This window comes from Mammaliicoccus lentus, from assembly GCF_002902755.1.
In the GTDB taxonomy this organism is placed as follows: Bacteria; Bacillota; Bacilli; order Staphylococcales; family Staphylococcaceae; genus Mammaliicoccus; species Mammaliicoccus lentus.
On record NZ_PPRS01000010.1, the window covers coordinates 1 to 57,671 of the forward strand.

Annotated in this window: 64 protein-coding genes, 2 tRNA genes, 1 pseudogene and 1 riboswitch; of the genes and pseudogenes, 6 read left to right on the forward strand and 61 right to left on the reverse strand. The window is 32.9% G+C overall.

Annotated elements, in window-relative coordinates; translation table 11 throughout:
* Window positions 1–108: 108 nt before the first annotated feature.
* From CD135_RS04910 to CD135_RS05000, 19 genes and pseudogenes are all read right to left on the reverse strand, one after another.
* Window positions 109–182, reverse strand: a tRNA-Gly gene (locus CD135_RS04910).
* A gap of 22 nt (window positions 183–204) precedes the next feature.
* Window positions 205–290 (reverse strand) — tRNA-Leu (locus tag CD135_RS04915).
* A gap of 259 nt (window positions 291–549) precedes the next feature.
* Window positions 550–1,005 carry a SprT family protein gene (locus CD135_RS04920; RefSeq protein WP_103268918.1) on the reverse strand — a complete coding sequence of 152 codons (456 nt, stop codon included), beginning with the start codon at window positions 1,003–1,005 and terminating at the stop codon, window positions 550–552.
* Entirely contained in the window at window positions 995–3,148 is a 2,154-nt protein-coding gene (locus CD135_RS04925) for a Tex family protein (protein WP_103268919.1), read from the reverse strand. The genes CD135_RS04920 and CD135_RS04925 overlap by 11 nt, the downstream gene beginning before the upstream one ends.
* Before the next feature lie 133 nt (window positions 3,149–3,281).
* Complete coding sequence (gene sigB, locus CD135_RS04930) at window positions 3,282–4,052, reverse strand: RNA polymerase sigma factor SigB (RefSeq protein ID WP_103268920.1); 771 nt, start codon at window positions 4,050–4,052, stop codon at window positions 3,282–3,284.
* Window positions 4,027–4,503, reverse strand: a complete 477-nt coding sequence (gene rsbW, locus CD135_RS04935) for an anti-sigma B factor RsbW (protein WP_016999689.1) — start codon at window positions 4,501–4,503, stop codon at window positions 4,027–4,029. The genes sigB and rsbW overlap by 26 nt, the downstream gene beginning before the upstream one ends.
* Window position 4,504: 1 nt before the next feature.
* A complete protein-coding gene (locus tag CD135_RS04940; RefSeq protein WP_016999690.1) occupies window positions 4,505–4,831 on the reverse strand; it encodes an anti-sigma factor antagonist in 327 nt (108 codons plus the stop codon).
* A gap of 72 nt (window positions 4,832–4,903) precedes the next feature.
* A pseudogene (locus CD135_RS04945) lies at window positions 4,904–5,909 on the reverse strand (SpoIIE family protein phosphatase).
* A 103-nt stretch (window positions 5,910–6,012) separates the two neighbouring features.
* A complete protein-coding gene (locus CD135_RS04950) occupies window positions 6,013–6,384 on the reverse strand; it encodes a type II toxin-antitoxin system PemK/MazF family toxin (protein WP_016999692.1) in 372 nt (123 codons plus the stop codon).
* Window positions 6,385–6,552, reverse strand: a complete 168-nt coding sequence (gene mazE, locus CD135_RS04955) for a type II toxin-antitoxin system antitoxin MazE (protein WP_016999693.1) — start codon at window positions 6,550–6,552, stop codon at window positions 6,385–6,387. It abuts the gene before it with no gap.
* An 86-nt stretch (window positions 6,553–6,638) separates the two neighbouring features.
* On the reverse strand, window positions 6,639–7,787 hold the full coding sequence (gene alr, locus CD135_RS04960) for an alanine racemase (protein WP_103268921.1): 1,149 nt from the start codon (window positions 7,785–7,787) through the stop codon (window positions 6,639–6,641).
* 47 nt (window positions 7,788–7,834) lie between these two features.
* On the reverse strand, window positions 7,835–8,203 hold the full coding sequence (gene acpS / locus CD135_RS04965) for a holo-ACP synthase (protein WP_064204140.1): 369 nt from the start codon (window positions 8,201–8,203) through the stop codon (window positions 7,835–7,837).
* Entirely contained in the window at window positions 8,200–8,700 is a 501-nt protein-coding gene (locus tag CD135_RS04970) for a PH domain-containing protein (RefSeq protein WP_064204141.1), read from the reverse strand. The genes acpS and CD135_RS04970 overlap by 4 nt, the downstream gene beginning before the upstream one ends.
* The gene (locus tag CD135_RS04975) at window positions 8,690–10,222 is read right to left on the reverse strand and encodes a PH domain-containing protein (RefSeq protein WP_103268922.1); all 1,533 of its coding nucleotides are present in this window, start codon (window positions 10,220–10,222) and stop codon (window positions 8,690–8,692) included. The genes CD135_RS04970 and CD135_RS04975 overlap by 11 nt, the downstream gene beginning before the upstream one ends.
* Window positions 10,212–10,691 carry a PH domain-containing protein gene (locus CD135_RS04980; protein WP_016999698.1) on the reverse strand — a complete coding sequence of 160 codons (480 nt, stop codon included), beginning with the start codon at window positions 10,689–10,691 and terminating at the stop codon, window positions 10,212–10,214. The genes CD135_RS04975 and CD135_RS04980 overlap by 11 nt, the downstream gene beginning before the upstream one ends.
* Window positions 10,692–10,777: 86 nt before the next feature.
* Window positions 10,778–12,307, reverse strand: coding sequence for a degradosome RNA helicase CshA (cshA, locus tag CD135_RS04985; protein ID WP_064210827.1), 1,530 nt, complete (start codon window positions 12,305–12,307; stop codon window positions 10,778–10,780).
* Window positions 12,308–12,471: 164 nt separating this feature from the next.
* Complete coding sequence (locus tag CD135_RS04990; RefSeq protein WP_064204144.1) at window positions 12,472–13,161, reverse strand: alpha/beta hydrolase; 690 nt, start codon at window positions 13,159–13,161, stop codon at window positions 12,472–12,474.
* Entirely contained in the window at window positions 13,158–14,507 is a 1,350-nt protein-coding gene (locus CD135_RS04995) for a UDP-N-acetylmuramoyl-tripeptide--D-alanyl-D-alanine ligase (protein WP_103268923.1), read from the reverse strand. The genes CD135_RS04990 and CD135_RS04995 overlap by 4 nt, the downstream gene beginning before the upstream one ends.
* A gap of 11 nt (window positions 14,508–14,518) precedes the next feature.
* Window positions 14,519–15,592 (reverse strand): D-alanine--D-alanine ligase, encoded by a 1,074-nt coding sequence (locus tag CD135_RS05000; RefSeq protein WP_064204146.1) that lies wholly within the window; start codon window positions 15,590–15,592, stop codon window positions 14,519–14,521.
* 180 nt (window positions 15,593–15,772) lie between these two features.
* Between CD135_RS05000 and CD135_RS05005 the strand changes: the two genes are divergently transcribed.
* Window positions 15,773–16,966, forward strand: coding sequence for an FtsW/RodA/SpoVE family cell cycle protein (locus tag CD135_RS05005; RefSeq protein ID WP_103268924.1), 1,194 nt, complete (start codon window positions 15,773–15,775; stop codon window positions 16,964–16,966).
* Between the two features lie 105 nt (window positions 16,967–17,071).
* Here CD135_RS05005 and CD135_RS13170 read toward each other — a convergent pair whose 3' ends face one another.
* The gene (locus tag CD135_RS13170; RefSeq protein ID WP_016999704.1) at window positions 17,072–17,206 is read right to left on the reverse strand and encodes an Lmo0850 family protein; all 135 of its coding nucleotides are present in this window, start codon (window positions 17,204–17,206) and stop codon (window positions 17,072–17,074) included.
* Between the two features lie 140 nt (window positions 17,207–17,346).
* Entirely contained in the window at window positions 17,347–17,550 is a 204-nt protein-coding gene (locus tag CD135_RS05010) for a copper ion binding protein (RefSeq protein ID WP_016999705.1), read from the reverse strand.
* A 164-nt stretch (window positions 17,551–17,714) separates the two neighbouring features.
* Here CD135_RS05010 and cls point away from each other — a divergent pair, with 164 nt between their 5' ends.
* Window positions 17,715–19,196 carry a cardiolipin synthase gene (gene cls, locus CD135_RS05015; protein ID WP_103268925.1) on the forward strand — a complete coding sequence of 494 codons (1,482 nt, stop codon included), beginning with the start codon at window positions 17,715–17,717 and terminating at the stop codon, window positions 19,194–19,196.
* A 132-nt stretch (window positions 19,197–19,328) separates the two neighbouring features.
* Window positions 19,329–19,985 (forward strand): HD domain-containing protein, encoded by a 657-nt coding sequence (locus tag CD135_RS05020; RefSeq protein ID WP_103268926.1) that lies wholly within the window; start codon window positions 19,329–19,331, stop codon window positions 19,983–19,985.
* 117 nt (window positions 19,986–20,102) lie between these two features.
* On the opposite strand, the gene yidC is transcribed toward CD135_RS05020, so the two are convergent.
* From yidC to CD135_RS05055, 7 genes are all read right to left on the reverse strand, one after another.
* Entirely contained in the window at window positions 20,103–20,972 is an 870-nt protein-coding gene (gene yidC, locus CD135_RS05025) for a membrane protein insertase YidC (protein WP_016999708.1), read from the reverse strand.
* Window positions 20,973–21,050: 78 nt separating this feature from the next.
* Window positions 21,051–21,695: a thiamine phosphate synthase gene (thiE, locus tag CD135_RS05030; RefSeq protein WP_103268927.1), complete on the reverse strand. Its 645-nt coding sequence runs from the start codon at window positions 21,693–21,695 to the stop codon at window positions 21,051–21,053.
* Window positions 21,695–22,486 carry a hydroxyethylthiazole kinase gene (thiM, locus tag CD135_RS05035; protein WP_103268928.1) on the reverse strand — a complete coding sequence of 264 codons (792 nt, stop codon included), beginning with the start codon at window positions 22,484–22,486 and terminating at the stop codon, window positions 21,695–21,697. Before thiM ends, thiE begins: the two co-directional genes overlap by 1 nt.
* Complete coding sequence (gene thiD / locus CD135_RS05040; RefSeq protein ID WP_103268929.1) at window positions 22,479–23,291, reverse strand: bifunctional hydroxymethylpyrimidine kinase/phosphomethylpyrimidine kinase; 813 nt, start codon at window positions 23,289–23,291, stop codon at window positions 22,479–22,481. The genes thiM and thiD overlap by 8 nt, the downstream gene beginning before the upstream one ends.
* Before the next feature lie 2 nt (window positions 23,292–23,293).
* Entirely contained in the window at window positions 23,294–23,974 is a 681-nt protein-coding gene (gene tenA, locus CD135_RS05045) for a thiaminase II (protein ID WP_103268930.1), read from the reverse strand.
* 76 nt (window positions 23,975–24,050) lie between these two features.
* A riboswitch (TPP riboswitch) is annotated at window positions 24,051–24,148 on the reverse strand.
* Between the two features lie 145 nt (window positions 24,149–24,293).
* Window positions 24,294–25,160, reverse strand: coding sequence for a LysM peptidoglycan-binding domain-containing protein (locus tag CD135_RS05050; protein WP_103268931.1), 867 nt, complete (start codon window positions 25,158–25,160; stop codon window positions 24,294–24,296).
* Window positions 25,161–25,630: 470 nt separating this feature from the next.
* A complete protein-coding gene (locus CD135_RS05055; RefSeq protein WP_016999714.1) occupies window positions 25,631–26,212 on the reverse strand; it encodes a single-stranded DNA-binding protein in 582 nt (193 codons plus the stop codon).
* A 183-nt stretch (window positions 26,213–26,395) separates the two neighbouring features.
* On the opposite strand from CD135_RS05055, the gene CD135_RS05060 reads away from it, so the two are divergent.
* Window positions 26,396–26,833: a YwpF family protein gene (locus CD135_RS05060; RefSeq protein ID WP_016999715.1), complete on the forward strand. Its 438-nt coding sequence runs from the start codon at window positions 26,396–26,398 to the stop codon at window positions 26,831–26,833.
* A gap of 94 nt (window positions 26,834–26,927) precedes the next feature.
* Here the strand turns inward: CD135_RS05060 and fabZ are convergent, their stop codons facing one another.
* The 30 genes from fabZ to CD135_RS05210 form a co-directional block, all read right to left on the reverse strand.
* Window positions 26,928–27,371, reverse strand: a complete 444-nt coding sequence (gene fabZ / locus CD135_RS05065) for a 3-hydroxyacyl-ACP dehydratase FabZ (protein WP_016998917.1) — start codon at window positions 27,369–27,371, stop codon at window positions 26,928–26,930.
* A complete protein-coding gene (locus tag CD135_RS05070; protein WP_103268932.1) occupies window positions 27,371–27,655 on the reverse strand; it encodes a DNA-directed RNA polymerase subunit beta in 285 nt (94 codons plus the stop codon). The genes fabZ and CD135_RS05070 overlap by 1 nt, the downstream gene beginning before the upstream one ends.
* Window position 27,656: 1 nt before the next feature.
* Window positions 27,657–28,952 (reverse strand): UDP-N-acetylglucosamine 1-carboxyvinyltransferase, encoded by a 1,296-nt coding sequence (gene murA / locus CD135_RS05075; RefSeq protein WP_103268933.1) that lies wholly within the window; start codon window positions 28,950–28,952, stop codon window positions 27,657–27,659.
* Between the two features lie 152 nt (window positions 28,953–29,104).
* Window positions 29,105–29,335, reverse strand: a complete 231-nt coding sequence (locus CD135_RS05080) for a DUF1146 family protein (RefSeq protein ID WP_016998911.1) — start codon at window positions 29,333–29,335, stop codon at window positions 29,105–29,107.
* Window positions 29,336–29,528: 193 nt separating this feature from the next.
* Entirely contained in the window at window positions 29,529–29,933 is a 405-nt protein-coding gene (locus tag CD135_RS05085) for a F0F1 ATP synthase subunit epsilon (RefSeq protein WP_016998910.1), read from the reverse strand.
* A 22-nt stretch (window positions 29,934–29,955) separates the two neighbouring features.
* On the reverse strand, window positions 29,956–31,371 hold the full coding sequence (atpD, locus tag CD135_RS05090; RefSeq protein ID WP_064204155.1) for a F0F1 ATP synthase subunit beta: 1,416 nt from the start codon (window positions 31,369–31,371) through the stop codon (window positions 29,956–29,958).
* A gap of 17 nt (window positions 31,372–31,388) precedes the next feature.
* Entirely contained in the window at window positions 31,389–32,258 is an 870-nt protein-coding gene (atpG, locus tag CD135_RS05095) for an ATP synthase F1 subunit gamma (protein ID WP_016998909.1), read from the reverse strand.
* 31 nt (window positions 32,259–32,289) lie between these two features.
* Window positions 32,290–33,804: a F0F1 ATP synthase subunit alpha gene (gene atpA, locus CD135_RS05100; protein WP_016998908.1), complete on the reverse strand. Its 1,515-nt coding sequence runs from the start codon at window positions 33,802–33,804 to the stop codon at window positions 32,290–32,292.
* 19 nt (window positions 33,805–33,823) lie between these two features.
* Window positions 33,824–34,363, reverse strand: a complete 540-nt coding sequence (locus CD135_RS05105; protein WP_103268934.1) for a F0F1 ATP synthase subunit delta — start codon at window positions 34,361–34,363, stop codon at window positions 33,824–33,826.
* Window positions 34,363–34,887 (reverse strand): F0F1 ATP synthase subunit B, encoded by a 525-nt coding sequence (locus tag CD135_RS05110; protein ID WP_016998906.1) that lies wholly within the window; start codon window positions 34,885–34,887, stop codon window positions 34,363–34,365. The genes CD135_RS05105 and CD135_RS05110 overlap by 1 nt, the downstream gene beginning before the upstream one ends.
* Before the next feature lie 98 nt (window positions 34,888–34,985).
* Window positions 34,986–35,204, reverse strand: a complete 219-nt coding sequence (gene atpE / locus CD135_RS05115; RefSeq protein ID WP_016998905.1) for a F0F1 ATP synthase subunit C — start codon at window positions 35,202–35,204, stop codon at window positions 34,986–34,988.
* A 51-nt stretch (window positions 35,205–35,255) separates the two neighbouring features.
* Window positions 35,256–35,978 (reverse strand): F0F1 ATP synthase subunit A, encoded by a 723-nt coding sequence (gene atpB / locus CD135_RS05120; protein ID WP_016998904.1) that lies wholly within the window; start codon window positions 35,976–35,978, stop codon window positions 35,256–35,258.
* Between the two features lie 30 nt (window positions 35,979–36,008).
* On the reverse strand, window positions 36,009–36,359 hold the full coding sequence (locus CD135_RS05125; RefSeq protein WP_016998903.1) for an ATP synthase subunit I: 351 nt from the start codon (window positions 36,357–36,359) through the stop codon (window positions 36,009–36,011).
* A gap of 161 nt (window positions 36,360–36,520) precedes the next feature.
* A complete protein-coding gene (gene wecB, locus CD135_RS05130) occupies window positions 36,521–37,657 on the reverse strand; it encodes a non-hydrolyzing UDP-N-acetylglucosamine 2-epimerase (protein ID WP_064210830.1) in 1,137 nt (378 codons plus the stop codon).
* A 21-nt stretch (window positions 37,658–37,678) separates the two neighbouring features.
* Window positions 37,679–38,308: a uracil phosphoribosyltransferase gene (upp, locus tag CD135_RS05135; protein ID WP_016998902.1), complete on the reverse strand. Its 630-nt coding sequence runs from the start codon at window positions 38,306–38,308 to the stop codon at window positions 37,679–37,681.
* Between the two features lie 21 nt (window positions 38,309–38,329).
* Entirely contained in the window at window positions 38,330–39,571 is a 1,242-nt protein-coding gene (locus tag CD135_RS05140; protein ID WP_016998901.1) for a serine hydroxymethyltransferase, read from the reverse strand.
* Window positions 39,572–39,595: 24 nt separating this feature from the next.
* Window positions 39,596–40,120, reverse strand: a complete 525-nt coding sequence (locus CD135_RS05145) for a TIGR01440 family protein (protein WP_103268935.1) — start codon at window positions 40,118–40,120, stop codon at window positions 39,596–39,598.
* Entirely contained in the window at window positions 40,117–40,554 is a 438-nt protein-coding gene (gene rpiB / locus CD135_RS05150; RefSeq protein ID WP_016998899.1) for a ribose 5-phosphate isomerase B, read from the reverse strand. The genes CD135_RS05145 and rpiB overlap by 4 nt, the downstream gene beginning before the upstream one ends.
* Window positions 40,555–40,640: 86 nt before the next feature.
* Window positions 40,641–41,057, reverse strand: a complete 417-nt coding sequence (locus tag CD135_RS05155) for a low molecular weight protein arginine phosphatase (protein WP_016998898.1) — start codon at window positions 41,055–41,057, stop codon at window positions 40,641–40,643.
* Window positions 41,054–42,100 carry an L-threonylcarbamoyladenylate synthase gene (locus tag CD135_RS05160; RefSeq protein WP_103268936.1) on the reverse strand — a complete coding sequence of 349 codons (1,047 nt, stop codon included), beginning with the start codon at window positions 42,098–42,100 and terminating at the stop codon, window positions 41,054–41,056. The genes CD135_RS05155 and CD135_RS05160 overlap by 4 nt, the downstream gene beginning before the upstream one ends.
* Before the next feature lie 91 nt (window positions 42,101–42,191).
* Window positions 42,192–43,046 carry a peptide chain release factor N(5)-glutamine methyltransferase gene (prmC, locus tag CD135_RS05165; RefSeq protein WP_103268937.1) on the reverse strand — a complete coding sequence of 285 codons (855 nt, stop codon included), beginning with the start codon at window positions 43,044–43,046 and terminating at the stop codon, window positions 42,192–42,194.
* Window positions 43,033–44,109, reverse strand: a complete 1,077-nt coding sequence (gene prfA / locus CD135_RS05170; RefSeq protein WP_016998895.1) for a peptide chain release factor 1 — start codon at window positions 44,107–44,109, stop codon at window positions 43,033–43,035. The genes prmC and prfA overlap by 14 nt, the downstream gene beginning before the upstream one ends.
* Window positions 44,102–44,701, reverse strand: a complete 600-nt coding sequence (locus CD135_RS05175; RefSeq protein WP_016998894.1) for a thymidine kinase — start codon at window positions 44,699–44,701, stop codon at window positions 44,102–44,104. Before CD135_RS05175 ends, prfA begins: the two co-directional genes overlap by 8 nt.
* A gap of 115 nt (window positions 44,702–44,816) precedes the next feature.
* Window positions 44,817–45,071: a type B 50S ribosomal protein L31 gene (locus CD135_RS05180; protein WP_016998893.1), complete on the reverse strand. Its 255-nt coding sequence runs from the start codon at window positions 45,069–45,071 to the stop codon at window positions 44,817–44,819.
* 110 nt (window positions 45,072–45,181) lie between these two features.
* Window positions 45,182–46,498: a transcription termination factor Rho gene (gene rho / locus CD135_RS05185; protein WP_103268938.1), complete on the reverse strand. Its 1,317-nt coding sequence runs from the start codon at window positions 46,496–46,498 to the stop codon at window positions 45,182–45,184.
* A gap of 423 nt (window positions 46,499–46,921) precedes the next feature.
* Complete coding sequence (locus CD135_RS05190; protein WP_103268939.1) at window positions 46,922–48,349, reverse strand: aldehyde dehydrogenase family protein; 1,428 nt, start codon at window positions 48,347–48,349, stop codon at window positions 46,922–46,924.
* A gap of 197 nt (window positions 48,350–48,546) precedes the next feature.
* Window positions 48,547–48,876, reverse strand: a complete 330-nt coding sequence (locus tag CD135_RS05195; RefSeq protein WP_016998891.1) for a winged helix-turn-helix transcriptional regulator — start codon at window positions 48,874–48,876, stop codon at window positions 48,547–48,549.
* Between the two features lie 68 nt (window positions 48,877–48,944).
* Complete coding sequence (locus CD135_RS05200; protein ID WP_016998890.1) at window positions 48,945–50,201, reverse strand: UDP-N-acetylglucosamine 1-carboxyvinyltransferase; 1,257 nt, start codon at window positions 50,199–50,201, stop codon at window positions 48,945–48,947.
* Window positions 50,202–50,377: 176 nt separating this feature from the next.
* Window positions 50,378–51,235: a class IIb fructose-bisphosphate aldolase FdaB gene (gene fdaB, locus CD135_RS05205; protein ID WP_016998889.1), complete on the reverse strand. Its 858-nt coding sequence runs from the start codon at window positions 51,233–51,235 to the stop codon at window positions 50,378–50,380.
* 85 nt (window positions 51,236–51,320) lie between these two features.
* Window positions 51,321–51,674, reverse strand: a complete 354-nt coding sequence (locus CD135_RS05210; protein ID WP_016998888.1) for a response regulator — start codon at window positions 51,672–51,674, stop codon at window positions 51,321–51,323.
* 60 nt (window positions 51,675–51,734) lie between these two features.
* On the opposite strand from CD135_RS05210, the gene CD135_RS05215 reads away from it, so the two are divergent.
* A complete protein-coding gene (locus CD135_RS05215; protein WP_103268940.1) occupies window positions 51,735–52,262 on the forward strand; it encodes a DUF2529 family protein in 528 nt (175 codons plus the stop codon).
* A 254-nt stretch (window positions 52,263–52,516) separates the two neighbouring features.
* Here CD135_RS05215 and CD135_RS05220 read toward each other — a convergent pair whose 3' ends face one another.
* The 3 genes from CD135_RS05220 to CD135_RS05230 all read right to left on the reverse strand — a co-directional run bounded on the left by CD135_RS05220 (window position 52,517) and on the right by CD135_RS05230 (window position 55,757).
* Window positions 52,517–54,121, reverse strand: a complete 1,605-nt coding sequence (locus CD135_RS05220; RefSeq protein ID WP_016998886.1) for a CTP synthase — start codon at window positions 54,119–54,121, stop codon at window positions 52,517–52,519.
* A 143-nt stretch (window positions 54,122–54,264) separates the two neighbouring features.
* Window positions 54,265–54,792: a DNA-directed RNA polymerase subunit delta gene (gene rpoE, locus CD135_RS05225; RefSeq protein WP_016998885.1), complete on the reverse strand. Its 528-nt coding sequence runs from the start codon at window positions 54,790–54,792 to the stop codon at window positions 54,265–54,267.
* Between the two features lie 104 nt (window positions 54,793–54,896).
* The gene (locus CD135_RS05230) at window positions 54,897–55,757 is read right to left on the reverse strand and encodes a GNAT family N-acetyltransferase (protein ID WP_103268941.1); all 861 of its coding nucleotides are present in this window, start codon (window positions 55,755–55,757) and stop codon (window positions 54,897–54,899) included.
* Between the two features lie 151 nt (window positions 55,758–55,908).
* Here CD135_RS05230 and CD135_RS05235 point away from each other — a divergent pair, with 151 nt between their 5' ends.
* Window positions 55,909–57,513 (forward strand): BCCT family transporter, encoded by a 1,605-nt coding sequence (locus CD135_RS05235; RefSeq protein ID WP_103268942.1) that lies wholly within the window; start codon window positions 55,909–55,911, stop codon window positions 57,511–57,513.
* The last annotated feature ends 158 nt before the right edge of the window (window positions 57,514–57,671 follow it).

Here is a 57,671-nt window from a genome sequence, read left to right on the forward strand (position 1 = left end):
TTGATTGGTTAAGCCAATCACTCTTTGAAGTACTTTCAGTACTCAAATTATTGGAATTAACGTTGACATATTGTCATTCAGTTTTCAATGTTCATTTTAAAAATTTTATGGAGCGGGTGATCGGAATCGAACCGACATCATCAGCTTGGAAGGCTGAGGTTTTACCACTAAACTACACCCGCTTATTCGATTTAAATTGATGAATGGTGCGGCCGAGAGGAGTTGAACCTCCACGGGATTTCTCCCACTAGGCCCTCAACCTAGCGCGTCTGCCATTCCGCCACGACCGCGCATGGTTTGCAGCTCTTTCAATCAATTTCTTATTTAAGTGACTGTCATTAATTATATTACTTAATGTTTACAAAGTCAACAATTTAGTTTAACTTTTTAATGTAATTTTACTTTCTTGAAATTGCCTTAACGTTTTGGTTCGTTTTGTTTAAGCAACGTTTATTATCATACGACGGATTTCTAATTTCGTCAACAACTTTTGTACGTTTTTTTATAAAAAAAGTACTACACTTCAAATTTCTAGTGTAGTACTTTCCTTTAGTTTATTTTTGATACTATTTTTAACTTTCCACCACATTGTCCACATCTATATTTCTGTGTATTTACCTTTTTGATTCTTTTAAATTTCAATTTACATTTAGTACATGTATATACATAATTAGCTCGTTCATCATAACTTTTAATAGGTTTACAAAATCTCGGTGCATCTACTAATTGTATTAACTGCTTAAAATCTTTATCTCTATGTTGATATCCTTTACCTTCTATATGTAGATGATAGTGGCAAAGTTCATGTTTAATAATATCAATTAGTGCTTTTTCACCGAAATGATTAAGTTGTTCTGGATTAATTTCTATATTATGTGAATTAAGTAGATATCGCCCACCCGTTGTTCTTAAACGTTTATTAAATATTGCTTGATGTTTAAAGGGCTTTTGAAAATACTCCAACGAAATTTGTGAAACAAGTTCTTGTAGTTCATTATTTTCCATTAGGATCTATCATTGTTAGTGATACTTTTTGTTTTTCTAGATTAACATCTAACACCCATACATCTACAATATCTCCAACACTAACAATATTCATTGGATGTTTTACAAAACCTTTAGATAATTTAGATATATGAACTAAACCATCTTGTTTAACTCCTACATCTACGAATGCACCGAAATCTACTACATTTCTTACAGTACCACTTAATGCCATATTTGGTTTTAAATCTTCCATGGATAAAACATCTGATTTCAGAATTGGTGTTTCAAACTGATTACGTGGGTCCCTAAGAGGTGCAATTAGTGAAGAAATGATATCTTCTAATGTAGGCACACCTATATTTAGTTTCTCACTCGTTTCATTTAATTCTATTTTATTTAATTTTTCTTTTAAGTTATCTGTTCCTATATCTTCTTTAGATAACCCTACATATTTAATTAATTCATAAGCTGCTTCATAACTTTCTGGATGTATAGCAGTTTTGTCTAAAGGTTCTGTACCTTCTAAAATTCTTAAGAAACCGATACTTTGTTCAAATGTCTTATTACCTAATCTAGGTACTTTTGCAATTTCAGAATGATGTTTTATAGCGCCTTGCTCTTCTCTAAACTTGATAATATTATGCGCTACAGTATTGCTCAAACCAGATACATAACTTAATAATGATGGTGAAGCCGTGTTTACATCAACACCAACTTGGTTTACAGCAGTTTCTACAACGAATTTTAAAGTTTCTGATAAACTCTTTTGATTAACGTCATGCTGATATTGTCCTACACCTATTGATTTAGGATCAATCTTCACTAATTCACTCAATGGATCTTGTACACGTCTACCTATTGACACTGCACTTCTTTCCTCAACTTTAAAGTCTGGGAATTCTTCACGTGCAACTTCCGAAGCTGAATATACTGATGCTCCCGCTTCGTTAACAATTATAAACTGACAAGATAAGTTATGTTTTTTAATCATTTCTGCCACAAATTGTTCCGACTCTCTACTTGCAGTACCATTACCTATAGCAACCAGTTCAATCTGATGCTTATTAACCATATCTAAAAATACTTTTTCCGATTGTTCTATTTTAGATACTGGTGGATGAGGATAAATTACATTCTTATCTACAAATGAACCGTACTCATTTATTACTGCTAATTTACAACCAGTTCTATAGGCTGGATCTAGTCCTAATATCTTTTTACCTTTCAATGGAGGTTGTAATAATAAGTTTTTCAAATTCTCAGAGAAAATTTCAATAGCATGATTTTCAGCTTTTTGAGTTAATTCAGTTCTTATTTCTCTTTCTATAGATGGTAATATTAAACGTTTTAAACCATCTTGTATTGCTTCTTTTATAACTTCAAAATGTTTATGCTTTTCACCAATATATTGTTTTATCAAATATGACTCTAACTTTTCTTGGTCTATATCAAAACTTACTTTTAGTACACCTTCTGTTTCGCCACGATTAATTGCCAACACTCTATGAGGTACGATTTTTTTTATAGGCTCTTCATATTCGTAATACATTTCAAATATATTTTTTTCATCTTCTGCTTTTTTCTTTTTCTCAGTTACCAGTTTACCTTGAGTTTCAATTTGATTTAATATGTATTTTCGGTATTTTGGTTCATCAGAGACAATTTCGGCGATTATATCTTGTGCACCTTTAATAGCATCTTTTTCTGATTTAACTTCTTCAGTAATATATTGAGCCGCTTCATCTTCAAGTGTATGTGTATCTTCGCCTTTAATAATCCATGTTGCTAAAGGCTCAAGCCCTTTTCTTTTTGCTTCTGTTGCTCTCGTTTTTTTCTTTTTCTTAAATGGACGATACAAGTCTTCTATTCTTTGAAGTTTTGTTTGTTTTAAAATATCATTTTTTAAATCTTCAGTAAGCAACCCTTGTTCATCGATAAGTCGTATAACTTCTTCTTTTCGTTTCTGTAAATTAACAGCATAATTATATTCAGTTTCTATAAGTTTGATTTCAACTTCATCTAATCCACCTGTTAGTTCTTTTCTGTATCTCGCAATAAAAGGAACTGTATTCTTATCTTCTAGCAATTCTAGAACTGTTTTAATTTGTTTTTCTGAAAACGGATGGTTATTTTTTATAATGTTAATCAATTCTTGATTCATAGTTGCCTCCTAAAAATGTTTATAATTTATTTTAACATAAATCACGAAGTTGAAATTATTGCTAACTTATTATTAATATAAAAAAGTCCGAGACATAAATAAATGTCCCAGACTCTCTATCGTTATAGTTTATTTACTTCATGGCTGCTTCTTGCAACTTTTTAATTGCCGTTCTTTGTAATCTAGAAACATGCATCTGGCTAAGTCCAATTTTTTCTCCAGTTTCTTTCTGACTCAAGCCTGTTATAAACGTGTATTGAATGATTTCCCGTTCACGCTCTGTTAATATTGGTAGAATTTTTTCAAGTATCATTCTTTTTTCAGTTAAATCGTAACCTTCTTCTGAATCTCCCATTATATCTAACAGCGTAACAGTCGATCCATCTTTATCTGCTTCAATAGTGTGGTCGACACTCAATGCATTATAACTTTGTCCCATTTCCATAGCTTCTAATACATCTTCTTCTGTTACTTCTAACCTATTTGCAATTTCAATAATTTTAGGCGAACGACCTAATTCATTCGTTAACTCTTCATTAGCTCTTTTAATCTTTGGGCCAATTTCTTTAATTCTTCTAGGAACGTGTACACTCCATGTTTTGTCTCTAAGATATCTTTTAATTTCACCAATTACTGTCGGCACTAAAAAAGCTTCGAATTTACGCTCGAACGATGTATCAAATCTTTTAATTGCGCCTAACAACCCGACCATACCTACTTGAACGAGATCTTCATGGTGTGCTTGACCTTTAGAATATCTATAAGCTAATGATTCGATTAACTTTTGATAATGTAATACAAGTTTTTCTTGAGCATCATTATTATTATTTTCCTGATAGTCTGCAATCCATGCATTTATTTCATTTGGTGAAACTTCTTTATAAGCTTTGGACTCTTCCGTCATGTGTTTGCACCTGCTCTTTAGATAAATACTTTATCATACTTATTGTAACACCAGCGTCTTTTTGAACACTCACTTCATCCATTAATGATTCAATAAGAAACAAACCTAATCCGCCTTGTCTCATGAAATTAACATTATCACTTTCTTGATATGGACCTAACACTTTTTTGGCTTCTTCATAGTTAAAGCTTTTACCTGAATCAGAAACGATAATTTCAATTTTATCTGTATATACAAGATAACCGATAAGTATTTCTCCATCAACTTTATCACTATAAGCATGTTTCACTGCGTTTGTGACCGCTTCTGATACTGCAATTTTTGAGTCTTCTATATCTTCATATGAAGCACCAGCACGATTGAAGACACCAGATAATGTTAATCTTACTAGTCCTACGTATTCCGCTGCTGCAGGAAATCTCATCTCTATATAATCATAGTTAGATGTCATTTTATTTTACCTCCGTTCCCTTGTTGACATGCATGAGTTCTTTAAGACCCGTAATTTCAAATAATCTTTCAATTCTTTCTGATACGCCGAGTACATATAAAGATTTCCCATGCTCGTTTAATGATTTTAATGTGCCAACAAATAAACCTAAACCGGTAGAATCTAAATAACTCACATCTTGCAAGTTTACATGTATATCATGAGTTCCTTTTTGTCTAATTGGTTGTAAAACTTCTTGTAGTTCTGGCGCAGTGTATACATCTAATTCACCGCCAACCTTTATTTCGTAATAATTTTCATGTTCTGTTGTTTCAATGTTAAGATTCATTCTTCCTTACACCCCTACTTATATTAGACTTTCATCATTAATATCTACCCTATATATTTAATATTAATCTTATTATTTTACACGTTTTACAATTAATATCGTTAAGTCATCTCGTTTGTTAGGATTTTGAAGCTTCACAAGCTCTTCATATAGTATTTGTACGATATCTTGTGGATGTAACTGTTTATGTTCTTTTATCATATTAAGTAAATCTTTAGTTTTGATGAATTCATTTTGCTGATCTCTTAATTCAGTAACGCCATCTGTAAATACTATAATCATATCTTGCAATTCAATTTTAATTTCGCTTTGTTTATACCTTGTATGTTTATTTACACCAAGTACAATTCCTCTTTCGGTCATTTCCTCAAACTCTCCAGTTTGATCTCTGTATATATAACCAGGTTCATGACCAGCAGAGCTATAATAAAGCATATTATTAATTTCCTCATAAAGTCCATAAAACATCGTGACAAACATATTTTGGTTAACGTTTTTTTTCGACTACTCGGTTTAAACGTTTTAAACCATCACTTGGTAATTGAGAATGGCCGTATGAGTCCATTCCAAATTTAATCATACTCATCGCAAGTGCTGCAGGAATACCTTTCCCTATAACATCTGCCACTGCAAAGCTCATTGTGCCATCATTATGGTCAATCAAATTGAAGTAATCTCCACTTACTCTTTGTGCTGGCACAGAAATTGCCCCAATTTGAATGCTATCAAACTGAGGGATTTGGGGTTTCAGCATCGTTTGTTGTAGACTTGACGCCACATCCATTTCCTTATCATGAATTTTAATCTTGTTTAACAATTTCTTATAGTCTCTATATGTGAAACCATAGCCAATGATTACTTCTATTAATACGTCAAAAGAACTTACAATCTGTTGTTTTGTTAAATCATTTTGATTGCGAATGATTTCTAAATGCAATTGCACGATTTCTTCTGGCGAAACATTATCTTCAATTGCTTCATTAGAATAAGTTTGGCAATTTGATAGAATATCATCATTTGAAGTATTTACGTATTCTAACAATAATTGTTGATAATATTGCTTCTTCTGCTCTGACACAAAGTCACCTCGTTTCTAAAAGACTAAAAAAGCTTTAGGCTAATCCTAAAGCGATTGTTGCTTTAAAAGATGTATAATTCTTCTAAAACATATATTCAATATCCTATGTATTACCTAATGTATCAAATTTATATTGCAAAGTGAGATTGAGGCTAATTGCAATTGCAGAATCAACCTCTTTCATCTTTGCATCAGATAAATATGTTAATTTTTCTTTCAACCGTTTCTTATCGATTGTTCTAATTTGTTCTAGCAAAATAACTGAATCTCTATCTAGTTTATATTTCGCTGCTTCAATTTCTACATGTGTAGGTATTTTAGCTTTATTAATCTTCCCAGTAATCGCTGCTACAATAACAGTCGGACTATATCTATTACCTGTGTCATTTTGTATAATAACGACTGGTCTTGTTCCCCCTTGTTCAGAACCAGTTACTGGAGAAAGATCTGCGAGATATACATCTCCTCTTCTCATTTATTCACCTTGTTGAGAAGTTAAGTGTGACTCATTAGAATCACAAGCTTCACATTCACTATAATATGCTTCAGACGCAAGGGAGAGATTTAAATCAGCCATATAACGGTATCCTTCTTTCAGTGTTTGTTCTAAACTTTGATTGCGATTTTGTGTTAACGATGTCATAACAAATACCTCCAGATTAATTAAGCGTTAAAATTATGAAAATTAAGTTATTAATATCATAACAAATGTATTTAGTTTTGACTATATCATTTTAGTAATTCATTTGTAATTTCACTATTTTCACCTGCGTAATATATACGTGGTAATCGTTTTTTCAGATTACAAAGCACCTCATAATTTATTGTATCTAAAGCGTTTGCAATTTTTTCAGCTGACTGTTCCGAATCAATATCGTTATCCATGAGAATAACCTTATCTCCAACTTCTACATCATCAGGTACTTTAATCATTGTTTGATCCATGCAAACTCTACCTATTACAGGGCACTGAGAACCATTGACATTAACATACGTATTTTGCATTTTTCTTAAATAACCGTCTGCATAACCAATAGGCAAAGTTGCTACTTTCGTTTTTTCTGAGGTCGTGTACGTTGCTCCATAACTAACAGTATCGCCTGCTTCGAGATATTTAGTTTGAACAACTTCTGTTACAAGTTGTGCTGCTGGCTTTAATTTCAAGTTTGAAATTTCTTGTATATATTGTGATGGATAATATCCATATAGTGAAATACCAAACCTTACAGCAGTACAAATAGAAGCGTCATATCTTAAAGCACCAGCAGAATTTTGAGCATGAACATACTCTGGAGTATGTGAAGATTCTACAAATTTCTCGAATAAATTATATTGTTGTTCAGAAAAGTCATTTGGTTCATCAGCAGATGCAAAATGGGTATAAACACCTTCAAAAATTAAACGTTCATTCGTTTCAATCGTATTAATGACATGTTGGTATGATTCGATACTTCTCAGTCCGATTCTACCCATTCCTGTATCTATTTTAACATGCATCCAAAGTGGCTTATCTGTTTCATCATTTAAATATTCAATTGCACTTGATAACCATTCTTCTGATGGCACCGTTACTGCTACTCTATGTTGAACTGCTTTATTAATATCTTGAGTGCTGATTACACCTAATACTAGAATCTTAGCTTTAATACCATGCATTCTCAGTTCTATTGCTTCGTCTAAAGTAGCAACAGCAAAAAAGTCTACCCCTTCATTCATAAGATATGTTGCTATTGGCACACTTCCTAATCCATATCCATTAGCTTTAACTACCGCCATAATCTTTTTATTTGGGTGTAAACGGCCTACTGCTTGATAATTTTCTAGAATCGCTGGTAGATCAACGTTGATATAAGTTGGCCTATAATATTTTTCGGACAACAGCAAAGCACCTCCTTGTATAATATTTGTATTTTATCATATCGCTGTTATTCTTGCTTACTATTATCCACTTCTACTACAACAAATGCTTCCGCGTACGATTGAGTATGTGCAATGGAAACATGCGTTATAAATCCCTCACATTTAATATTCGGTTTCCCTTTTGAATCAGGTAAACAATTAACAGAATGAAATCCATAATCTTTTCCTATACCTGTTCCCATTGCTTTAGTAAAAGCTTCCTTTACAGCAAATCTACCTGCCAAAAATTCTACTTTCCTATCTTCTAAAGAAATGTTATTAAAAATTTCTATTTCATCATCTGTGAGTATTTTTTGTGCCATTGATGGTCGTTTATTATACCAATCACGAATGCGGTCAATCTCAATTAAATCAATCCCTACTCCGTGAATCATACGTTTTCACCTTCATTTTCATATTCATCTTTATTATCATCAATTCTATTTTGTATAGAACGTTTAATTTCGTTTGCTATATCAACTTTTAAATATTTTAATCCGCTATTTCCACCTGCAGTAGATAATGAAATACTAGCTAAGTTAAATTTTCTCATGAAAAAACCTTCATACAAGTCAACATTCTGAATTCTACCCATCGGTATTGTCGATTCTTCAATCATAAAAATACCTGATTTAATATTTACTTCATCATTTGTTATGTCATAACGGAAATTGCGGTACATATAATATGGTTGAATGATTAAGCCATATATACCAATAATCAAACCTATTCCAATAGGAATTAATATAAACCATTTCGAAATATCTGTTAACCACAATTTAAGTACGACAAACATAGCGATTGTTATGATTAAAATTATTGCTAAAGTAATCAGAGTACCTATTCGTTCAACTGTTTTTCCTTTTGGATTCATTTTATGTTTAGGAAGCATCTTCACTTACCTCCTTTTCCTTATACCAATTATAAATATCGATAGCGTCTTTTTTATTAATAAATCTCAAGCCTTTAGACAACATTCCATTACCATATGCAAGATGAATATTAAAATGTGCTATATCTTTTCTTTTAATAATAGGATTTTCGCTTAACTCATACGTTAAAATTTTATCTCTATTTGCCCAAATTGTTTCATATTCAAATGGCGATGCATTTAAAATACTAATCGAATCATCAAATACTTTAAATCCGGATTTTGTAGTTTGAACAGTCGCATATAATAACATGATTAAAATAATTGCCGCTCCTATAATCCAAGTGTATGACCATAAGTATATTTGTATAGGTAATACAATAGCGATAATAAATAAGCTTGGAATAAAAATTCTTCTTCTAATTCCTTGTAATGGTAATCCTTGTTTTACTGGTTTAAATTGAAATTGTGGAATAATTTCTTCAAGTAACTTGTATGCTTTCTGTTTCTTTAAAAATGGTAATATCGTTACATGTGTAACATCTAACTCTTCAGCATTTTCAAAATTACCGTCTGTCGTTATAATTGCAGAAATTTTAGTATAACCAATCATTCTTCTAAAAAGTGTTTCTTCTTCTTTCAATGCTTGAATTCTTGTAATTGGTACTGTTCTTTTCTTAACTGTTAACAATCCGTATTTTACAGTTAAAAGTTCTCCGTCAAACGTTAGCTGATACCTAAAGTTCTTAACAAAGACAATTAATGAACCAATAATATAACTCAATATAACAAATATTACGCCTAAACTTACCATAATAACTGTTAAATTAACAAATTGGTTAATAAGCGGATCTATTAATGCTTCGACATCCATAACTTGTGCTAAAAAGCCATACAGTGACCCTAAAGCTGCGAACACTATTAAAATACCACCACTTGTAAAACTCATTTTCAATAATTCTTTTACTGATAATCTGTAGAAAACGACATCTTCTTTCTCATTTATCGTTTCTTGTTCATTTTCATTTCGTTCTTCTTTATGTTCATCATTTAAATCAGCATCATTATCACTAACTTTACTATTTGCATTTTTAATTTTATTTTTTCTTTCTTTTATGTAATTAGATAAATCATCGCTTTGTTTTTTAGTGACCGTATCTAGTTCTATACCATCACTTGCAGTTTTTACACTTAGATTAACACCACCTAATATTTGATGGACTATATTTTGAGATGTATCCATAGATTGTATACGTGCAATGTTTAGTTCTTTTCTATTTTTAGAAAAAACGCCCCATGTCATAATAAGTTGGTCATTTTCAATCCAATATCTTGTTTTGTATATTTTAATACTTTTAGTAATTGTGCCCAATACTGAAAAAATTAAGATAGCCCCTGGAAATATTAACTCGAAAATATTATCGAATCCACTTCTAATTACTAAAAAGATACCTATAATTAAAGGGAATAAATTGGATTTTATAGATTGTAATAGTCCACTGACATATGAGATTGGATGTAATTTTTGAGGATTAAACATCATCTGTCACCTCTTTTACTTTAGTAATGATTTTCTTCCTTGTTTCTTCGGCTAATTTTCGATTAACCATTGGTAGTCTGATTCTACTGCCCGCTGTTACGACTACAACGAAATATATATTAAATCTTCTAGAAATTGGTCCATGTTCAATTTCAATAAATTGAATTCTATTAATAGGCTGTACTGAACGCTTTTGATAGTATAACCCTTTTTGAATTTCAATTGAGTGTTCACTTATTTCAAATGAAGTTCGCTTCAATCGTATAATCGGATTTATAAAACCTAAAACAATTATGATTACCAATAAGGCTGTAACAGGATAAATTAGAAAATGCCACCAATCAAACCTTTGCCATAACCAAATAAAAACACTGTATAACAAAATTAAAAAAACAATTGAAATACAATGATCGATATAATCATATTTTATAGATTGCTTTGGCATTTTGTTATCTAAAACTTTTTTATACATACTATCTCCTTCTCCATTACAATTTAGGTGTATTATATCATAAAAAAAGACGCATAACCTTTGAGATTATGCGTCTTTTTTAATTATTATTTTGAATGCTCAGCGAATGTTCTACCTGAGAATTGTTTTTTTGAACGTGGTTTACTAGGTTTATTATTTTTACCTTTATTACGATCAAAATTATTGTTTTTATCATTGCTACGACGTTTGTTTTTGCCATCAAATCTAGTTCTAGATTTACCACGACTACCGCCACCACTGCGGTTGCCTTGTTTACCTTTGTAACCTGATTTTTTAGATAATGGTTTCTCAAATGTTAATTGTACGTCAGCCTCATCATTAGATTTAATTAATTCTTGTAATAAAGCTGCTACTAATTTTTGATTACCGTATTCACTGATTAATTCTTCAGCAATTTTTTCGATACGGCCTTCAATTGGGTTTTCTACCCATTTTTTAACTTTATCTTTAACATCTGATTCTTTTGCTTTCATTACTTCACCTGGTGTTGGTGGACGTAAAGCAGTCATTTGACGTTTGTTTGCTTTTTCAATTTGACGGATATAATCCATTTCAATTGGGTTAACAAATGTTACTGCAGCGCCTTTTTTACCTGCTCTACCTGTACGACCAATACGGTGAGTATAGCTTTCAGTATCTTGAGGAATATCAAAGTTATAAACATGACTTACGCCAGAAATATCTAATCCACGTGCCGCTACATCAGTAGCAACTAGAATATCAATTTGGTCATTTTTGAATTTTTTCAATACTTCTAAACGTTTAGCTTGTGTAATATCTCCGTGTAAACCTTCAGCACGATAACCTTTAGTGATTAAAGCACTTGTTAATTCATCTACACGTCTCTTTGTACGGCCAAATACAATTGCTAATTCTGGATTTTGTACGTCTAGTAAGTTTGTGAAAGTTTCGAACTTCTCAAGTTCTTTAACAATAGTATAATATTCATCAATTTGAGGATCAGAAAGTTCGTTTGACATCGTCTTAACGATTTTAGGGCTCTTCATGAATTTTTGTACTAATTCTTGAATTGCTTTAGGCATAGTAGCAGAGAATAGTAATGTTTGACGATTTTCACTTGGAAGTTTAGACATTATAAATCTCATATCATCTATAAAGCCCATGTTCATCATTTCATCTGCTTCATCTAATATTAAAGTGGTAATAGAATCTGTTTTTAACGTTTTTCTATTTAAGTGGTCAATAACACGTCCAGGAGTACCTACTACAATTTGAGGTCCTTTTTTCAATGATTTAATTTGTCTATCGATTGGCATACCACCAAATACAGTGATAACATTTACGTTTTGACCTTTACTAAAGGTACGTAATTGTTCTGCTACTTGCATTGCTAATTCACGCGTCGGTGCAAGTATTAATGCTTGTACGCCTTGTTTGTCGGCTACTTTATCTATTAATGGAATACCAAAAGCACCTGTTTTACCTGTACCAGTTTGTGCTTGACCTAACACATCTGTACCATTTAATGTATGTGGAATACTCTCCACTTGAATAGGTGTTGGTTCAGTAAATCCCATTCCGTCCAAAGCGTTTAAGGTAGCTTCGGAAATACCTAATTCTTTAAATTTTTGCAAAATAATTCTCCTTTTATATAGTTAATTCTCTCGTCTTTTTTATTCAACTTCTATATACTACCACCCTTTTTACAATAGCGCAATCTGATAAAACTGTAGTTTACATTTAATTTTCACTAATTAAAATGCAAAAAAACTGCGCTAAAAAAGGGTTTAGCCCAGTTTTAAAATATTTTTTTATTTTTAAATATAAATTTTTCAACTTCATAAAAAACAGTTTTATTAACTTTTGATATACAAATTTCATGTGGTCCTCTATCAACTTCTACCAATTTAGCATTTTTCATTCTTTTAACTAATTGACGAGATTTTTCAATTGGTACTAGTCCATCTATTGTACCATGTATAATTAAAGTTGGTGAAACTATTTGTTCTGGTATATATAAAGCTCTTTGTTGTAATTTCTTAAACGATAGAAAGGATTCAAAATTAATTCTAATTGTTCTTAGGAGAATCATTTCTAAAATTTTAACATCAGCGTATCTCATGTTATTAATAAATCTATATGGATTTTTAGCTAAATATTTAATATTAACATTCTCATAAGCTGGCGCTATCAAAACTAATTTGTCTGGAGGATGTATTTTAGCAAGTAACCCTGCAATGATTCCTCCCATAGAAAAGCCTACTATAACAATTTTATCTACTTTTTTACTTAGCAGCTCGTATGATTGTTTCGCTTTTTCGAACCACATATCTTCGTCTGTTCCTTTTAATAATAGAAGTGAACCATGTCCTGGATATTCTGGTGCTTCTAGCATAAAATCATAGCGTTCACTTAAATACTCAATCAATGGTAATAATTCGTATCTGCCACCTGTGTACCCATGTAAAAAAAGTATGCCTAATTTCATTTTAGTTCATCAATAATCGTTTCAAGTGACATTCCTCTCGAACCTTTAAATAAAGTGACAGAATCAGAATTTAAATGTTTGCTTAAATATGTTTTTATATCTTCTTTGTTTTCAAAATGACGAGCATCAGTTACAAAGCCTTGTGCCTTATTATAAATATGCGCCGCTTCTTGTCCATAAGTTAAAAGTCTTTGAATATCTTTACCTTCAAAATATAATCCCACTTGTTCATGCATATCTTTACTGATAGAACCTAATTCTAATACATCCGCTAAAACAATTGTTTTATCTTTTTGTTCTATATTATGAAGTGTATCAATTGCTGCTTTCATGCTCGTAGGACTAGCATTATAAGCATCGTTTATAAATAAACCATATTGAGATGTATCAATTTGTTGCATTCTCATGTCTGTAATCGTTAAATCTGCAAGTGCATTTTGTATAACATCATCAGTTACACCTAATTGCTTAGCGACTTGAATAGCATATGTTGCATTTTTCACGTTATGTGCACCTAATATATTTAAATGATAGACAATATGTTCATTATTCAAATTAAAGTTAATACCACTACTTGAAGTTTGGTTCGTATATATTTTAACTTTATTTTGATCATTGAGACCAACAGAAATTGATGACTTATCTAATTCTGCAACTAATGGTTGAAGTAACGGTTCATCACCATCGTAAATCAAGATGCCATTGTCATTTAAACCTTCAGCGATTTCGAATTTAGCTTTTGCTATTCCTTCTCTAGATCCTAAATCTTGCATATGTGATTCGCCAATATTTGTGATTATTGCAATATCTGGTTGTGCAATTTTCGTTAATTCTCTTATTTCTCCAAAGCCGCTCATACCCATTTCTAATATAGAAACTTCAGTGTCTTCATCTAAATCCAATATCGTAAGCGGGCAACCAATTTCATTATTATAATTACCTTGTGTTTTTTTTACTTTGAAGTTTTGACGAAGTACACTTTCTACCATATCTTTAGTTGTTGTCTTACCATTTGAACCAGTTATAGCAACAACTTTTGGATTCACATATTTTAAATACGCTTTAGCTAAATCTTGAAGAGCTTTTAAAGTATCTTCTACTTGAATAATCGGACCTTCAGGTGGATTTGGTATGTCTTTTTGCCAAAAGGCAGCACCTGCTCCATCAGCTAAAGCTTGTTTAACAAAACGATGTCCATCAACGTTTTCTCCTTTAAATGGAATGAACAATTGTCCTTTTGTTAAGCTTCTAGAGTCAATACAAGTACCGTCGACATATGTGTCTAAAAATTCATCTTGAATTTCGCAATCTATCCAATCTTTTATTTTACTTAATTTAAATTTCATACGCATAACCCTCAGTCAATTTTGTATTTAATTTCTTTTTTACTATTATATCTCTCAATAGCAAGTTCAATTAACTTTGTAATTAATTCAGTATAGCTAAGATTCATGTTTTCCCATAATAATGGATACATACTATACTGTGTGAAGCCTGGCATTGCATTTGTTTCATTTATATATATAGTGTTATCTTCTGTTAAGAAGAAGTCTGCTCTTGCTAAACCAGAACAATCAGTTGCTTTGAAAGCTTCTATTGCCATATTACGTAGAGTAGTTGCAGTTTCATCATCTATATCAGCAGGAATTTGAAGTTTTGCCTTCCCATCCTGATATTTAGATTTATAATCGTAGAATTGAACTTCTTTTACAACTTCACCAGGTAAAGTTGTTTCAGGATAATCATTTCCCAATACTGCAACTTCTATTTCTCTCGCGTCAACACCTTGCTCAATAACAAGTTTACGATCGAATTGAAAAGCTTCTTTAATGCCTTCAAGTAATTCTTCTTTATTTGTACACTTACTTATACCAACACTTGAACCTAAGTTAGCTGGTTTAACGAACACTGGGTATTCTAATTTGTTTTGTATAAGTTCAATAATATTATGTTCATACTTTTCATATTCACTTTTTAAAAAGCTGACATATGGTAACTGAGGTAATCCTCTATGTGCAAATAAATGTTTCATCACTAATTTATCCATACTACTAGACGCAGCTAGTACCCCGTTTCCAACATAAGGTATATCTAAGACTTCGAATAAACCTTGTATTGTACCGTCTTCACCATTAGGTCCATGTAATAATGGGAATACCGCATTATACGGTTCACCGTGATTACTTTGTTCTAATAGTCTTGAGATAGGTGTTAATTCTTCAGATTGAAGACGTAGCTTTTCAATATCTTCAATTTTATAATCGATGGACTCTGCTCCTTTTATCCAATCACCATCATTCGTTATGTAAATAATATCTACGTTATATTTATTTAAATCTACTGCATTTATCACATTTTGTGCTGTGAGAATAGATACATCATGTTCTGCGCTTTTCCCACCATAAATGATACATATATTTTCTTTAGACATTAAGACGCCCCCATGTAAATTAGTAGACTACATTTTATCATGTTTTTAATGATTGTTGCACCTTTCTACATCTTTAATTTAAAAATTAACTTCTTGAAAATGGCAAAATTGTACCATCTTATGTACAATCGAGTTATAATGGAAAATATGTAATTTAGCGTTAATTAAAGGAGTATATTAATGGAAACTTCTACTCGTACATTAAATAAGTCATTTATTCAAAGAATCGATTGGCGATTAATATTTATCGTCCTTCTTCTATTTGCAACAAGCTGTTTAATTATCAATTCAGCAATGTCTAGTGGACAATATGAAACAAACTTTTTGTTAAAACAAGTTTTGTATTATGCCATGGGCTTTATTTTGGCCATAATTTTAATATTTATATCGCCAAAAACAATACGTAAATATGTATGGATTGTTTACATCTTAGGTAACCTGTCTTTAGTTGGTTTAATAGTGTCACCTGAATCAAGTTTTACACCGATTATTAATGGCGCTAAAAGTTGGTACAGACTTGGACCAATAAGTGTTCAACCATCCGAGTTTATGAAAATTATATTAATATTGGTGTTAGCAAATGTTGTTTACCAACATAATAGGTTTACATATAATAAATCAATAACAAGAGATTTTAATTTATTATTCAAAATCTTCTTAACTTCTCTCGTTCCAATGGGATTAATCTTGTTCCAAAACGATTTAGGGACGACTTTAGTTTTAATAGCGATTATTTTAGGTGTTATTATCGTATCAGGCGTTACGTGGCGAATTTTGGCTCCAGTGTTTATAGCATTATTTGCTTTTGGATCTAGTGTTATTTTGCTAATGATTTATAAGCCAAGTATCATTGAAAAAGTTTCAGGCATTCAAACTTATCAATTTGGACGTATTAATTCTTGGTTAGATCCATACACATATAGTTCTGGAGACGGGTATCATTTAACAGAATCTTTAAAAGCAATCGGTTCCGGCCAAATATTCGGTAAAGGACTGAATAACGGCGAAGTATATATACCAGAAAACCATACCGATTTTATTTTCTCTATAATTGGTGAAGAGTTTGGTTTTATTGGAACAATAGCGGTGCTTATAATATTTTTAATGTTATTCTTCCATCTCATAAAACTGGCAACGACTACTTCGCACCCGTTCAATGCTATTTTCATCATTGGTTATTTAACATTTGTACTATTCCATGTTGTACAAAATATTGGTATGACGATACAGTTGTTACCTATTACAGGTATACCTTTACCGTTTATTAGTTACGGTGGATCTTCACTATGGTCGCTTATGGCCGGCATAGGTATTATCCTATCAATTTATTATCATGAAAAAGATAAATTTGCAGTTGTCAAAGAAGATAAATAAAAAAAGGATTTATTCATTAGATAAAAACCTAATGAATAAATCCTTTCTTATTTGAGATTGGAGATATTTATTCCAAACTCAATTTATACACAATCTACTGAACAATTATTTCAATTTATTTGTAGCTACGTTTGGTAAACTGCGCATAATCTCAATGCGAGACTTTGTTTCTGTTATGTTTACGCCTAATGATGATAAAAGTTTGACCACATTCTTTACCTTTGACTTAGGTTGTTTCATGGGTACCACCTCTTATTCAAATTAAATATCTTATTATCATTTTACATTATTATATAGTATTTGACTATACTTCAAATGGACTATTTTGTTATTTTTCTATATATTTTGTTAATTTATACTAAAATTTTAACATTTATATCTTAAATAACTTCATATCCTGCATCAAAAATTGCATTTTCAATATTATCTATGCTTGCTGGATCTTCAAATACAACACGCACTTGATTATCTTCAGGGCTTGCTACAACTTCTTTAACACCAATTAATTGCCCTACTGATTCTTCTACAGCTTGTTTACAATGAGCACAACTCATTCCTTCAACATCTATGATACGCTCTTTCATTATGAACATCTCCTAATCATATTTTTATTTATTTACATTGATTTATATATATACCTATTTTGTTTAATTATATGTATATATATGAAAATGGTCAAATACAACCTTTCCATTTTTATTTTAAATGTATTATACTAGTTTAAAGATACAGAAATGGAGGCATTGATATGAATTTTGCACCAAATTTTTCATTTGATTTTTCTCTTATTATATCAGTGCTATTGGTATTGGCATTTATATTAAACGTTGTATTTGGATTTGTTATCATATTCCTAGAACGTAGAGAAGCGAGCGCAATTTGGGCATGGTTGTTAGTATTATTATTCGTACCATTACTCGGTTTCTTTTTATACTTATTATTTGGTAGACAAATTCAGAATAAAAGCATCTTTAATTTAGATGAACAAGATAAAATAGGTTTAGAACATATTGTTAATGAACAACTTAAAGCAATTGATGAAAATAATTTCGAAGTAGATAAACCAGAAATAGCGAATTATAAACATTTAATTCATATGCTTTTATACAATAATTCAGCCTTTTTAACAACTGATAATAAAGTGGAAATTTTTACTGATGGCAATGATAAATTCGATGCATTAATCGAAGATATTAGAAATGCTAAACATTACATACATATTCAGTATTATATTTTTAGAAAAGACAATCTAGGTAAAAAAATATTAAACGAACTCGAGAAGAAATTACACGAAGGCTTAGAAGTCAAAATGTTATATGATGATATGGGCTCACGTAAACTTAACCTTTCATCATTCAAAAAGTTTAGAGAAATTGGCGGAGAAGTGGCAAGTTTCTTCCCTTCTAAATTACCTCTCATTAACTTTAGAATGAACAACCGTAATCATAGAAAAATCGTAGTGATTGATGGCGAAGTTGGTTATGTTGGTGGATTTAATGTTGGCGATGAATATTTAGGACTAGATAAAAAGTTCGGTTATTGGAGAGATACGCATTTACGATTAGAAGGCGACTCTGTTAATGCCTTACAACTTAGATTTATGATGGATTGGAACTCTCAATCAACACGTGACAAAATGCGTTATGAATCAAGATACTTCCCAGATGTTGAATCTGGAGGTAAAGTTGGTGTACAAATTGCTTCCAGTGGTCCCGACGAAGACTGGGAACAAATCAAATATGGTTATCTTAAAATGATTTCAGAAGCTAAAAAAAATATCTATATTCAAACACCATATTTTATACCTGATTCATCATTCTTGGACGCTGTGAAAATAGCTGCATTATCTGGTGTAGATGTGAACGTCATGGTACCTAATAAACCAGATCATCCTTTTGTTTATTGGGCTACTTACGCTAATGTTGGTGAATTAATAAAAGCCGGCGTTAATGTTCATATATATGAGAAAGGTTTCATTCATTCAAAAATGGTCGTTATAGACGACGAAATTGTAAGTATCGGTACGGCTAATATGGATAACAGAAGCTTCGTATTAAACTTTGAAGTCAATGCATTCATTTATGATGAGGAAATAGCTGAATCATCAAGATTAGCATATCAAAACGATATAAAACATTCTTCAACATTAACTATTGAAAAATATGATAGTAGAAGTACATGGATAAAACTTAAAGAAGGTTTAGCTCGATTGCTAACACCACTTCTTTAAACAATATGAGAGTGAGACAAAAATCTTATTTTGTGAAAAAGGTTTCGTAGTCCCACTTAGTCACCTTTACCAATATAATATACAGTCCGGGACAATTATTTATGTCCCGGATTTTTTTAAGGAGAAAATAATATGGATAAACAATGGATTATAAAAGATGCTGAACGTCATGTCCGTTCATTACACAAAGAGGATACAACAGGTCATGATTTTGAACACATTATGAGAGTGAGGCATATTGCATTAGATATAGCTCAACATGAACAAGTAAATACTTTCATAGTAGAACTAGCAAGTTTGCTCCATGATTCTGTAGATAGCAAATTATTTAAAGACGCCAATAAAGCTTGGGATAATTTATACGTATGGATGAACAAAGTACAACTTTCAACTGAAATACAAAAAGAAATCATTCATATTTTAAAATACATCAGCTATAAAGGCGGCAAAAATAAAGGTAAGCTTAATAGTTTAGCTGGTAAAGTTGTACAAGATGCGGACAGAATAGACGCTTTAGGTGCTATAGGTATTGCTCGAACATTTCAATTTGCAGGTCATTTTAATGAACCTATGCATATTACAGATTCAAAACCTAGAGATTTAAATACGATAACAGCAGATCAATATCATAATGAGCCTAATACTGCGATTAATCACTTTTATGAAAAGTTATTATTACTTAAAGACCAAATGAATACAGTTAGAGGAAAAGAAATCGCAGAAGATAGACATAAATTTATGCTAATGTTTTTAGAACAATTTTTCGAAGAATGGAATGTCGGAATATAGTGTCGTCGAATGTTGCACGTGGACCTTGTCTTGCAACTTAGACAACAAAAAAAGCGGAAATTCTTATTTAAAAGAATTTCCGCTTTTTCTATTTTACAGGATTGTTGTTACCCTGACTTATTTCTTTTTCTTTTTATTTGAAACGAGCTTAGCTGGTTTCTTATCATTGTTAGCTTCTTGTTGGTTTTTTTCGTGCGCTTCAATGATTGGTTTCATTTCTTCTTCAACTTTACTGTTATAGAAGACATTACCTAACCAAGTTTGAACAACTAGGAAAGCACCACCGACAGCCCAGTATAAACCTAATGCTGAAGCTGAAATGTATGACATCCAAATAATCATGATTGGAGAAATGAACATCATCATTCTCATCATATTCTTTTGTTCATCAGGTACATTAGCGTATTTCATAGAAACAAATGCTTGTAATGCATAGATGATACCTGCAATTATAGTAATGAAGATATCTGGTTGCGTTAAGTTGAACCATAGGAATTGTGGATATTCTGTAATTCCACCTTCAGTTGGGAACTTCAATACATAGAACAAGCCCATTACGATAGGCATTTGAATAACAATTGGTAAACAACCCATGTTCATTGGGTTAATACCGTGCTTTTTGTATAGTGCCATCATATCTTGATTGGCTTCCATTTTTTCTTCTTGAGTTCTAGCACGTTTAACTCTTTCCTGAATTTTTTCCATTTCAGGTTTAGCTAATTTCATTTTTTCACGCATTAATTTTTGATTTTTATACGTTTTCATCATGAATGGGAATAAGACTAAACGCACGATTAACGTAATAATTATAATTGCTAGTCCATAGTTGTGATCTAAGTTAGCGCCGAGCCAATGAATTAAATTGTCCATTGGTTTAACAAATGTATTATAAAAGAATCCATCTCTATTCTCAGGTTTAGAATAATCACACCCAGCTAGCACAACCATTACACCGAATAATAATGGCCATAAAGCTTTTTTCTTCATTTTTCCACCTCTATTGATATACTCACATAAAGGTTATTCTACCATAGTTTCTATTCAACATAAATCAATATTTTAAATTTATAGTACTTTTTTATATTGATTATGAAAGCCCTTCACAGTTTGTTCAATATTTGTACTTTTTGCTATAGCTGAAATAATACTAACCCCATCCGCACCAGCGTTTATCAAAGGTATGACGTCAGCTTCTGTTATACCTCCAATAGCAACAATTGGTATATTTTCATCATATTTTCTTAAGTTAGAAATGAGGTCATAACCACCTTCTTCACCTGCATCACTTTTTGAAAGCGTTGAATGTATAGGACCTGTACCTATATAATCAACAAGTGAAACATCTGATAAATCATATTCTTCTTTATTAGCAACGCTTAATCCAATGATTTTATTTTCAAAATTATCTTTAAATAACGATACATTTTTATCGTCTTGTCCAACATGGATACCATCAGCATTTATTTTTAAGGCTAAATCGACATCGTCATTTACTATGAACGGTACATTATATTTTTTACATAGTTCAAATAATTGTTTCGCTAATGTTTCTTTGTCTTTGCCTGTTTTACTATTAGGTCCTTTTTCTCGATATTGAAACATTGTAATACCTGATTTTAATGCTTCCTCAAGAACAGTATATAAATTTTTGTTAGGGACGTCTTGGCTGCCTGCTATAAAATAAACTTTTAGCAATTCTTGTTTAAACATTATTTCACTTCTTTCACATTCTGTTTTTGCTTAACAATTTCATCCGTTATTGCATTCAATTGATCAATAAATGCAACTTTGAATGTACCTGGTAAATGTGCGCCGGATTGTTCACTCGCAATTTCGCTAGCGATATTATACGTTGATAATGCTTCTCCTAATAAATCTACTGTAATTTGTTTTTTATTTGCAAGAAAAGCACCCACTACAGCACCTAGTAAACATCCTCCACCAGTAATTTTTGTCAGCATTTCACTACCATTATTTAATTCTAAATATTGATTATTACATGCAATAACATCTGTTTTTCCTGTTAATATAATCGGTAAATTCAATTGTTTATGCGCTTTTTTAGCAATTTTTACTACGTCTAACGAATCATCACTATCTGTGCCTTTCATAGTTGTTTCTTCGTCAACTAAAGCTAATATTTCTGATGCGTTACCTCTTATTACATCAACTACTTGATCGTTAAGAAGTGTTTGGCAGAATGTCTTTCTAATTGTGGATGCTCCAACTGCAACTGGGTCTAGTACAACGGGCACTCCGTTATCATGCATTATTTTCGCATATTCTTTCATATCATATGCTTTATCGGTTGTAATTGTACCTATATTTACTAAAAAGGCGCTTGCTACTTTCGAAAATTCTTCCGCTTCTTCTGGTTCTTCACTCATAGCTGGACTTGCTCCTAGCGATATTAAACCGTTCGCTGTAAAGTTTTTTACAACATCATTTGTATAACATACTACGAGTGGTCCTGTTTCTCGAATATTTTGTAGTTTACTCATAATCCAATCCCTCTACTTTTTGATATGCGAAATGATTTACTGGTCCTCTACCTTTTCCTATTTCTGGCGTGTACTTAATTGCTAAAGTAATAAATCTCTTAGCTGTATTAACCGCTTCTTCTATCGTATGTCCTTTAGCTAATTCTGCTGTAATCACTGCGCTAAATGTACAACCAGTCCCGTGGGTGTGTTGCGTATCAAATCTTTCACTCTTCCAACTTCTTATACCCTCTTGTGTAAATAAATAATCAATAGCATCACCTTCTAAATGACCGCCTTTAATGACAACACCTTTAGAACCAACTTCATTTAAGAAAAATTCTCCAGCTTTTTTGATTTGTTCTTCTGTTTGAATTTTATACCCTGTTATATCTTCAGCTTCTGGTATATTTGGCGTTACCACAGTAGCTAATGGTAATAATATAGATTTTAATTTATTTTTACCTTTATCATCCATCAGTGAATCTCCACTTTTAGCGACCATTACAGGATCAATGACATAAGGTTTATTAGCTTGTTCAATATAAGGTTTGATTGTTTCCATCATTTCTTCTGATGCAATCATGCCCGTTTTTATTGCATCTGGCGTTTCATCATCGAATACACTTTTCAATTGAGATTCAAGTACTTCTATAGGTAAATGGTAGACATCTTGTACACCTAAAGTATTTTGAGAAACGATACTAGTTGGAACTGCCATTCCATATACTCCTGACGCTTGAAATGATTTTAAATCCGCCATGATACCTGCTCCGCCCGTTGGGTCGGTACCAGCAATCGATAACGCAATGTTTGGTTTTTTCATATTTATCTCTCCTCAAATTTCCATTTTTCTTGAATATACGACATGTTGAAGAAATTGCGTTCATGAACAGTGCTTTCTAAAAAATTTCTTTCGACTAGTTCTATTTCTGCTTTAGATGCATTTTCACTAAAAGTATCGAGCCAGTTGTCTAGTACGTCCATTAGTTCATCCATACCTTTATAGTAAAATTTAAACCATTCTTGTAACTTATGATTAGACGAAAAATTATTTCTCTCAATAGCTAGTTGAGCTATCCTTCTATATACATATGGACATGGTGCCATAGCTGCTACAGTATAAGCAACATTTTCATGTGCGTACGCATTATAATACATATGCTTAATATAGTGATCTGCAGTAGGATACCATGCCCCATCTTTTATTACTTCATGATAACCTTCACCGATATAATCCGCTAATATTTGATGAGCTCCTACTTCCCCTGAAGAAGCGAATTCTATTTGTTCTAATAAAAATTTCAACTCTTCTTTAGAGTCTATTTTAGGAATTAATAGCGCATAGATTTTAGCAAATTCATTTAAATATCTGGCATCCGCTTTTAAATAATGCTTTACAGCTTCTGCTGAAATGTCATCATTTACAAACCCTTGAATGAATCCATCATTATATATTTCTTCAATAATTGGTTCTACTTTTTGTTGTAACTGCTCAGAAAAACGCATGTTATCTCTCCTAATAATTTTTTAAATAAAAAAATGACTTCTTTCGTATAAAAAGAAGTCAATTAAAAGTAGAGTATACGTTAATTGACCACTTTCCTACGTTGGCATTATCCAAATCAGGTATAAGGGACTGAACGAATTCATCTCAGCCTATAGGCGCCCCTAGTAGTCATTCCTTTATTCAATTACTTTAAGATTATCAAATACATTTATAATGGTCAAATTAAACAACATTAGTAAAATATAAAAAATCGCCTAGGATATTTCCTAGACGATTGAATTAATATTATTTATATAACTTGAAAATTAAGCTTTTAGCTTACCACCAATTGTTTTGAGCACGGAAAGCTATTGCTGCGTCAACAGAACCATAACGTTGTTTCGCGTAGTTTAACATACCTTTAGTTTGTGTAGCTACAGAACCAGTTCCCCATGATTCTTTAGTTTGACCTAAACCTTGGTAACCGTTAGGGCTTACCGCATTTGGATTACCACTTGATTCTGGTAATACAATTGTATTCCACATTGCTTCAGTTCCACCTGCAGCTAAGAATTGAGCTTTAGTAGATCCACCAGTGCTAGCCGATTGAGCTTTAGTAGATCCACCAGTGCTAGCCGATTGAGCTGGCGCTTTATATGAAGTTTGTGAAGTTTGAACTTTATTATATGTTGGTTGAGCTGGTGCTTTGTATGATTGTGTTGGTGCTTGATAGTTAGCTTGGTAAGCTGGTGCTTCAACTTGTGTTTCAGTTTGTTGAACCGGAGCTTGTTGAGCTACTGGAGCTGTTGCTGGTTCAGCTGATTGTGCTGGTGCTTGTAATGATAAAGTTTGACCAACAACAATTAGATCTGAATTTAAGTTGTTCCATGCTTTCAATTGAGATACTGTTACATCATATTTAGATGCAATTTTCCCTAAAGTATCTCCTGAAACTACAGTGTATTCTGTAGTCGCTTCAGTATTTTCTGCTTTCGCTTCATTAACTTTAATTACTTGGTTAGGTAAGATTAAGTTTGAATTTAAACCATTGTCCGCTTTAAGTGCGTCAACTGTTGTTCCGTATTGTTTAGAGATCTCAAATAAAGTGTCTCCCGATTTTACTGTATGAGTTGCTGCATCAGCTGTAGCTGTTACCCCTGTCGTAACTGCAACTGCTGCTGTTGAAACTGATAATAATTTTTTCATGATTGAATATTTCCTCCTGTAAGGTTATCTCTTTATTTATGATTTTTACTTTATAAACTATATCATTAAATTTGATGACATAGGTTACAACCATATGAAAAATTACAGCCAATTATTACAATTGTATTACATAAATCTCAAGAATATTTTACAGCTATATACTTTCTTGAGAACTTTCATGAAAGTATTCTTTTAAGTTGTGTAAAATTAATTAAAGTGCAATTTGTAACACCACTGTAATTGGTTACACAATTATAATTAAACTCTTAAGTCATATATAAACTACTTATAAAATATAAAATACTTCCCACAAATTTTAGAATAAGTTTGTAGGAAGTAATTAAACGTCCAATAATTTGAACAATTTAATAAGCGTCTGGCTATATATATTCTAGACACACTGGAATATAGAATCGAGAGTATTTTAGTTTTGGAAGACTATTTTTATTAATAGAGGAATTAGAATGAATCTATGATTTTACTACCATAGATTTATTCGAGGTTTGTGGTTGTTCAGATGTGTCTGTTTCATCATGTATAATTTCAATCATTTTATTATACTGTTTATAAACTTCATCTTGCGACAAGTTATCTTGTTCGTTCTCTTTGGCCTTTTGTTCAGCTGTATTTCTTTCATCGCTCATTCTAACAGATAGTTCTTCTGAATAAGTGTCAGCACTTTCACTTATTAAATCACTTATCTCTTCTTTAGATTGAGGGACACCTTTCCTATTTGTTGAAGGCATATTTAAAAACTTTATCGTTTCACAAATAATTTCAGTAATATATTGCTTTTTATCATCTTTAATATATACACGTGTTTGTATTTGGCCTGTTAAAGCTATTAATTGACCTTTCTTCGTATATTGATGAATGTTATAAGCTAATTTCCCAAAAGCTTTGCACACAATAAAGTCAACAACCATATTACCTTCTTTAGATTTATAACCCCTTTCAACTGCTAAACAAAATGTAGAAATGATAGTGTCACCTTTCTTAAAATAGGCAGGGTCTTTAGTTAACCTCCCAACTAAAACAGATTTATTAAGCATATCTTTCACCTCCTTATATTTTTAATATAAGGAATCAACATTTTTACGTCAAAATCCATTTTTTTATATTTTCCATCATAATTTTCAACAATATCCTTAGAATATTGTTATTTACTTAAAAAGTGCTTTATAATAGAACACAAAGTTAAACATTCGTAGTTTTAACATTTAAGGGGGATGTTTATGAAAACATTTAAAGCAGTTCGCTTTCAAATCGTAAATGATGAACAGATTACAGAATATGAATTGTTAGATGGTATTATTATAAATAAAGAAAATAGTGGAACAGGTTGGTTATTAGAAATTTTAATCTCTGATATTCATTATGAACAAATGAAAGAATATCATGACACTCAAAAATTATTAGACACACGCGTCGTTATTACAAGACCATCTAATGATCCTGCATTATTTGATGCGACTATAAAATATATAGAGCAATTAGATGAAAAAATTTCAGTAGTATTTGAATGTCATATTTATACTTTAAGACAAGTTTATGCTGAACGATTACTAGAACAACTAATAGAAGAAGGATTAACAGGTGAAGAACTTAAAACTTCATTTAATCGACTTATGCAATCTAAACCAAAATTAAAAGATGAAAAAAGTAATATATAATAAAGAGTGAGATATAAATTTCTCGACTATTTACAACAAATAAAGCCACACCATTGAACATTCAATGGTGTGGCTTTATACATCTATATATTTTTTATTTTTGATCCACAAGTGCAAAGCTAATTTCACAACTACATGCAACTTCTCCATCTACTGTTGCTTTAGCAGTACCTTTTCCTATTGGACCTTTAATTCTATTGATTTCTACTTCTAATCTTAGCGTGTCACCAGGCACTACTTGTCTCTTAAATCGACACTTATCGATTCCTGCAAACATAGCTAACTTACCTTGGTTTTCTTCTAATCGTAGCATTGCTACTGCACCTGTTTGCGCTAAAGCTTCAACGATTAGTACGCCAGGCATTACGGCATAATCAGGAAAATGACCTTGGAAGAAAGGCTCATTTCCAGATACTTGCTTAATACCAACACAACGTTTACCATCTTCTAATTCTACAATTTTATCTAATAATAAAAATGGATAACGATGAGGTATTATTTTTTTAATTTCATTATAATCGTAAATAATTTCTTCCATCATGAACTCCTTCCTGTTAATTCAAAGATGTGCTGCCAAGTTTCAGGTTTAAATACACCAAATGGATTATGCAAAATGCCATAACCAATCATAGTCCCGACAACAAATAGCAAGACCATTAAAATTAGCAATATAAGTAATTTCATCCATAACGGTATTACACGATGTTCAACTTCAATACCTTGAATCGTTTCAACTCTACTCGTTTGAATTTTTTCTTTAAACCTTTTAAATGGCGACTTTCTATTTTTTTCGTCAGTTCTCGATGATTGTGTTTCAGTCATACTAAACCCTCGCTTTATCTTTTAACTTGCCTTCATCATTAATGCGTTCTACATCTGCACCTAATGTTTTTAGTTTACCATGAAAATCAACATAACCTCTATCTAAATGTTTAAGTTCTGTAACATTTGTATAACCATCAGATACTAGTCCAGCAAGTATAAGTGCTGCACCTGCTCTTAAGTCTGTTGCTTTTACATCTGCACCTTGTAAGTCATCATGTCCCGTAATCATAGCACTTCTATCGTTAATAAATATATCAGCATTCATACGTTTAAATTCTTCAACATGCATGAATCTATTTTCAAAGACAGTTTCAGTTATTTTACTTGTTCCGTTAGCAGTTAATAACAACGCCATAATTTGAGATTGCATATCCGTAGGGAAACCAGGATGTGGCATCGTTTTAACATCGATAGCTTTAATTTCACCAGGCACTTGAATATTTAAACCATCTTTAATTTCTGTTATTTGAACACCAGCTTCTTCTAGTTTCGAAACTAAGCTTGACATATGTTCTCTTATTGCTCCGATTACATTTATATTACCTCTTGTAATAGCACCAGCGATCATAAATGTACCAGCTTCAATTCTATCAGGAATAATAGAATGCTCCGCACCTACTAAATGATCAACTCCAATTATTTTAATTGTATCCGTACCTGCTCCATGTACTTGAGCACCCATTTCATTTAAATAATTAGCTAAGTCAACTATTTCTGGTTCTCTAGCAACGTTTTGTATTTCAGTTTTTCCGTCTGCTAATACAGCTGCCATCATAATATTTTGAGTAGCACCAACGCTTGGGAAATCTAAATAAATTTTACTGCCTTTTAAACCATTAGGTGTAGTTGCTTCTATAAATCCATTATGTAATTCTATTTCAGCACCCAATGCTTCGAAGCCCTTTAAATGTTGTTCAATTGGTCTTGATCCAATTGCACAACCTCCAGGTAAAGCAACTCTAGCATGACCTTCTCTTGCTAATAATGGACCCATTACTAATATGCTTGCTCTCATTTTGCTTACATATTCATAAGGTGCCTCTATTTTTAAAGGATTAGATGAATCAACCTTTACAGTATTATTATCTGCCTCATATTCTATTTCTGCATTTAAATGTGTTAATACGTTATTTATTGTATCAACATCACTTAACTTTGGTACATTCGTTAAAACGCTTTGACCTTCAGACGGTAAAAGTGTAGCTGTCAATATAGGTAGAACTGCGTTTTTAGCCCCTTCTACAACAACTGTTCCTTCTAGACGTTTCCCGCCTTTTACGACGATTTTATCCATATAATTGTCCTCCACAAATACATCACTATTATTTAATTTACAAAAGTATATATATATTAAATACACACTTTTAATTAATCATAAACATTCACCAAAACATTATACTACTTTTTTGTTCTTTTTACATACATTTATGTATTTTCTTGTAATTTTTAGAAAAGTAATTTTAATTGTAACGAATATTGGAGGATATCTAAAATAAAACGACTCAGACTTGTACCTAATAAAACAGCTAAAATGATTATAAATGTTTGAGCTTGCGCTATATGATTTTTCTTGAAAATTTGCTCTAACCTAACGCCTTGTAACGCCCAAAAAGCTAAACATACACATACAACATGAAGAATTAATCCTATAATACCTAATTGACCATAATATTCCATACTCTCAATCCTTTCACTAGAACAAAGGGAGTGGGACAGATATTTCATTTTCCTAAAAATATTTCATAGTCCCATCCCGGCAAAGATGACCAGAATTGAAATAACTTTGATATAAGCGTATTTTCAGTCCAGTCAGCTACTGCCATTATAATAAATTAGGCTGAGACATATATTTTTGTCTCAGCCTGTATAATTATCTAAATTTAGCCACTTCAATTCGATTAATTGCACGACTTAACGCGCGTTCAGCACGTCTATAATCAACATCATCACGATTACTATGTAATCGTTCTTCTGCACGTTCTTTAGAATTAATCGCACGTTCTTTATCTATATCCTCAGCTGTTTCAGCTGACTGAACTAGAACAGTAACTTTATCAGTTCTTACTTCAACAAATCCTTCGGAAACAGCTAAATACTCTGTACCACTTGCTTTGTTTACTTTAACATATCCTGTTTTTAATGCTGCAACAGTTGGAATATGGCCAGCCATTACACCCATTTCTCCAGTTTCAGTATGTAAAACAACAAGTTCAACATCTTTTGCTGAGTAAACAGATCCATTAGGAGTGACAACATCTAAGGTAAATGTATTCATTTTCCATTCCTCCTAATTAGTATTAGACCTCTACACCCATGTTTTTAGCATTTTCAAGAACTGCTTCGATACCACCGACTAAACGGAAAGCATCTTCTGGTATATGGTCATATTGTCCCTCTAGTATTGCTTTGAAATCTTGTACAGTTTGACTAACTGGTACATATGATCCTTTTTGGCCAGTAAATTGTTCTGCTACATGGAAGTTTTGAGATAAGAAGAATTGAATACGACGAGCACGTTCAACTGTTTTCTTATCATCATCTGATAATTCATCCATACCAAGGATAGCTATGATATCTTGTAATTCTCTATACTTTTGTAAAGTCTGTTGAACACGACGTGCAACGTCATAATGCTCGTCACCAACAATTTCAGGTGTTAAGGCACGCGACGTTGAAGCCAAAGGATCAACCGCTGGGTATATACCCATTTCTGTTAATTTACGCTCAAGGTTTGTAGTTGCATCTAAGTGAGCGAAAGCAGTAGCTGGCGCTGGGTCAGTATAGTCATCGGCTGGTACGAATACCGCTTGAATAGATGTAACTGATCCTTTATTAGTAGATGTAATACGTTCTTGTAATTGTCCCATCTCAGTAGCAAGAGTTGGTTGATAACCAACTGCTGAAGGCATACGACCTAATAATGCAGAAACTTCAGAACCTGCTTGAGTAAAGCGGAAGATGTTATCAATGAATAATAATACATCTTGTCCTTGTTCATCACGGAAGTATTCAGCCATAGTTAAACCTGATAATGCAACTCTAGCACGAGCGCCTGGTGGTTCGTTCATTTGTCCAAAGACCATTGCCGTTTTCTTAATAACGCCTGAATCGCTCATTTCATAGTATAAGTCGTTACCTTCACGTGTACGTTCACCTACACCTGCGAATACAGAAATACCACCATGCTCTTGAGCAATATTATTAATTAATTCTTGAATAAGAACTGTTTTACCTACACCGGCACCACCGAATAGACCGATTTTACCACCTTTAATATATGGCGCTAATAAGTCTACTACTTTAATTCCAGTTTCAAGAATTTCTACTTTTGTAGATAAATCTTCAAACTTAGGAGCTAAACGATGAATAGGGTCACGACGAACACTTTCATCAAGCTCTTCACCTAAATCAATTTTTTCACCTAAAACATTAAACACACGACCTAATGTAGCATCTCCAACCGGTACTGAAATAGCTTTACCAGTGTCTACTACTTCTTGACCACGTTTCACACCATCAGTTGATGCCATAGCTATTGTACGTACAACATCATCACCAAGGTGTAATGCAACTTCTAATGCTAAATTAAAAGTGTTACCGTCGGGACGGTCTACTTTAATTGTCAAAGCATTATTAAGTTCCGGCAATTCACCATGTGGGAAACGTACGTCAATAACTGGCCCTGTAATTTGCGTTACTCGGCCTAATCCCATGTAAATTCCTCCTAATCTTATTCTAGTGCAGCTGCTCCGCCTACAATCTCAGTAATTTGTTGAGTAATTGCAGCTTGTCTAGCTCTGTTATATTGTATTGATAATTCGTCAATTAATTCAGAAGCATTGTCTGTAGCATTTTTCATAGCCGTCATTCTAGAAGCATGCTCACTTGCTTTACCGTCTAATACAGCACCATAGATTAAACTAATAGCATATTGTGGTAATATAACTTCTAAAATAGTTTCTTTATCTGGTTCGAATTCGTAGCCAGCCATTAAGCTTGAACCTTTTCCTGTATCTTCATCAGATAAAGGTAGTATCCTTTTAGACCTAACTTGTTGCTCAAGAACACTTACAAAGTGACTATAGTATAAAGTCAGTTCATCGTAGAATTCTTCGTTGAATAAGTCTACTGCTTTTTCAGTTAAAGCTTGAACATCTTTAAAAGTAGGTTGATCTGGTAATCCCGTATATTCTTCAACAACATTATAATCTCTGTTCTTCAAGAAATCTCGACCTACACGACCTACTACAACAATTGCATATTCATCTGGGTTGTTGTTATGTTTTTCTTTAATATCATTTACTAAATTTTTTAATATATTTGCACTATATGGTCCTGCTAATCCTTTGTCAGAAGTTATCACTAAATAACCTGAACGTTTTACTTCTCGTTTTTTAAGCATCGGATGAGATACATCCGAACTTTTAGAAGCAATAGCTGTTATTGCATCTTGCATTTTATTCATATAAGGTTCAAATGCACTTGCGTTTTCTTCAGCTCTACGTAATTTAGAATTAGAAACCATGTTCATTGCTTTTGTAATTTGACTCGTACTTTGCGTAGAAGTGATTCTTCCTTTGATTTCTCTAAGTGAAGCCACAATTTCACCACCTTTTATTTAAAGCTTAATATTACTCTACTTGAGATTTATTAAATACTTTTTTGAATCCTTCGATAGCAGAAACAAATTTATCATCAGATGGTAATTGTTTTGTTTCGCGAATTTCTTTATATAAATCGCTAGCATTAGAATCGATCCAATTTAAGAATTCATCTTCAAATCTTGTAATGTCTACAACAGGAATGTCATCTAAATGACCTTTAGTCAATGCGTATAAGATAACAACTTGTCGTTCAACAGATAATGGTTTATTTTGATCTTGTTTAAGTACTTCTACTGTACGTTTACCACGTTCTAATTTCGCTTTAGTTGCAGCATCTAAGTCTGAACCGAATTGAGCAAATGACTCTAATTCACGATAAGAAGCTAAGTCTAAACGTAAAGTACCAGCAACTTTCTTCATTGCTTTAATTTGTGCCGAACCACCAACACGTGAAACTGATAAACCTGCGTTAATCGCTGGTCTTACACCTGAGAAGAATAAGTCTGATTGTAAGAATATTTGACCGTCTGTAATTGAAATAACGTTTGTCGGTACGTAAGCAGAGATATCACCTGCTTGCGTTTCAACGAAAGGTAATGCAGTAATTGAACCGCCACCTAATTCATCATTCAATTTAGCAGCACGTTCTAATAAACGACTGTGTAAGTAGAATACGTCACCTGGATAAGCTTCACGGCCTGGCGGACGACGTAGTAATAATGATAATTCACGGTAAGCTGCCGCTTGTTTCGTTAAATCATCATAAACAACTAATACGTGTTTACCATTGAACATGAACTCTTCACCCATAGCTACACCAGAATAAGGTGCAATATACAGTAAAGGAGCAGGTTGAGCTGCAGATGCTGATACAACGATTGTGTAATCTAATGCACCATGTCTACGTAATGTTTCAACTGCTGTACGAACTGTAGATTCTTTTTGACCTATAGCTACGTATATACAAATCATATCTTGGTCTTTTTGGTTTAAAATAGTGTCGATTGCTACAGTAGTTTTACCTGTTTGACGGTCACCGATGATTAACTCACGTTGTCCACGTCCAATTGGTACTAATGCATCAATCGCTTTAATACCAGTTTGTAGAGGTTCATCTACTGATTTACGATCCATAACACCTGTTGCAGGTGATTCTACAGGGCGTGTTTTAGAAGTGTTAATTGGACCTTGTCCATCTATTGGCTGTCCTAAAGGATTCACAACACGTCCGATTAATTCTTCGCCTACTGGTACTTCCATGATACGTCCAGTACGCTTAACTTCATCGCCTTCTTTAATACCTTCTGCAGGTCCTAAAATGACGATACCTACGTTATTTTCTTCTAAGTTTTGTGCCAAACCTAAAACGCCAGTATGAAACTCTAAAAGTTCACCAGCCATAACATCATTCAAGCCATGAGCTAATGCAATACCATCCCCGACTTGGATAACTGTACCAACATCGGTAACTGACATTTCAGACTCATAGTTTTCAATTTGAGAGCGTAATAAAGCACTGATTTCTTCAGCTTTAATGGCCATCTATGTCACTCCTTAATAATTATTTCATTTGATGAAATGATTTTGTTAATTGATTTAAATCATTCTGAATCGAGCCGTCGTAAACTTTCGTACCTATCGTTACACGAACACCGCCAATTAAAGAATCATTTATTTCATTTTCTAAAATTAATTTCTTTAAACCTGTACGCTTAATAAAAACTTTCCCTATTTCATCTAATTCTTCGTTAGATAACGGATAGACAGATTCAACTTTCATTAAATCTTGACTATGTACTTGATTATAAATATTTCTATAATCTATAAAAACACTAGGAATTAAAGACAATTTGTTGTTATTAGCTAATAAGAATAATGTGTTCATTAAAGGTTTAGATATGCCTTTGAATACATTTTCAACTAAAGCTTGTCTGTCTTCTTGAGCTAACTTTGGATTATAATCTATAGCCTTAATTTCATCTAGATTTGGTTTCACACTATTTTCTAGCGTTTCGAGTTCGTTTAATATTGTGTCTTCTATGTTATGTTCTTCTGCTACATCATATAAAGCTTGGGCATATTTTTGACTTATATTCGCCATTATTTTTCCCCTGCCTCTTTAATGTATTTTTCAACAAGTTCTTTTTGATCTTGTTCAGAAATCTCTTTATTAATTACTTTAGAAGCTATTAATACAGAAAGTTCAGATACACGATTATTAATATCAGCAATTGCTCTTTGTTTCTCTTGCTGAATCTCTGCTTGTGCTGATTGAATTAACCCATTTGCTTTAACATTTGCATCACTTATAATTTGCTCTTGTTGTACTTTAGCTTGATGTTTTGCATCATCAAGAATTGTTTGTACTTCTTCTTGAGTCTTTTTAAGGATGTCTCTATTTTCTTCTTCTAATTTTTTTGCATTTACCTTTGCTGCTTGAGCGTCATCAATATCTTTATTGATAGTTTCTTCACGTTCATCCATTATGGATTTCAATGGTCCCCAAGCATATTTCTTTAATAAAGCTAACAGGATTAAAAACGTGATTAATGTGAATAAAGCTGTTCCCCATTCAACGCCACTGCCTGTTGCACCTAAAACCAATACGTTATGATCCACTGCCAATTACACTCCTTTCATTGCAAGTCAAGGTTCTAACACCTCATAAATGAATGGCGAAATCCTTTTTAGATAGACTCCGCCTGTTCTAAAAATATGTTAGCTTATCGGTTCATTACCATGAATGCTACTACAACTGCAATGATAGGTAGGGCTTCAACTAAACCAACACCGATAAACATAATTGTCATTAATGGACCACGTGCTTCTGGTTGACGTGCAACACCTTCAACTGTTCTTGAAACGATAAGACCGTTACCAATACCTGCTCCTAATGCTGCTAAACCGATTGCGATTGCCGCTGCTAATACACCTAAACTCATTATAATTTTCCTCCTAGAATTAAAAATATTAATTGTTTTTTAAATTTTATATTAATGATCTTCTGCCACTTTGTGGGACATATAAACCATTGATAACATTACAAATATGTACGCTTGAATTGAACCTATAAAAATTGAGAATGCTTGCCATACCATAGCAGGTAAAAATGCGCCTAAAACTCCTAAAGCGCCGCCAGCAGCTAAAGTACCTAGTAAACCTAATAATACTTCACCTGCAAATATATTACCGTACAAACGTAGACCAAGCGTCAATGTTGAAGCAAATTCTTCAACAATTTTGAATGGTACCATTAAAGCTACCGGTTGAACGAACGATTTTAAATATCCACTCGTTCCACGCATTTTCACACCGTAGAAGTGTGTGAGCAATACCATTAAAGTAGCTAATGTTAATGTCACAGTAGGATCTGCTGTTGGTGATTTCCACCATAATGTGTGTCCTACAACAATTGAGAATGGAAGTCCTAACATATTAGAAACAAAAATAAATAATATTAATGTTACTGCAAGGAAATGGAATTTCCCTCCCTCTTTCCATGCCATATTACTTTGAATGATGCCTTTAACGAAGTCAAAAATCCATTCAATAAAGTTTTGAGCACCAGAAGGTCTTACTTTTAAATTTCTAGTACAAGCTACAGCTATCGCAAAAACGATAATTGCTGAAACTACTATCATTAAGACACTTGAAAGATTGAATATTAAGTCAAACCCTCCAAAATTGATGGACCACAAAGGTGATTCGTGTTCCATATTTTCACCTCTTTTCACAATTTTAATTATTTAATCGAGATTTTTGAGTGACCTAAACATGATTAACACATATGCAATCATCAGCCCTACTAAAATTCCGATAATATCAACAATTATTGGATATTTAAGCCAGAAACAACATGCAACAATAGTTACAAGGTACCTTACCCAGTTTCCAGTTGATAATTGTAATGATTCAGCATTTTTTGCTCGATTGAGGTAAACTTCCCATGAAAACAAGTTAACAGCTGATGCTATTGTTCCAATTATTAGTCCTAAAATGAACTCATGTTTCAAGAAGAAATAAACGACAACTAGAAAAATAACGAAGAAAATAAAATACTGTAAATAAGACTTGAAAAAGCCCTTGAAATCAAACATACAGCTGAAACTCCTTTAATTAGTTGTATATCTTTGAAAACCGTTTCATCACACAATTTTCATGATAATATAGTGGCCTTATAGTGTCAATGCTATGTCAAAAATAGAAAACAAATTTTTGTCATTTTTTTGTCACAGAATTGACACAAACCACTTCTAACTTATTTTGTTTTGAACGGTGCAGGTGCTTCAGTCAAAATATCAAAATAATACTTAATATTTTCACATATTCTCTTAGATGCTAAGCCATCACCATATGGATTTTGAGCAATGCTCATGCTTTCATATGAAGATTGATCATTTAATAGTTTTTTCGTTTCGTTGTAGACATCCTCTTCTTCTACGCCAACTAGTTTTAACGTACCAGCTTCCACCCCTTCTGGGCGCTCAGTTGTATCTCTCAATACAAGGACTGGCTTCCCAAGTGAAGGTGCTTCTTCTTGTACACCGCCAGAATCAGTAAGAATCAAATGAGAATTTGCCGCAAAGTTATGAAAATCAATAACTTCTAATGGCTCTATTAGTTCGATACGATTATGATCACTTAATAATTGTCCAGCTATATCTCTGACCTTTGGATTTTTATGCATTGGGTATACAACGACAACATCTTCATGCTCTTCAACAATACGTCTAACAGCTTTGAAGATATTTTCCATTGGTTTACCAATATTTTCACGTCTATGCGCTGTTAACAACACGATGCGTTTATCTTTATGGCGGTTAATGATTTCACTTTCGTAATTTTCACTAACCGTTGTTGATAATGCATCAATAGCTGTATTACCTGTAACAACAATAGATTCGTCTTTTTTATTTTCTTGAAGTAAATTATGTTTAGACTGATCAGTTGGTGAGAAGTGTAAATCAGCAAGGACCCCCGTCATTTGTCGATTCATTTCTTCTGGGAATGGAGAATACTTATTCCAAGTTCTTAAGCCTGCTTCAACGTGGCCAATTGCGACTTCGTTATAAAAAGCAGCTAAGCTACCAGCAAAAGTAGTAGTTGTATCTCCATGTACCAATATCATATCTGGTTTCGCTTCTTGAATAACACTTTCAAGTCCACCTAGCACTCTAGAAGTTACTTCAGAAAGTGTTTGCCCTTGTTTCATGATATTCAAATCATAATCTGGTGTGATATCAAATGTTTCAAGAACTGAGTCCAGCATTTCTCTATGTTGTGCAGTCACAACTACAATTGGTTGTAACTCCGGATCATTTTTCAGTTCTGAAACCAAAGGTGCCATTTTAATAGCTTCAGGTCGCGTACCAAATATCGTCATAATTTTCTTCATTGTAATAAAATCCTCCTATTATTATTTAGTGCCAAACAGACGGTCGCCTGCATCACCAAGTCCTGGTGTAATGTATGCATGCTCGTCTAATTTTTCATCTAAAGCGGCAATATATATATCTACATCTTCATGTGCTTCTTGTAGTGCCTTAACCCCTTCAGGTGCAGCAACTAATCCCATAAAGCGGATTTTAGTAGCGCCACGATTTTTTAATGATTGAATAGCTTCAATCGCAGATGCACCTGTAGCAAGCATAGGATCTACTACAATAATTTCACGTTCTTCAATATCTTGAGGTAACTTAACAAAATACTCTATTGCTTCAAGTGTTTCTGGGTCACGATATAAACCAACGTGGCCAACTCTCGCAGCAGGTACAAGTTTCATAATACCGTCTGTCATACCAAGACCAGCACGTAAAATAGGAATGAGCGCTAATTTCTTACCTGATAATCTTTGCGCTGTCATTTTTGTAACAGGTGTTTCAATTTCTACGTCTTTTAAATCAAAATCTCTTGTAACTTCATAAGCCATAAGCATGCCTACTTCGTCAACAAGTTCTCTAAATTCCTTTGTTCCAGTTTTTTTATCACGAATATAGCTCAATTTATGTTGAATGAGCGGGTGATTAAAAACATGTACTTTACCCATAAGGCAATCCTCCAATAACTATTATTTGTTGTAAAGTGGGAACTTAGAAGTTAATGATAATACACGTTCATGTGCTTCTTTTAATGTAGTTTCATCTTCAGGATTTTTTAGCACTGTCGCCATTATTCTACCAACTTCTTCCATTGCACTTTCATCAAATCCACGAGATGTAACAGCTGGTGTACCTAATCGAATACCACTTGTTACGAAAGGCTTTTCTTGATCAAATGGTATTGTATTTTTATTACAAGTTATGCCTACTTCATCTAAAGCATTTTCAGCAACTTTCCCTGTAATACCAAGAGAACCTTTAACATCGACACAGATTAAATGGTTATCTGTTCCACCAGATACAATACGTAAACCTTCTTCTTCTAGTGTAGCAGCTAACTTTTGAGCATTCTTAATCACTTGTTTTTGGTAATCTTTAAATTCTGGTTCTAATGCTTCACCAAATGATACAGCTTTACCTGCAATGACATGCATTAATGGACCACCTTGGATACCAGGGAAAATGATTTTATCGATTTCTTTAGCATATTCTTCTTTACAGAAAATCATGCCACCACGAGGTCCTCTAAGTGTCTTGTGCGTCGTAGTTGTAACAAAGTCAGCATATTCTACTGGGTTTTGGTGTAATCCAGCAGCAACTAAACCAGCGATATGAGCCATATCTACCATTAATTTAGCGCCTACTTCATCTGCAATTTCTTTGAAACGTTTAAAATCAATTCCTCTTGGATAAGCAGAAGCACCAGCAACTATTAATTTTGGTTGAGTTTCTTTAGCTACTCTTAAAACTTCATCATAGTCAATTTGTTCATTTTCTTTAGACACGCCATACTCCACAAAGTTATATAGTTTACCACTAAAGTTAACTTTAGCTCCGTGAGTTAAATGTCCACCATGACTTAAATTCATTCCAAGTACAGTATCACCTGGTTCTAAAGCAACAAAATACACAGCCATATTTGCTTGTGAACCAGAATGTGGTTGTACGTTAACATGGTCTCCACCGAAGATTTCTTTTGCGCGTTCTCTCGCTATATCTTCTACGATATCAACATGCTCACAACCACCATAATAACGACGACCAGGGTAACCTTCTGCGTATTTATTAGTTAATACAGAACCTTGAGCTTCCATCACCGCTTCAGAAACAAAGTTCTCAGACGCGATTAATTCTATGTTGTTATTTTGTCTGTCGAACTCTTTCTCCATTGCTTCGAAAAGTTTTTCGTCTTGCTTTTTAATAAATGACATGTACAATCCCTCGCTTTTAAGAATTTAATACTTTGCTCTTTCACCGCCAATTAATTTTGGACGGCTTGTTGCTACTGTTACTACTGCTTCACCGATTTGTCTAGTTTCAACTGATATCGGTACTGCTACATGCTTAATATGCATACCAATTAATGTTTGACCAATATCAATACCTTTATCGCATTTGATATGTTCAACTAATACAGGATCATCCATATGTTGATATGCATAGGTTGATAAGCTGCCTCCAGCATTCCGTTGTGGAACAACAGAAACCTCAGTCATTAAGTAGGGATCAAACAGTTCGCGTTCGATTGTAATAGCTCGATTTATATGTTCACAACCTTGAAATGCAAAATGAACACCTGTCTCTTTATGTATTGAATCAAGCGTTTCATACAATTCTTTCGCAATCTCTGCTGAACCATTCGAGCCTATTTTTGCCCCTCTAATCTCTGAAGTAGAACATCCTATAATACATAGTTCATTTTCATTAAAAAATTGTTTAGACTTAAGTTCATTGATTAATTGTATTAAATTATTTTTCATGAACAATCGCCTTCAATTTTATCTATGCGTTTTTGATGTCTACCGCCTTCGAACTCGCTCGTCAACCAAGTTTTGACGATGAGAAGTGCTAATCCTTCACCGATGACACGTTGGCCTAATGCTAATACGTTTGAATCATTGTGTTGCCTTGTTACTTCCGCAGTAAAAACATCATGCACAAGTGCACAACGTACCCCTTTTACTTTATTAGAAGCAATCGACATACCAATGCCAGTTCCACAAATTAAAATACCTTTATCGAAATTACCATTTGCTACATTTTCTGAAACAGGTTTAGCATAATCTGGATAATCCACTGATTCACCTTTATGTGTTCCAAAATCTTTATATTCAATGTTCATTTCTTCTAATAATTTTTTAATTGCTTCTTTGTATTCAAAGCCTCCATGGTCTGCTGCAATAGCTACTTTCATCTTCCCACCTCCCAATTTGTTTATACTTTCATATTATAACGTATTTTTCATGCGTGATATAGCTATTATACAAATTATTTGTATTCTTAATTACTCTGTAATAATTCGATTATCAATTTCTTAATTTCTTCATAAGTATTTCTATACACACCTATTTGCTGTCCAATTGGATCTACTACGTCTCCAGCTTTTCCACTCGTATAATGTTTTAATGAATCAATATTTTTATGTTCATACATGGATTGCAATATCGATTTGTGATTTTCTGTCATAGTCAAAATTAAATCTGCATCTAAATCTGCATCGCTAAATTGTTGCGCTGATTCAGGAATCGGTAAATTATTTTCCAATATAATATCCATTGATTGTTGAGATATCGGTGCACCGTTAAATGCTGAAATACCTCTCGAATGTATTTCGTAATCAGGCATCAAATCTTTAGCTATAGCTTCTGCTAATGGACTTCTACAAGTATTACCTGTACATACAAATATTATTTTCACAATTCATCTTCCCCTTTAAATCTATGTCCGCTTGCTTTATCTATTCTATTCATTAATGCAACAGTTTGATCTGTTCGTTCATAACCATTTATCAATATATGTTCAATATCATTTAATTGGTCTGCGATTCTTAATGCATCGTACAAATCATGATGAGCACCTTTAATATCATTTTTATTTTTTCCTAAAGGAATAAATTTAATGGTTTCAGGAACTAAATGCTCTATGCTTCTTGGACCAATAAAAGCTAGTTTTTTACTATTTAATAAATTAAGGTCGAGCGGTTTTGTTATACCACCCTCTATTAACGTTACTGGTTGAGAAGGTGCATAGTGCTGATATTTCATTCCTGGGGCAATTGGTTTATTTATATCTATTTTTTTATCTATAATACTATTCGGCAAAACCTCATTAATCATTTCAGCAGTTATAGACCCTGGTCTTGCTATTTTAAAAGGAAAAGTCGTACAATCTATTACTGTACTTTCTATTCCTTCATCTATATCTTCAGCTTGTATAATTCCATAAATCCTCGTATTTAAGTCATGTTTTACATGTTCAAATTTTGTAGGCGAAGGTCTCCCACTTAAATTTGCACTTGGAGCTGCAATTGGTAAATTGACTAATTGCAAAATCTCTCTTCCAATAGCATGACTAGGCATTCTTACAGCAACTGAATTCAACCCTCCCGTTACTCTATCATCTAAATATCCTGACTTATATGGAACGATAAATGAAATTGGACCTGGCCAAAAAGCATCCATCAACAATTCTGTTTCTTCTGAGATATTTTCTGTAAAATCTTTTAATTGATTTTTATTATGAATATGAACGATAAGTGGGTTATCAGATGGACGACCCTTAGCTTTATAAATATTTTTAATCGCTTCTTCGTCTTTTGCATTTGCTCCTAATCCATATACTGTTTCCGTCGGCAAAGCTATAAGTTGATTTTGACGGTAACCATCTATAATCTGATTGATGTGTGGATAACTAGCTAAGTTATGAACAAACTTACGCACATCCCAAACATATGTTTCCAAGGCTATACTTCCCTTCCTCATCGTATTTACTGTATACAAATAAAAGTTATACACATTTCGTGGATAACTCAACCCTTTTGTGCATAACTTATTAACAACCCATCCAATTAAATTGTATCATACGATTCTTTTGATTTATATCTTTGATAATTGCCAAATTTTTAACTTTATAGTGTTCATGGATATATGATTTTAAAATTTCACCTTGTAAATGACCGATTTCAAATATGACTAGTCCATCTTTTTTCATCACTTTATCTAAATCATTTAGTATGCGTTTGTAAATAGCTAAACCATTGTTTTGTGTGAATAAAGCAAGGTGTGGTTCATATTCCAGTACGGTTTCTGACATTTCTACTTTTTCTTCGTAGCTTATATAAGGTGGGTTTGATAAAAGTACATCGACTTTAATGCCATTATTAATCAGAGGTTTCAAAGCATCGCCTTGAAGAAACTCAATTTCTGCTTGATTTAATCGAGCATTTTCTTTCGCAACTTTTAATGCATCATCGCTAATATCAGTTGCAATAACATTTAAATTAGTACGCTCCTTCTTTAAGCTAATTGCAATAGCCCCTGTGCCTGTTCCAATATCGCAAACTGTTTGTTCGTGTTGATTTATAGTATTTAATGTTTGCAAAACTAATTCCTCAGTTTCAGGTCTAGGGATTAGAACATCATTATTTACTATGAATTTTCGTCCATAGAACTCAGCAAATCCAACGATGTACTGTACGGGTTCCCCTAAATACATTCTTTCTCTATAAGTCAAAAATTTCTTAAGTATATTATCTGGTACTGGCTCTTGTTGTTTTAAAAGGATTTGTGTTCTGGACAAACCAGATATGTCTTCTAATAGCCAATCAGCACGAGAAGTTTCTAACCCTCGTGCTGATAAAGCTTTATATGTTTCAGTTAATAATGTATAAAAATTATAATTCTCCATTGTTTAAATCTTCCAATTTCTCTGTTTGTTCATGCATCGTTAACGCATCTATAATTTCACCAATTTTACCGTCCATTATTTGATCTAATTTTTGAATTGTTAAACCTATGCGATGGTCAGTAACTCTGTTTTGTGGGTAATTATATGTTCTAATACGTTCAGAACGGTCACCTGTCCCAACAGCTGATTTCCTTTTTTCAGCATATTTGGCATGTTCTTCACGAACCATCATATCAAAAACTCTTGCTTTTAATACTTTTAGTGCTTTTTCACGGTTTTTAATTTGTGATTTTTCAGAAGATGTTGCAATAATACCTGTAGGTACGTGTGTAATTCGCACAGCTGAGTCAGTCGTGTTAACGTGCTGACCACCTGCACCACTTGAACGATAAGTTTCAATTTTCAAATCTTCACTACGAATATCAACTTCCACGTCTTCAGCCTCTGGTAATATAGCAACAGTCGCAGTTGAAGTATGAACTCTACCACCCGATTCAGTTTCTGGAACACGTTGCACACGGTGAGCACCATTTTCATATTTTAATTTACTAAACGCACCTGTCCCTTGAACAGAAAAACTGATTTCCTTATAACCACCATGATCGCTTGGGTTTTCTTCTACTACGTCTATTTTGTATCCTTCCATTTCAGCAAAACGAGAATACATTCTAAATAAATCTCCAGCAAATATTGCAGCTTCATCTCCACCTGCTGCACCACGTATCTCAACGATTACGTTTTTCTCATCATTTGGATCTTTCGGAATAAGTAAGAACTTCAACTCTGACTCTAATTCTGGGATGCGATCAGTTAAACTGTTAATTTCATCTTTTAACATTTCTTGATCGTCTTTGTCATCTGTTTCTTCTAGCATTACTTTCGCGTCTTCGATATCAGTTTTCACTGATTTATATGTTCGATAAACGTCTACTGTTTTTTGTAAATCAGATTGTTCTTTAGAATACTCCCTAAGCTTATCCGTATCAGATACAACATCAGGATCACTCAATAGTTCGTTAAGTTGTTCATATCTATTTTCTACGATTTCTAATTGATCAAACATTTATATCACTCCTTGTTTCTGTTCTTATAATATGATGATCTCTACATCTCGGTTCATAACTTTCATCTGCCCCTACTAAAATAATAGGATCATTAATATGAGCGGGTTCCCCGTTAATAAGCCTTTGTGTGCGACTGGAAGGTGATCCACAAACAGCACAAACAGCCTGTAATTTAGTTACGATTTCAGCGACTGCCATCATTTCAGGCATAGGTTCAAAGGGCACACCTTTGAAATCCATATCCAGTCCTGCTACAACTACACGATAGCCTTCTTCGGCTAATTTTTGTGCAACTGCAACGATTTCATTGTCAAAAAATTGAACTTCGTCAATACCAATTATATCAATACCTTGTAAATCGTGCTTTAAAATTTCACTTGAATGTTCAATGCTTATAGCATCTAATTGATTACCGTTATGAGACACGACTGCTTGTTCACTATAACGATTGTCGATAGCCGGTTTAAATACTTTAACATCTTGTTTAGCATACAAACCTCTTCTGAGCCGTCTAATTAGTTCTTCAGATTTACCACTAAACATACTTCCGCAAATACATTCTATCCAACCGGAATGGTAATTTTCGTACATATTACTTGTCCACCTTTTTCAACATAATCGCTTAATTATATCATATTATAAATTTCTGTTCTTAATTTTTACAAAAAAAGCACCCTTTAAAAAGGATGCTTGATGCGCTTCATGATTAGTTGTTTGATTTGAAACCAAATTTTTTGTTGAAGCGTTCCACACGACCATCCGCAGATGCGAATTTTTGACGTCCAGTATAGAATGGATGTGAATCAGAAGAGATATCTAAACGGATAACTGGGTATTCGTTGCCATCTTCCCATTCCATTGTTTCACTAGAAGTACGAGTAGAACCACTTAAAAATTTGAAGTCTGTAGTCGTATCTAAAAAGATTACTTTATGATACTCTGGATGAATTCCTTGTTTCATTTCTTTCAGCTCCTTTGCCCTGAACCATCTGGAACAGAGTTTATTTGTGACTTATTCACTCAATACTTACATATTATATATGTTGAGTAATTAAATTGCAACCTTAAATTTTATATGATGGACTTGCCAGTTTTAGCACTTTCTAACATAGATTTTCTTAAAACTTCAAAGAACTCTTCATTAGTTTTTGTGCGTTTTAATTTTCTTATAAAACGTTCTGCAAAATCATTTTGGTCCGTAAATAGGTTTCTTAACTGCCATACCATTTCTAATTCTTTTGGATCAAGTAACAATTCTTCTTTACGTGTTGAACTTCTTCTTATGTCAATTGCAGGGAATACTCGTTTCTCTGATAATTTACGATCTAAATGAAGTTCCATGTTACCTGTACCTTTAAATTCTTCATAAATCATATCATCCATGCGTGAACCAGTTTCAACAAGTGCAGTTGCTAAAATTGTTAAACTACCACCCGCTTCAATATTTCTTGCAGCGCCGAAGAAATGTTTAGGTCTGTGTAAAGATGCTGGATCTAAACCACCGGATAAAGTTCTACCACTTGGTGGAATAACTAAGTTATATGCACGTGCTAATCTCGTTAATGAATCCATTAAAATGATTACGTCTTCACCAATTTCAACAAGTCGCTTAGCGCGTTCTAATAACAACTCAGCTACTTTGACATGGTGTTCTGGTGGCTCATCAAAAGTAGAATTCACTACTTCTGCTTGTTCTACAGATCTCTCAATATCTGTAACCTCTTCAGGTCGTTCTCCAATTAATAATACAAATAATTTCGCATTAGGTTGATTTATTGCAATAGCATTAGCGATTTCTTTTAATAATGATGTTTTACCTGCTTTAGGAGGGGCAACTATCATTCCACGTTGTCCAAGACCAATTGGTGTAATTAAATCCATAATTCTTGTTGAATAATTTTTTTCTGTTGTTTCTAATTGGATACGTTCTTGTGGGTATAAAGGGGTTAACGCTTGAAAGTGTGGTCTTTTTTTAACTTCTTCTGCATTTTGATCATTCACAAAATCTACTTGTAATAGACCGTAATACTTTTCATTTTCCTTAGGTTTTCTAACTTTACCAGTTACTTTATCACCTTTTTTTATTTCAAAACGTCTTATTTGGCTAGCTGAGATGTAAATATCTTTCTCACCTTTAGAGTAGTTAACTGTTCTTAGGAAACCATATCCATCAGGTTGTATATCATCTAAAATGCCTTCCATATAATAGTTTCCGTCTTTCTCCATTTGTGCTTCCATAATGGCTAAGACAAGTTCTTTTTTATTTAATTTACTATAGCTACTGATTTTGAGTTCTTTAGCCTTAGTTGTTAATTCTTTAGTTGTATAATTCTTGTATAATTCGTGAAACGATTCATACTGAGGACTTGTTCTGACTCTTTCTGCCATGATATTGACACCCATTTCTTAAAATCTATTTATTACTTTTACCCAGATTTACAATCTGCCATTAAACTATAGCATTTTTTTACGTTTAAAACAAAATATGTTGTGAACTTTAATTAAAAAATACTTTTATATGGTAAAATATACCTAAACATCTATTTTTATCTCTTTTTATAGTAAAATTATACTAAAATTTGTTACTTCAATCGTGAAAATAGCTTAAAACATCAAGAAATAATACATTATTTTTGTAATTATAACTTAATTATACAATGTGAATTTACTCAATTTTGAACGTTAGTAGCTGTTAATTTCCAAATCCTAATTACTATTTATTAAAAAACCAGCAACTTTCTATTTTGATTAAGAAAGTTGCTGGTTTTAATATTCACAGGAATAATTTATCCTGTATCATTTTTATAATACTTATTTAAAGTAGCCTGGTATTGCTTTGACTTCTAGGAATTCTTCTATACCATAGTCTCCCCATTCTCTACCAATACCTGATTGTTTATAACCACCGAATGGTAAGTCAGGTTTTCTACCTGCGTCATTTAACTCGACAGTTCCTGCTTCGATTGATTTAGCTACTTTTCTAACTTGATCTGTATCATTACCATAAACATAAGCTGCTAATCCGTATACTGTATCATTAGCAATTTCAATTGCTTCATCTAAATCTTTATAGGTAATGATTGTACCTACCGGACCGAATATTTCTTCTTGAGCAATTGTCATATCGTTTTTAACATCTGTAAACAATGTCGGTTTTATGAAATAACCTTTTTCTAGTCCTTCAGGTTTGCCTACTCCACCTGCTGCTAGTGTTGCGCCTTCATCGATACCTTTTTGAATATAACTTTGTACTGTATCAAATTGTTTTTTAGAAATAACTGGACCAATATCTTGTCCTTTTTCTCTAGGTTTACCAACTTTTACATTGTTTATAGCTTTTGTTGCAGCTTCTATAAATTCATCTTTAATACTTTCAGGTATAATTGTACGAGTTGCTGCTGTACAAACTTGACCAGTATTTAAAACAAATTTAGCTACTGCTCCTTTAGCTGCTTTTTCGACATCAACATCATCTAAAATAACTAATGGTGATTTACCACCTAATTCTAATGAAACTTTCTTGAAGTCTTGTGCAGCTTTTTCCATAATTTTTCTACCAGTTGGGCCTGAACCTGTAAATGACATCATGCGAACATCTGGATGCTCACTTAATGGATTACCTACACCTTCACCATCGCCATTTACTAAGTTGAATACACCTTTTGGTACTCCAGCTTTTTCAAATATTTCAGCTAAAATGATAGCTGCAAACGGCGTTTCTTCTGATGGTTTTAACACTACAGGTGAACCTGCTGCAAAAGCACCAGCTAATTTTAATGATGTTTGGTTAGTTGGGAAGTTCCATGGTGTAACTAAACCTGCAACACCAATACCTTCTTTAACAACTAAGTCATCACCACGACGTTCTTCAAATTCTATTCTATCTATCGCTTTACTTGCTTCTCTAAAATGATTTAATCCCATTTGATAATGAACTGATTCTGATTTTTCTATCGGTGAACCAAGTTCATCTGTCATTGCATCTATTAAATCTTCTTTTCTATTTTCATACTCATCAGCAATTCTTTCTAATAATGCTTTTCTTTCTTCTACTGATGTGTTTCTAAATTTTACATATACACTTTTTGCTGCTGCTACAGCATCGTCAACATCTTCTTTGTTACCTGCAGCAATCTTACCTGCAACTTCTTCAGTTGCTGGATTGATTACGTCAAGAGTTTGACCACTATGACTATCTACCCATTCGCCATTAATATATTGCTTTACATCTTGTCTCATATATTATCTTCTCCTTTATAGTCATTACATTATTTATTATAGTATGTTATACCCACTTTTTTAAAATAATGTGTTTATAGAAATAAAAAAGAAGTAGGACAGAATTCTAATTTTCCAATCAGATTCCTGTCCTACTCCTATTTTCGTATCTTAAACTTAAATAATTTTTAGATAAGTTTATAAAACAAAACACTGTTTTATGAATGGTTTTCCTCTAGTTCTACATTGCGTTGCGCCCACTCTTCTAATGGGACAAGTGCTTGCGCTAATTCGTAACCTTTGTTAGTAAGATGATATTCAACTGATAGAGGTGTTGTTGTCACAACTTTCTTTTCTACTAATCCCCATTCACTTAATTCAGTTAGTTTGAGGGATAAAGCTCTTGGTGTAATACGTTTCAAATCTCTCTTCATATCAGAAAAATGAGCTGCTTTGTCATTACAACGAGATAAATAATTGAGTATTAAACCATTCCAACTACGCCCGATAACTTTAAAAGTTTCTTCTAAGTATGGACACATTTCCATGTTACTCACCTCTTTTACTTCATACTCCTATATTACTACATTTTATATATAAAGTATATATTTTATACTCAAACTTCTTCAGTCCAAATATCTGCCCCTAAATGTTTTAATTTGTCTACTATACCACTATAACCTCTATAAATATGGTTAACATTATATACAGTTGTAACGTCTTCAGCAATTAATCCCGCAATTAATAATGATGCACCCGCTCTCAAATCACTAGCAGCCACACTGGCACCTGTAAGCTTTGATGGATAATATATAGCTGTTCCGTTTTCTAAATTAACTTTTGCTCCCATTCGCAATAATTCATCAACATGTTTAAACCTTGCTGGGTAAATTGTTTCTACTACTTTACTTTGTCCTTTTGCTTTTAATAAAAGCGGTGTGAATGGTTGTTGTAAATCAGTAGCAAAACCTGGGTAAACTGATGTTTGAATGTCTACAGGTTTATATTCATCCCTACCTCTAATAATGATAGAGTCTTCTCCTAATTCAATCTCAGTGCCCATTTCTTTTAATTTCGCAATCAGAGGTTCTAAATGTAGAGGGATGATGTTTTCAATCAATACTTCTTCTCCCATAGCAGCTGCTGCACACATATATGTTCCAGCTTCTATTCTATCAGGAATAATTGAGTGATTAGTTCCATGTAAATTCTCGACACCTTCAATTTTTAAAGTATCAGTACCTGCGCCTCTAATTTTTGCACCCATATTGTTTAACAACGTAGCAACATCTACTATTTCAGGTTCTTTAGCAGCATTTTCTATAACTGTTTTACCTTTAGCTAAGCATGCAGCTAACATGATATTAATAGTTGCTCCAACACTTACAACGTCCATGAAAATTTTTGCCCCAGTTAATTCTTCAGCAATTAAATACATAGCACCTTGTTCATTCGTTACCTTAGCACCTAAAGCTTCAAACCCTTTAATATGTTGATCGATTGGTCTCGGACCAAGCGGACAACCTCCTGGCAAACCAATTACACACTTTTTAAAACGCCCAAGCATTGCACCCATCATATAATAAGAAGCTCTTAATGATTGAACTTTATTATTAGGTAATGGTAGATTAACCGCATCACTTGAATCAACAACGATTTGATCACCATTTAATTCAGTTTTTATATTTAAATCTCCAAGCAGGCTCATTAATGTCTTAACATCTGAGATATCTGGCAAGCCGTCTAGAGTTACAACATCATTGGCCATTAAACTAGCAGGTATTAATGCAACCGCACTATTTTTGGCACCACTAATTTGGACTTTGCCATTTAGTTTTTTTCCGCCTTTGATTTTTATTACTTCTTGAGACATATGTTTACTCCTTTACTTCATCGTCTTAGAGAATGCATACTCTCTCAACATGAATAATATGATAATTAATTCCATTATATACTATTCAATAACATAAACGCAAAAACGTAAAAAGTAAATAGTAAGAAATAAATTCATAAAAAAAAGACCTTGAAAAAGGTCTTTTTTTAAATAAATTAAGCTTGGTTTGAAGTACCAAATTCTTGGATTTTACCTTGTACAGTTGCTTTAATCGCTTCACGAGCAGGTCCTAAATATTTACGTGGATCGTAAACTTCACTGTCGTTGTTTAACACTTCGCGAACTGCTTTAGCCGAAGCTATTTGGTTCTCAGTGTTAACGTTGATTTTAGCTGTACCGTATGAGATAGCTTTTTTGATATCGTGTGTTGGGATACCAGTACCACCGTGTAATACTAATGGTAAACCAGTTGAAGCACCGATTTCTTCCATTTCTTTAAATCCTAAGTTTGGTTCACCTTTGTAAGGTCCATGAACTGAACCTAGTGCTGGAGCTAATGTGTCGATACCAGTTCTTTCAACTAGTTCTTGACATTCTTTAGGGTCAGCATAGATAACACCTTCAGCGATTACGTCGTCTTCTTGTCCACCAACTGTTCCTAATTCCGCTTCAACAGAAACACCGTTAGCGTGAGCATATTCAACAACTTTTGACGTGATTTCAATATTTTCTTCAAATGAATGATGAGAAGCATCAATCATAACTGAAGTGAATCCAGCATCGATTGCTTCTTTACATTTGTCGAAACTTGAACCATGGTCTAAATGAATAGCTACAGGTACTGTAATGCTATAATCTTCAATTAATCCTTCAACCATTTTTACGACAGTTTTGAAACCGCCCATATAACGTGCAGCTCCTTCAGAAACACCTAAAATAACTGGTGCATTTTCTTCTTGAGTAGCTTGAAGAATCGCTTGTGTGAATTCTAAGTTATTTAAGTTGTATTGACCAACTGCATAACTATTTTCTTTCGCTTTAATTAACATTTCTTTCATTGAAACTAAAGGCATTGAGTTTCCTCCTATATGTGCAAGGCACGAATATTTACAAACTAATTATACCAAATTATTTTCATATTTGCATCTTTTGAAAGCCCTATCCTAAATGTTTTCTTACAATTTTCATAACTTCTTCAATTGTAAACGGCTTCATTAATACACCAGTTATATTGTCTTTAGTGAGCGTCTCTATATCTGTAGACGTTTGGAAAGCCGAAATGATATAAACTGGAACATCTGGATTTGTTTCTCTTATTTTAAATAAAACTTTTTCTCCTGATATACCCGGCATTCTTTTATCTATAAATATAAGTTTATATTCATTTTCGAGAAATTTATTTATACCTTCTTGGCCATTTTCAGCTGTATCAACATGATATTGATTTAACTCAAAAATTTCCTTTAATAATTGTCTTATATTTTTTTCATCATCTATAATAAGTACATCCATTGAAGATACCTCGCTTTTTATATAAAATAAATTTATTATCATTTAAAGGAGAATGCAATAGTGCTTAAAATTTTTAATACACAGCTGAACGGCATTTTTAGTAAAATAGATGCACAAGAAGAAGAAATCGCAATTGCTTCACAATTACTTATGCAAGCTGCTGGTGGTGAAGGTAAAATCCATATAAAAACTTTTGATGAGGCTAATCACCTTTCATCATTTATAACAGATAGCAAAGAAAGTTTGCCTCAATCTCAAACAATGTCTTCATTAACAGATATAGATTCCATCGATACAACGGATCGCGCTTTATTAATTGCGCCATTCTTTACTGATGAATTAAATACTTGGATAGAGAAATTAACTGATAAAGATGTTGATTTTGTTGTTATAGCGAATAAAGACAAAGAAAATAAGGCCCACGAAACTTTAATGCATTATATTGATTTATGTACACCACGACCAATCGTACCTACAGCTGATTACAGCAAAATTATAACACCACATATGATGGCAATAAATTACATACATTATATCATGTATGCTGAAATGTATGAGATTACTCAAGACTTAAATGAAGAAATATAATAAGCAAATGTTGCAAGACAAACGCCACGTGCAACATAGAACGTCAGAATGTTGCTAGACAAGCGTCACGTGCAACATAAATTCTCCTTATTGACAAGACTATCGAGAAAAGTCAATAAGGCCCTCGTTATTGACACGTTTGGTGAGAAAAGACAATAACTTGCCCGATACAACCTAAAACTGAGAATCCTTAAAAAAGAAGAGTCTGGGACATAAATAATTGTCCCAGACTCTCTTTAATTTAAAACCTATAATTATTGTTGATGATTAATACTTGCTTCTACAAATCCATGGAATAATTTTTGTGGACGTGTAGGACGAGATATAAATTCTGGGTGGAATTGACATGCTACAAACCATGGATGATTTTCTAATTCTACAATTTCTACTAATCTTCCATCTGGGCTTGTACCAGAGAATCTCATACCGTTTGCTTCTAATTTTTCACGGTAATCGTTATTGAACTCATAACGATGACGGTGTCTCTCTTCTACTTCTGTTTCGCCATATACTTTATGTGCAATTGTCCCTTCTTCGATTTTACATGGATAAATGCCTAATCTTAAAGTACCACCTAAATCTTCAATGTCTTTTTGTTCTGGTAATAAGTCGATGATTGGATAAGGTGTATTTGGATTTAATTCTGCTGAATGTGCATCTTGTAAACCTACTACGTTCCTTGCAAATTCAACTGTTGCTAATTGCATACCTAAACAAATACCTAAATAAGGTACATTGTTTTCACGAGCATATTGAATTGCTAAAATCTTTCCTTCAACACCTCTATCTCCAAAACCACCAGGTACTAAAATACCATCAACATCTGCTAATTCTTCTTTATAATTAGTTGAATCTAAATTTTCAGAGTTAATCCATTTAATTTCAATATCTTTTTTAAAGTCATAACCTGCATGTTTTAAAGACTCAGCTACTGATAAATAAGCGTCTTGTAAACTAACATATTTACCAACTAATCCTATTTTTACAGAACCATCTAGATTACGTACTGTTTCTAGTAATTGATTCCATTCAGTTAATTCTGCTTCTGGTGCTGCATCTAATGATAAACGATTAATAACGATATCATCCATATGTTGTTCTTGTAATGCAAGTGGGATTTGATAAAGTGTATCTGCATCTCTACATTCTATTACTGATTGTTTCTTAATATCACAGAACAATGCAATTTTATCTCTTAAATCTTCCGTCATTTCATACTCAGTACGAACAACAATTAGATCTGGCTGTATTCCTAAGCCTCTTAGTTCTTTAACACTATGTTGAGTTGGTTTTGTCTTCATTTCACCAGCAGCTTTAATGTATGGAAGTAAAGTACAGTGAATATACATAACGTTTTCTCTTCCAAGATCACTTTTAATTTGTCTAATTGCTTCTAAGAATGGTAATGACTCTATGTCACCTGTTGTACCACCAATTTCTGTAATAACAACATCAGCATTTGTACTTTCACCCGCCATTAACAATCTTGATTTAATTTCATTTGTAATATGCGGTATAACTTGAACAGTACCACCTAAGAAATCCCCACGTCTTTCTTTTTTAAGTACGTGTGAATATACTTTCCCAGCTGTTACGTTTGAATATTTATTTAGATTAATATCTATAAATCTTTCATAATGTCCTAAGTCTAAATCTGTTTCAGCGCCATCTTCTGTTACGAAAACTTCACCATGTTGATAAGGACTCATTGTCCCTGGATCGACATTTAAATATGGATCGAATTTTTGTATCGTTACATTAAGTCCTCTATTTTTAAGTAATCTTCCTAGTGATGCTGCTGTAATACCTTTACCAAGAGACGAAACTACGCCACCTGTAACAAATATGAACTTTGTCATGTCCTTACCTCCATTTGATAATTAAAAAATAAAAAAGCTCCCACTTACATTAATTAAAATGTAAGATGGGAGCTATAGTTTATACGTTTGTCCTATTTAAAGGAGCCCAAATAAAATATTACCATCTTTTAATGAAAAGTCAATTATAATTCTTCTTCTTCCTCTTCTTCCTCGTCGTCGTCTTCTTCCTCTTCTTCGTCAACGACTAACCCAGCTTCATCTAATTCATCTTCAACTTCTTCATCTTCTGGATCTGCAGGATCATTTAATCCTTCTTCATCATCTTGAGCGATTGTTATATCAACATCTTTAGTTTTATCTTCTTCACCTAATAATGTGATGCCTGTATCTTCTTCATCATCTTCATCTAACACGTTGAATTTTTGAATAGTTGGTGCTATCTTCTCTTCGATATCTTCAACTGAATACCAGTCACGAAGACCCCAAATATTCTCGCCTACACTTAAAAAGCGTCCATCTGTATTTAAATCTGTATAAAATTGTAGGATACGGTTTTCAATTTCAGAATCTTTATAATTACCGATACGTTTAAACTCATCAACCATGTCATATAAATTTGTTTCTTTGCTATTCTCACTTAAGTAAATATAAGCCATTTCTATAAATGAATGTTCATCGACCATTTCTTTAGTAAAATCTTTTAATTTCATGCTTTACTCTTCCTTTCAACAATCGTACTATTGTCGCGCATTAATATTTATAATCATAACAGTTTACGATTATAATTGACAAGCTGATTTTTAGCAAATGTTTGTTAATAGTTAATATATTTCATCAACTTAATATAATCGTCAGCTTTTTGTATTTCAACAAAGTTCGCTTTGTAACATAATGCTTTTAATTTATTGTTTGAACCAAACAGAGATATGTGCAACTCTTTCTTGTCTGGGAACTTCCTTCTTACGAAAGTACTAAGTTGTCTTAATGCACTTTCAGCTATACCTTCTTTTCTTTCGCTCTCTTCAACTTCTATACTTCGAATATCAAAGTTATCACTTTTATGTTCTAAAACAATAATGCCCACTTTTTTATTATCTTTCATTAAATGTATGTTTATAAATTCATTATCGTAGTCGTCATCATGTAATTCTAGTTTTAACGAAGATACATACTTAGAATCTAAATCTAAATAATACAATCGTTCTTTGCCAAGTGGTCCTTCTTCTTTAGTTGCGGTATGCATGAAGCCTGCTCTTTCATACAAGTTCCATGCTGCCTCATTTTCAGCATCTACTACTAAAAATAAATGATCAAAATCAGGAAACACTAATTGTACATATTCAGGCAAATTCATCATGATTGTCGTACCATAACCATTACCTTGATATTTTTCATTGATTGAAAGTGAACGAATATACACAACATTTTCTGGTGTTTCATAACCTTCATGCTGATAATATTTATGTAAAACGAAGAAACCAACTATTTCATTGTCTCGATTAACTACGACATTTGGTCTTCTATCAGAATCTTGTATCGCTTCATCTAGAACTTCTTTAGGTAGTGAAGAATATACTTGTTGACGCTCATTTAATTGAAATTCAGATAGTGCTGTTCTCATACTTTCTTCAAATGGTTTAATAAAAATATCACCGAACTGTTTTTCTTTAATCATTTACGATCCCCCCGTTGATTTAAATATATCATAACCAATTATAAGTTACTTCCGCAATTAAGAACCTTTTATTTATAAAATATGTATGTTATCTCTATAATTTTTAGGGTACTTGAATATAGACTGTTAAAGTTTAAAAAGGGGGAAAACAATGAGTCAGTCGAATGAACAACCAGATAATCAGAGTAACAAAACAACGTTAGTGTTCTGGGTATCCATGTCTATAATCATATTAATCACTTTATTAGCCGGAGTATTTCCTTCAGGCTTTGGAAAGTACGCCAATATTTTATATGGATGGATATCCAATAGTACGGGATGGTTATTCCTTATTATTGTATTTGTTTTAGATATATTTTTAATAGGGTTAGCTATAACTAGATTTGGACGTTTTAAGTTAGGTAGAGATGACGAAGAGCCAGAATTCTCATTCATATCATGGGTTGGTATGCTGTTTTCTGCAGGCTTAGGTGTAGGTATCGTCTTTTGGGGCGTTGCCGAACCGATGACACATTATTTAAAATCACCTCTTCCTAATGAAGTAGACGGTAGTACATTAGAATCAGCAAGATTAGCAATGGGATATACATTTTTCCATTGGGGTATATCTCAATGGTCAATCTTTGCTATGGCTGGGCTAATCGTAGCATTCTTCCAATTTAGAAAAAGAAGAAATGGCCTAATTTCTACTGCTATGGAACCAGTATTTGGTGAAGCTTATAAAAAGCCATATAGAAATGTCATTGATGTGTTAGCGATTGTAGCTACTGTTATGGGTATTGCTACTTCAATCGGTTTAGGTATTATGCAAATCGGTGGAGGGCTTAATCATGTATTTGATATACCCAACAATAATTGGACTAAAATTATTATTACTATCATTATGACATTAATATTCCTAGGATCTGCCGCTTCAGGCTTGAACAAAGGCGTAAAATGGTTAAGTAATTCAAACATTTTTATATGTTTTGCATTACTAGTATTCATTCTAATTTTAGGACCAACACAATTTATATTTGAAACATTCACAGTTGCAATTGGCGATTATATCACGAATTTTGTTCAATATAGTTTAAGATTAAATCCATATGAAGGAGATAATTCTTGGATACAACAATGGACAGTGTTCTATTGGGCATGGGTGATTGCATGGTCTCCATTTATAGGTGGATTTGTAGCTCGTGTTTCTCGTGGTAGAACAATACGTGAATTTGTAATCGGTGTTCTAATTATACCACCACTTATCTCAATGAGTTGGATTGCGACATTCGGTGGAACAGCAATGTATCTTGTTATCAATAAAGGTGCAAGTATAGCAGAAGATGTTAAAGGTGATTACACAGTAGCACTCTTCTCATTATTATCACACTTCCCTCTATACGAGTTCACAAGTATACTAGCGATTATTTTAATTTTCTTATTCTTAGTTACGAGCGCTGATTCAACTACATTTATTCTTTCAAGTATGTCGGACAGAGGCTCAATTACACCACCATTCAAATACAAATTAGTTTGGGGTATACTGATTGGAGCTATATCAGTCGCAATGACGTTAGCAGGTGGTTTAGAAAGCTTACAAACTGCTTCCATCGTCGCCGGTCTTCCATTCGCATTCATACTCTTTATGATGATATTCTCTATCATGAAAGCATTACGAAGAGAGCCTACTAAGCATTTCAAAATGACTTATATCGATGACGACACAGATTTTTCTAAATCATTAGAAGAACGTGAAGACGAAGAAAATAAAAAATAAAAAATATATACACTTTCACATAGAAAATTTGAATTTCTATGTGAAAGTGTTTTAATTTATACTTAACTTTCTTATCATTATATTTATAGTATAATGAATAATAATTTATGTCGTTATATTATTAAGGTACAAACGCATATTATAATAAGGAGTACATT

Coding starts and splice junctions, on each gene's coding strand:
- CD135_RS05050 (WP_103268931.1), bottom strand. CDS start 25,160: ATGAAAAAATTATTATCAGTTTCAACAGCAGCAGTTGCAGTTACGACA.
- CD135_RS05235 (WP_103268942.1), top strand. CDS start 55,909: ATGAGTCAGTCGAATGAACAACCAGATAATCAGAGTAACAAAACAACG.
- cls (WP_103268925.1), top strand. CDS start 17,715: ATGAATTTTGCACCAAATTTTTCATTTGATTTTTCTCTTATTATATCA.
- upp (WP_016998902.1), bottom strand. CDS start 38,308: ATGGGTAAAGTACATGTTTTTAATCACCCGCTCATTCAACATAAATTG.
- tenA (WP_103268930.1), bottom strand. CDS start 23,974: ATGCGTTTTTCTGAGCAGTTACAACAAAAAGTAGAACCAATTATTGAA.
- CD135_RS05220 (WP_016998886.1), bottom strand. CDS start 54,121: ATGACAAAGTTCATATTTGTTACAGGTGGCGTAGTTTCGTCTCTTGGT.
- prfA (WP_016998895.1), bottom strand. CDS start 44,109: ATGTTTGATCAATTAGAAATCGTAGAAAATAGATATGAACAACTTAAC.
- CD135_RS05070 (WP_103268932.1), bottom strand. CDS start 27,655: ATGACTGAAACACAATCATCGAGAACTGACGAAAAAAATAGAAAGTCG.
- wecB (WP_064210830.1), bottom strand. CDS start 37,657: ATGAAGAAAATTATGACGATATTTGGTACGCGACCTGAAGCTATTAAA.
- CD135_RS05020 (WP_103268926.1), top strand. CDS start 19,329: ATGGATAAACAATGGATTATAAAAGATGCTGAACGTCATGTCCGTTCA.
- CD135_RS05000 (WP_064204146.1), bottom strand. CDS start 15,592: ATGTCTAAAGAAAATATATGTATCATTTATGGTGGGAAAAGCGCAGAA.
- CD135_RS04970 (WP_064204141.1), bottom strand. CDS start 8,700: ATGCTTCCTAAACATAAAATGAATCCAAAAGGAAAAACAGTTGAACGA.
- CD135_RS05210 (WP_016998888.1), bottom strand. CDS start 51,674: ATGGATGTACTTATTATAGATGATGAAAAAAATATAAGACAATTATTA.
- CD135_RS05190 (WP_103268939.1), bottom strand. CDS start 48,349: ATGAGACAAGATGTAAAGCAATATATTAATGGCGAATGGGTAGATAGT.
- thiE (WP_103268927.1), bottom strand. CDS start 21,695: ATGTTTAAACAAGAATTGCTAAAAGTTTATTTTATAGCAGGCAGCCAA.
- atpE (WP_016998905.1), bottom strand. CDS start 35,204: ATGAGTTTAGGTGTATTAGCAGCGGCAATCGCAATCGGTTTAGCAGCA.
- CD135_RS04995 (WP_103268923.1), bottom strand. CDS start 14,507: ATGAAATTTAAATTAAGTAAAATAAAAGATTGGATAGATTGCGAAATT.
- CD135_RS04980 (WP_016999698.1), bottom strand. CDS start 10,691: ATGTATAAAAAAGTTTTAGATAACAAAATGCCAAAGCAATCTATAAAA.
- CD135_RS05105 (WP_103268934.1), bottom strand. CDS start 34,363: ATGGCGAATATAAGTCAAAAATATGCCCAAGCTTTATATGATGTAGCA.
- CD135_RS05140 (WP_016998901.1), bottom strand. CDS start 39,571: ATGTCATTTATTAAAAAGCAAGACGAAAAACTTTTCGAAGCAATGGAG.
- rho (WP_103268938.1), bottom strand. CDS start 46,498: ATGGCAGAAAGAGTCAGAACAAGTCCTCAGTATGAATCGTTTCACGAA.
- fdaB (WP_016998889.1), bottom strand. CDS start 51,235: ATGCCTTTAGTTTCAATGAAAGAAATGTTAATTAAAGCGAAAGAAAAT.
- CD135_RS05180 (WP_016998893.1), bottom strand. CDS start 45,071: ATGAAACAAGGAATTCATCCAGAGTATCATAAAGTAATCTTTTTAGAT.
- acpS (WP_064204140.1), bottom strand. CDS start 8,203: ATGATTCACGGAGTAGGGATTGATTTAATTGAGATTGACCGCATTCGT.
- CD135_RS13170 (WP_016999704.1), bottom strand. CDS start 17,206: ATGAAACAACCTAAGTCAAAGGTAAAGAATGTGGTCAAACTTTTATCA.
- sigB (WP_103268920.1), bottom strand. CDS start 4,052: ATGACGGAAGAGTCCAAAGCTTATAAAGAAGTTTCACCAAATGAAATA.
- CD135_RS05055 (WP_016999714.1), bottom strand. CDS start 26,212: ATGCTTAATAAATCTGTTTTAGTTGGGAGGTTAACTAAAGACCCTGCC.
- murA (WP_103268933.1), bottom strand. CDS start 28,952: ATGGATAAAATCGTCGTAAAAGGCGGGAAACGTCTAGAAGGAACAGTT.
- prmC (WP_103268937.1), bottom strand. CDS start 43,046: ATGGAGAATTATAATTTTTATACATTATTAACTGAAACATATAAAGCT.
- fabZ (WP_016998917.1), bottom strand. CDS start 27,371: ATGGAAGAAATTATTTACGATTATAATGAAATTAAAAAAATAATACCT.
- CD135_RS04975 (WP_103268922.1), bottom strand. CDS start 10,222: ATGATGTTTAATCCTCAAAAATTACATCCAATCTCATATGTCAGTGGA.
- CD135_RS04990 (WP_064204144.1), bottom strand. CDS start 13,161: ATGAAATTAGGCATACTTTTTTTACATGGGTACACAGGTGGCAGATAC.
- rpiB (WP_016998899.1), bottom strand. CDS start 40,554: ATGAAAGTAGCTATTGCAGCAGACCATGGAGGCTTTGAATACAAAGAA.
- mazE (WP_016999693.1), bottom strand. CDS start 6,552: ATGACATCGTTAACACAAAATCGCAATCAAAGTTTAGAACAAACACTG.
- CD135_RS04940 (WP_016999690.1), bottom strand. CDS start 4,831: ATGAATCTTAACATTGAAACAACAGAACATGAAAATTATTACGAAATA.
- atpD (WP_064204155.1), bottom strand. CDS start 31,371: ATGGGATTAGGCCGAGTAACGCAAATTACAGGGCCAGTTATTGACGTA.
- yidC (WP_016999708.1), bottom strand. CDS start 20,972: ATGAAGAAAAAAGCTTTATGGCCATTATTATTCGGTGTAATGGTTGTG.
- CD135_RS04920 (WP_103268918.1), bottom strand. CDS start 1,005: ATGGAAAATAATGAACTACAAGAACTTGTTTCACAAATTTCGTTGGAG.
- CD135_RS04925 (WP_103268919.1), bottom strand. CDS start 3,148: ATGAATCAAGAATTGATTAACATTATAAAAAATAACCATCCGTTTTCA.
- CD135_RS04950 (WP_016999692.1), bottom strand. CDS start 6,384: ATGAGAAGAGGAGATGTATATCTCGCAGATCTTTCTCCAGTAACTGGT.
- CD135_RS05195 (WP_016998891.1), bottom strand. CDS start 48,876: ATGGAAATGTGTCCATACTTAGAAGAAACTTTTAAAGTTATCGGGCGT.
- CD135_RS05175 (WP_016998894.1), bottom strand. CDS start 44,701: ATGTACGAAAATTACCATTCCGGTTGGATAGAATGTATTTGCGGAAGT.
- rpoE (WP_016998885.1), bottom strand. CDS start 54,792: ATGAAATTAAAAGATTTTACTAAAGAAATGGTCGATGAACATTCATTT.
- CD135_RS05005 (WP_103268924.1), top strand. CDS start 15,773: ATGGAAACTTCTACTCGTACATTAAATAAGTCATTTATTCAAAGAATC.
- CD135_RS05230 (WP_103268941.1), bottom strand. CDS start 55,757: ATGATTAAAGAAAAACAGTTCGGTGATATTTTTATTAAACCATTTGAA.
- CD135_RS05125 (WP_016998903.1), bottom strand. CDS start 36,359: ATGTTTGATTTCAAGGGCTTTTTCAAGTCTTATTTACAGTATTTTATT.
- CD135_RS05010 (WP_016999705.1), bottom strand. CDS start 17,550: ATGAAAGAGCGTATCATAGATGTTGAAGGAATGAGTTGTGCTCATTGT.
- atpA (WP_016998908.1), bottom strand. CDS start 33,804: ATGGCCATTAAAGCTGAAGAAATCAGTGCTTTATTACGCTCTCAAATT.
- CD135_RS05200 (WP_016998890.1), bottom strand. CDS start 50,201: ATGTCTCAAGAAGTAATAAAAATCAAAGGCGGAAAAAAACTAAATGGC.
- CD135_RS05060 (WP_016999715.1), top strand. CDS start 26,396: ATGAAAACATTTAAAGCAGTTCGCTTTCAAATCGTAAATGATGAACAG.
- thiM (WP_103268928.1), bottom strand. CDS start 22,486: ATGAGTAAACTACAAAATATTCGAGAAACAGGACCACTCGTAGTATGT.
- atpB (WP_016998904.1), bottom strand. CDS start 35,978: ATGGAACACGAATCACCTTTGTGGTCCATCAATTTTGGAGGGTTTGAC.
- CD135_RS05085 (WP_016998910.1), bottom strand. CDS start 29,933: ATGAATACATTTACCTTAGATGTTGTCACTCCTAATGGATCTGTTTAC.
- CD135_RS05080 (WP_016998911.1), bottom strand. CDS start 29,335: ATGGAATATTATGGTCAATTAGGTATTATAGGATTAATTCTTCATGTT.
- thiD (WP_103268929.1), bottom strand. CDS start 23,291: ATGAAAAAACCAAACATTGCGTTATCGATTGCTGGTACCGACCCAACG.
- CD135_RS05145 (WP_103268935.1), bottom strand. CDS start 40,120: ATGAAAAATAATTTAATACAATTAATCAATGAACTTAAGTCTAAACAA.
- rsbW (WP_016999689.1), bottom strand. CDS start 4,503: ATGACATCTAACTATGATTATATAGAGATGAGATTTCCTGCAGCAGCG.